Source organism: Enterococcus sp. AZ196, assembly GCF_050498845.1.
Taxonomy (GTDB): domain Bacteria; phylum Bacillota; class Bacilli; order Lactobacillales; family Enterococcaceae; genus Enterococcus_A; species Enterococcus_A murrayae.
Window position 1 is genome coordinate 1,352,501 of sequence record NZ_JBIPAM010000001.1, and the last position, 57,671, is coordinate 1,410,171.

A 57,671-nucleotide genomic window follows, 5' to 3' on the forward strand; every position below is an offset into this window, starting at 1 on the left:
AAGGGCGGAAACCCTCCAACACTTAGCACTCATCGTTTACGGCGTGGACTACCAGGGTATCTAATCCTGTTTGCTCCCCACGCTTTCGAGCCTCAGCGTCAGTTACAGACCAGAGAGCCGCCTTCGCCACTGGTGTTCCTCCATATATCTACGCATTTCACCGCTACACATGGAATTCCACTCTCCTCTTCTGCACTCAAGTTTCCCAGTTTCCAATGACCCTCCCCGGTTGAGCCGGGGGCTTTCACATCAGACTTAAGAAACCGCCTGCGCTCGCTTTACGCCCAATAAATCCGGACAACGCTTGCCACCTACGTATTACCGCGGCTGCTGGCACGTAGTTAGCCGTGGCTTTCTGGTTAGATACCGTCAAGGGATGAACATTTTACTCTCATCCTTGTTCTTCTCTAACAACAGAGTTTTACGATCCGAAAACCTTCTTCACTCACGCGGCGTTGCTCGGTCAGACTTTCGTCCATTGCCGAAGATTCCCTACTGCTGCCTCCCGTAGGAGTTTGGGCCGTGTCTCAGTCCCAATGTGGCCGATCACCCTCTCAGGTCGGCTATGCATCGTTGCCTTGGTGAGCCGTTACCTCACCAACTAGCTAATGCACCGCGGGTCCATCCATCAGTGACGCAAAAGCGCCTTTCAAACCGAAACCATGCGGTTTCGATTGTTATACGGTATTAGCACCTGTTTCCAAGTGTTATCCCCTTCTGATGGGCAGGTTACCCACGTGTTACTCACCCGTTCGCCACTCCTTTTCTTTCGGTGGAGCAAGCTCCGGTGAAAGAAAAAGCGTTCGACTTGCATGTATTAGGCACGCCGCCAGCGTTCGTCCTGAGCCAGGATCAAACTCTCATATAAAGTGTTTGAAACAGTCGTTAAACTGTTAAGCTCAATTGTATTAATTGACTTGCTAGCATATTGCTTGCTATGTTGTTTGTTTCTATTAAAATAGAAACGCCCTACACATTTGGTTTGTTTTATTCGTTCAGTTTTCAAAGGTCTACATTGTTTGTTGCTTTGTTTCAGCAACTTTTATATCTTAACAGGTTGCCGAGTGAATGTCAACAACTTTTTCACTAATCCTTGAAAAAGTTTTGAAACTTAAATGACAACTTCGAAATAATAACATTCAAAAAAACACTTGTCAACAATTATTTTCGTTGTCAAATCAACATGTTTCAGCAACGTTATTGATATTACCATATTGAAAAATAATGTCAAACACTTTTCAGGTTTTTTCAGTCAAATTTCATATAAACAGAAAATGGACTAGCAAAATGCTAGTCCATCACTACTTCCACTCCATAATGATCACTGATCATAGGTTCATTTTCATTATCAAAAACTATTTTGTAGCTCTCCACCTTAAAATCATGAGATGTAAAAACATAGTCGATCCGTAGTTTAGCAACATTCCCGGCCCATCCATCAATTGCTTCTTCTACTGTATATTCATTGACTGTATTTTCAGCCACAACAAAAGCATCTTGCAGTTTCAACGAGCTTTCTTTCACTAGGTCATAACCTTCATCATTTATTTTAGCATCATTATTGAAATCGCCCATAAGTATAAGAGAGCTTTGCTTTTCCATCAATATTTCTTCTAATGCCTGCCACTCAAAAGCGAAGGCTTTTTCATCATCCTGCCACCATGAAAAATGACTACTTATTATTCTTATTTTTCGCCCGTTAATCTTAGTTTCACCAATCACTAGACTTCTCGTATGATAATCTGCCGGATCAGAGCTTTCCGAGATCAAGTGATTTCCCACCTTTAATGGCGTCTTCGACAACAACCCAATCCCTTCATGATAAATATCATAACCAATATGATTGTAGCCCCAACTCCAATAATAGTGACAGCCTAACTCCTTTAGCCGTTCAGTTAAGCAAAACAAAAAATTATCCTGATGAATAGCCTGTTGTTCTATCGTCGGTTGAAAATGATTATCTAACTTTGCCACAGAACTCGTTATTAGCTGATTCACCTCTTGTAAACCAATAAAATCATATTTTTCTTTAATGATTTTTTTTGCCAAAACTTCAATTTGCTTTTGACCATCTTCTTCCATCCAGCTATGCGTGTTTAAGGTTAGTACTTTGATCGTTCTCGCCTCACTTTAATAATCGATTGTCCCAACTGTTTCCCCGCGAGAAACGAGCCCTGTTTTATCATAATGATAATCTTCAATCTTATCACCATTTGTAAACACCACAATCATTGTTGTTAGTTTACCTGATTCTCGAATCTTCGCCAAATCGGCAGTTGCCACAATTTTACCCGCTTTTACCTTTTCGCCTTCACGAACTTTGATCTCAAAAGCTTCGCCTCCTAGATTGACCGTGTCAATTCCCATGTGAAGCAACACTTCAATCTCATCCTCTGTTTTTATTCCGATAGCGTGCTTCGTTGGGAAGATCGAAACAATCGTTCCTGTAATCGGGCTTGCTATCTCTCCATTTTCTGGAACAACCGCGAAACCTTCTCCCATCATTTTTTGTGAGAACACTTCATCTTGTACTTGATCGATCGGAATCAGCTCACCATTGGCTGGCGCAACAAAATCAGCGTGCATTCCTTTAAAAACTGCTCTTGCTTTTTCTACTTCAGATGAATCATTTTGAAGCGCACTTGAAGGTATCGCTACACCCGAATCCAATAAATCCTGAATATCGGATTTTAAAATATCTGCCTTAGGACCATAAACTGCCTGCACTCCATTATCCTTAACCAAAAGTCCCATTGCTCCAGCCTTTTTCCAGTCTTCTTCGCCGCCAACGACATTTTTATCTGCCACCGTTACCCGCAAGCGAGTCATACATGCATCAACATCCGTAATATTTTGTGGTCCACCTAATAAGTTGATGATCTTCACGATTTGTGAATCCGCTGAAACCGTTCCGTCTGTTGTTTCACTTACGGCTTCTTCACTATCAACCTCATAATTCCCATTTCTTCCTGGTGTTGCATAATTGAATTTTTTGATCATGAAATTTGCAAAGAAATAAGTAAATACACCAAAAGCAATACTCGTTAATACGAAATTGAGCAAGTCATTACCTAATCCTGCACGTAATGCCATAGGCACTCGAGTCAGCAGTTCAATGTTCCCAAATGAATGTACTCTTAAATTGATCAAGTCAGCCATCGCAAAGGCAGCCCCTTGAATCACTGCGTAGCAAGCATACAGTGGCACTGCAACAAACATAAACATAAATTCTAAAGGTTCTGTTACTCCTGTAAGGAATACCGCTACTGCCGCAGAAAGAAACATTGATTTATATTTTTTCTTTTTGTCTGGGTCGACATTACGATACATCGCCAAAGTTAATCCCATCAAAATCCCGGAAGAACCAATCATTTGTCCGACTTTGAAACGTGCTGGTGTCCACTGAGTTAATACTTCTTTATACTGAGACATGTCTCCGCCATTCTTTAAATTGACTAAGTCAGTTGCCCATGCTAACCATAATGGATCTTGACCAAACACTTGGCTTCCTGCCTGTGCCCCTGTCAAGATATCGTAAGTTCCGCCCAATTGTGTATAATTCATCGGGATGGTCAACATATGATGCAGTCCGAACGGCAAAAGTAATCGTTCAAGTGTACCATATAAGAATGGCGCCAATACTGGTGCAGTATCTTGAGAATTTGCAATCCATTTACCAAAATCGTTGATCCCTGTTTGAATAACAGGCCAAATTAGTGCCAATACTAAAGCTACGATAACTGAACGCAAAATTACTACAAAAGGAACAAATCGTTTTCCATTGAAGAAAGTCAATACTTCTGGCAGCTTCCGGAAATTGTAATATTTATTGTAAGCTGTCGCTCCGACAAATCCAGCTATAATCCCAACAAATACGCCCATATTCAACGCAGGTGCTTCTAATACACTCGTAAAATAACCATTGACCATGATTTTTTGGCCAAATAGCGTGTGCGTCATTGCATTTGGATCAGCTAACATTTCTGAAGTGATGCCGAAGATCGAGCCAGTGATTCGATTAATTAGAATAAATGATAGCCCGGCCGCAAAAGCGCCCCCAGCTCGTTCTTTCGCCCAGCTTCCCCCAATTGCCAATGCAAAAAGCAAATGCAGATTGCCAATGATAGCCCAACCAATATTCTCGACGACGCCGCCAGTGGTAACTAGCCATCCTAGATTTTCGTTAATCAATGGTAAGGACTTACCAATACTGATCATTAAACCTGCTGCTGGCATTACCGCAATTACCACCATCAACGCTTTCCCAAATTTTTGCCAAAACTCAAAACTAAAAATCTTTTTGATTCCCTTCATACTTTCTTCCTCCTAAATTTTGATTCACATAATTTGCGCAATCGGTTTCGCTGATTTGCATTATATACTCATTTTCTTTTCTTGTAAACTCTTTCAACGATTTTATTTAAAAAATAGTTTTTCTCTCTATATCTGTTGATTTGTATTTTTTTATTTCTAACGCTTGACTTGTGCAATCGGTTGCGTATATGATGGTGCTAAGAAAACATAAGGAGGACTATCATGAAAAAAGTGCAACGTCTTTTTGAAATTGACCCTTGGAAAATTCGAACTACTAAGCTAGATAAAGAAAATCGTCGTCTTCAGGAATCATTAACTAGTATAGGTAATGGCTACATGGGTATGCGTGGTAATTTTGAGGAAAGTTATAGCGGAGATCATCATCAAGGAACCTACTTGGCCGGAATTTGGTACCCTGATAAAACTCGTGTCGGCTGGTGGAAAAATGGCTATCCTGAATATTTTGGAAAAGTCATCAACGCTCTTGATTTTATTCAAATGAAGTTATTTGTGAATGGACACGAGATCGACCTGACAACCACGCAATTTGAGGATTTTGATTTAGAGTTAAATATGGAAAATGGGGTTCTTACTCGCTCTTTCGTGGCAATAGTTGGTGTCACAAAGGTTCGTTTTACTTTTGAACGCTTTTTGAGTATCGTAAAACAAGAACTCGCTGTGATAAGACTGACTGCTGAGAGCTTATCTGGCGAGGCTGAACTAAAAGTCGTTTCCAAGCTTGATAACAATGTACAGAATGAAGACAGTAATTATGAAGAAATGTTTTGGTTAGAAAAAGGCCGTGGACATCAAGAAGAGAGCAGTTTTTTAACAGCTCAAACAATTCCCAATAATTTTGGAATCGAACAATTTTCAGTTACAGGTGCAATGAAACATATTGGTCCTTCAATCGGTCTGCAGCAGGACGATAATTTGGAAGTTTCTGAGACTTTCACGTTTGACTTGAAGCCTCAACAATCAATTCAATTAGAAAAACGAGTGGTGGTATTGACCAGTCGAGATATCCCTGAATCAGAACAAGGTAAAAAGGCTATCGCATTATTAACGGAATACAACGATTCCTTTGAAGAACTTTTAGCTGAACAAAATGCCGCTTGGGCAAATCGTTGGGCCTTAGCAGATGTCTTGATTGGCGGAGACGATGAAGCACAGCAGGGTATCCGGTTTAACATCTTCCAACTGTTTTCTACTTATTATGGTGAAGATGAACGGTTAAATATTGGGCCAAAAGGTTTCACTGGTGAGAAATACGGTGGGGCAACTTATTGGGATACTGAAGCATACGCTGTCCCAATGTATTTAGGAATTTCTGATCCAGGAATAACTAAAAATTTACTAAAATACCGCCACAATCAGTTACCGCAAGCGCAACATAATGCTCGCCAACAGGGACTTAATGGAGCATTATATCCAATGGTTACCTTTACTGGTGTCGAATGCCACAATGAATGGGAAATTACTTTCGAAGAAATCCATCGAAACGGCGCAATTGCATATGCGATTTATAATTATACGACTTATACTGGTGATGACAGCTATATTCAAAATGAAGGCTTAGAAGTATTGACTGAAATTGCTCGTTTCTGGGCAGATCGTGTACACTATTCTAAGCGTCAACAAAAATATATGATTCATGGTGTAACGGGCCCTAATGAATATGAAAATAATATTAATAATAATTGGTATACCAACTATCTGGCAGCTTGGGTTCTATCATATACTTTAGAAAGCTATCAAAAACACCAAAATCAAACCAGTGTCTCTATTTCCTCAAAAGAACAAGAGAAATGGCAAGACATAGTTGAGCATATGTACTTCCCTGCAGATGAGGAATTAGGTATTTTTGTTCAACACGATACTTTCTTAGACAAAGAGTTGATGTCAGCGAATGATTTGTCTCCAGAAGACCGCCCGCTAAATCAAAACTGGTCTTGGGATAAGATTCTACGCTCTTGTTTTATTAAACAAGCAGACGTTTTACAAGGGATTTATTTCTTCGGAGATCATTTCACTAAAGAAGAAAAACGCAAGAACTTTGAATTTTACGAGCCGATGACGGTCCATGAATCTTCTCTTTCTCCTTCGATCCACGCTATTTTAGCCGCAGAGCTTGGGTTGATTGATAAATCAATGGAGATGTACCAACGAACTGCGCGCTTGGACTTGGACAACTATAATAATGATACTGATGATGGATTGCATATTACTTCCATGACAGGTAGCTGGTTAACTATCGTCCAAGGCTTCGCACAGATGAAAACAACTGGCGGTAATTTAAGCTTTGCACCATTGCTGCCTAAGGAATGGAATCAGTATTCCTTCCATATCAATTATCGCGGAAGACTAATCTTTGTCTCCGTAAATAAAGAAGAAGTGAAAATCGACTTGAAAGATGGTTCTGCCTTAGCTATGATGCTCTATGGGAAGGAAATTTCTTTGGAAGATTCACTGACAGTCCCACTGGAACAGGAGGAAGCAAATGTTTAAAGGCGTTTTGTTCGATCTGGATGGTGTGATCACTGATACTGCAGAATATCATTACTTAGCATGGAAAAAGTTGGCAGATGATCTCGGGATTTCAATTGATCGTCAATTTAATGAAAAATTGAAGGGCGTTAGTCGTGAAGATTCTTTGCGGCTAATTCTCAACTATGGCGGTCGCGAAAAAGATTTTTCTGATGTAGAATTTAAGCAGTTAGCAAAATCAAAAAATGATCATTATGTAGAAATGATCCAAGCTGTTTCGCCACAAGATGTATATCCTGGCATCTTAGACTTGCTGAAAGCATTGAAAAATGCTGACATCAAAATTTCTTTAGCATCAGCGAGTAAGAATGGTCCTTTTTTATTGAAGCAAATGGGTCTGAGCGACTATTTCGACGGCATCGCTGATCCGGCAGCGGTCAACGCTGGAAAACCAGCTCCGGATATTTTCATTTTAGCTGCACAAATCGTTGGACTAAAGCCTGAGGAATGTATTGGGATCGAGGATGCACAAGCAGGAATTTCTGCTATTAAAGCTAGCGGGGCATTACCGATAGGAGTAGGAACCTCCGAACAACTGGGTAATGATATTGCATTGGTGGCTTCTACAGCTGAACTCACTTTAGAATTTTTAGAAAAACAATGGAATAAGTAATTATAAATGAGAAAGGAGAGCAAAAGATGGTATCTACAGTTAAAGACGTGGCTAAAAAAGCAAAAGTCTCTCCTTCTACTGTTTCACGCGTAATCAACGATCATCCTAGTATTTCTATTGAAACAAAGCAACGCGTTCGTAAAATCATGGATGAAATGGGCTACTTTCCAAATGTTACTGCACGAAATCTTGGCAAGCAACGGGCGAACTCCTTTGGCGTTATTCTACCGCCGCTTGATTCTCGTGAGCGCTTAGGCAATCCGCTTTATTTGGAATTGTTAAACGCAGTCAACGAAACGGCAGCAGAATTTCAAATTACCACTGCTGTCGCTTCAGCTAATAACAGCGAGACTTTGTTAGAAAATGTTACCCGGATGCATCGGCAAAAACAAGTCGACGGCTTCATCTTAGCCTATTCTGAAAAAGACGATCCAGTAGCAGAGTATTTATACCAAAACCAAGTGCCCTTTACTTTGATTGGTCGTCCACCAAAAAGAGAAGCTGATATCGTTTACGTTGACAATGACAATCAGCTGCTTGGAAAACAAGCGACTGAGTATTTAATCGATAAAGGTCACAAAAATATTCTATTCGTTTCAAACGTCAATCAAGAAGTTATATTCTTTGAACGCTATTTTGGTTATCAAGAGGCTATGATGCTAAAGGGCTATCCTACCCACTCCCCATTAGCGATGCTTCAGCCCGAAGACTATACACAATTTCCTGAGGTGATCAAAGAAACGGGTGCCACAGCATTAGTTGTGATTGATGATATTTTTGCTTTACGTATGATTCAGCTGGCGACATTGCATGGATATAAAGTCCCTGATGATCTTTCAGTCATCAGCTTCAATAATTCAATTTTCGCAACGTTAGTCCATCCTTACTTGACGACGATTGATATTGATATTTCTGATCTTGGTCGCCTAGGTACACAGAAATTGATGGAGCAAATTGATCAGAAACAATCTAGCGGTGTTCAGCTGGTTGTACCGCACCATCTGATCCAAAGAGAAACTGTTCGTACGATTTAAATAATCATTAAATGCGGTCTGTCCAACTTGTGACAGGTCGTTTTTTTGTATATACTGACGAAAAATCAGAAAGAAAGTGGATAGATGATTCTAATCTTTGGTCTACTCATAGTGCTCTTTCTGATCTATTGTCGCTACTCTACCTACCAATTGATCGAAAAGCACTTTCAAATTATCAAAAATGAACAACTGACTATTAATGCTGGTAAAAAAACAGGATTAACAATCGCTCAAATTAGTGATAGCCACTTCTCCCCTTTTTACTCTCCCAAACGGTTTGATAAAATTATTAATAAATTAAATCAAGAAAAACCTGATATCGTTCTGTTTACTGGTGATTTGATCGAGAACTATCAGTATTTGCAAGCACGGGATTGCACGACAATCAGTCAACAATTAGCTAGAATCACGGCACCAAAAGGAAAATTCGCTATTTTAGGAAATCATGATTACCGTTCCAATGGGCAGGAAGCTGTTGAAAAAATGCTGATAGACGGTGAATTCATCCTGTTGAATAATCAAAGTATGAAGGTGGATAAGTTAAGTTTAACGGGGATAGATGATGGACAGGAAGGAACTCCCAACTATTCCATATGTCCCGCAGACGCTGACTTCTCCATATTAATGGTTCATGAGCCTGATCAAGTCAGACATCTGCCGCAGCTGGAACATTTCGATTTAATTCTATCTGGGCACAGCCATGGCGGGCAAATTCGTTTTCCGATCTTTCCTTATAAAAATTTCGGATCAAAGCTTTATGATCAAGGCATCTATGCGTTGACACCTCAAACCAGTTTAGTCGTTAATACTGGTTTAGGTACGACGGGACCTCCTCTGCGTTTCAGAGTAATTCCTGAAATTTTATATTTTCATCTATAGAAAAAGAGTTCGGAGTCATTCCTTTTGGGAAATTCTCCAAACTCTTTTTTATGCACGATTTTTTTGTTTGAGATAAGGAAGCATGATCGGTACTAGTGAAACAAAGACAATCAGCAGCATGATCAGAGAAAAATGCTCACTGACAATCGGAATATTTCCTAAAAAATAACCAGCTAAGCTAACAACGGTTGCCCAAACAATTGCTCCGAAAATATTGAAGCTTGAAAAAATGCCCCAATTCATTTTACTAGAGCCGGCAATAAATGGAATGAACGTACGAACAAACGGCATGAAACGTCCTAAAAAGATCGTCCATTTTCCACGTTCATTGAAAAAAGTTTCCGCTTCTCTTACCTTATCTTCCTTTATAAAACGAGAAATCGGACTATGATACAATGCCTTGACCCCGATCGTATGCCCAATCCAGTAATTCATCATATCACCCAAAATCGCAGCAATTATACAAATTCCGATTACATAGGGCAAATAGAGTACATCTCCCCCTAAGGCCGTTAATGCCCCTGCCGCAAATAAAAAGGAATCCCCCGGTAAGAACGGAAAAATAACGACTCCTGTTTCAATAAAAATAATTGCGAATAAAATTGGATAAATCCCCACTCCGTATTGTTGAACCATTGACACCATATGAGCATCAATGTGCAAAATAAAATCAATTAAAGCCATACACCATACTCCTTCTGAAAAGACTTCTTTCTTATCATACGACTTTTCAAGAAAAAGGAAAGATTGATTCCCTGTTCTATAGAAAAAATAAATTTTATTTGGAAAATGGTATAATAATAAAAAAGATCAAAAGGAGTAATCAATGAGCGTTCTTTCTCATATGAAAAGCATGCAGAAGGAAATGTCTGCATCCGAAAAAAAAATTTATTGCTTTATTCGCGACAATAGTGAAAAAGCTGCGAGTATGACGGCGAATGAAATCGCAGAGGCATCTGGAGCTAGTGCACCCACAGTCGTTCGATTCTCAAAGAAGATGGGATTTAATAGTCTAACAGATTTAAAAATAGAACTTTCAGCAGAAACAATGCAGGAACGCAGAAATAATACGTACAGCGATGTCGATCACGACGAATCCTTTCACAGCTTAAAAAATAAATTGGCTAGTAACGCCCGCTATACGATCGATGAAACAACAGCTCTATTCAATGAAGGAGAGTTTCTAGAAGCCTGTACACTACTAGAAGAAAAGGAATTTTGCTATGTTTTAGGTATTGGAGCTTCTAATCTGGCGGCCACTGATATTGTGCAAAAATGGAGTCGTTTAGGAAAAAATGTTATCAGCGAACCAGATTACAATACTATTCTGCCGCAGCTGATTTTACATCAAAAGGAGTCTGTCATTTGGTTAGTATCTAATTCGGGCTTAACCTCCGAATTAATCGCACTGGCCGAGACGGCAAAGGATTTAGGAATTCCGATTATTACCTTAACTCAATTCGGGCAAAACCCACTGGCGAAGTTAGCAGATGTTTGTCTCCAGACTTCGCGCCCTACCGAAGCCACATATCGCAGCGCTGCAACAGATTCAATCTTAGCTCAATTCATTACGATCGATTTATTATTTTATGTCTATATCAGCCGCAACAAAGAAAACGCTGAAAAAATATATACGACAAGAGCAATCGTGCAGGAATATCGAAAAAAATACTTCTAGAAAAGGACGTGGAAGAAATAATTTCTTTCATGTCCTTCTTGATTTATATATGAATCAAGAGATCATCATTACGAGTGATTCTTTCACTTTTTAATTACCACTCTAAAAAATCAGTTATCTTACAGCTATTTGGAAGAAGCAACTCTCTTCTCCCCGTATTGTGAAAATAGTAAAGAGCGGTACCGACTTGGCCCGCTCTTTACTATTTTTCTATTTTGTTGTTGCTTTGAAGACTTCCTCAGAAGCTTTCACTGTCCCAGTTTTTTCAAGCACATGTGTTTCTACATCATTCATATTGGTAATCAACACCATCATTGATGTCCCCTTACCAGCTTCCTTGATTGCTGCTAGATCAACTGTAGCTACCTGTGTTTCAGTAGTAACGCTTTGACCTTCTGTTACAAGCACCTCAAATGGCTTCCCGTCTAGCTCTACTGTATTGATCCCCATATGAAGCAGAACTTCTAACCCACTTTCGGTTGTAATGCTGATCGCATGCTTCGTTGGAAAAATAGTTGAGATTTTACCAGCCACTGGGGCAAAAATCGCACCATCAGTCGGTTCAACAAAGTAGCCTTCTCCCATCATTTTTTCTGCAAACACAGGATCTGCCGCTTCTTCTAACGGATGAACCGAACCAGCGGCTACTGCTGTGAAGATATTTGCTGTATGAGCAATGACGGGTGTATTTACTGCTTCTGCTGTTTCAAACGTTGCCTCTGCCAATTCTTGTTCAGCTAATTTATCTTTGGGGATACCAAAGAAATAAGTAGCAATAAATCCGCCGATATAAGCAGCGAGTAGGCCAAGGACATAGCCCCACCAACGACCGTTAGCGATCAATGGGATCAATGCTGCACCTGATGGTCCAATTGCAATTGCACCAACACCGCCAATCGCGCCGATCACAGCACCACCGATACCACCGCCTACACAGGCAGTGATGAATGGACGTCCTAATGGCAATGTCACACCATAAATCAACGGTTCGCCAATCCCTAAGATACCAACCGGTAGAGCACCTTTGATCATTTCAGTTAATTCCTTGTCCTTGCGTAATTTGATCCACAAGGCAAAAGCAGCCCCTACCTGACCTGCGCCAGCCATTGCCAAAATTGGCAACAACAACGTTTTTCCAGTTTCACCGATCATTTGAATATGGATCGGTGTCAAAATTTGATGAAGCCCAAACATAACCATCGGCAAGAATAGCGCTCCTAATACAAAACCAGAGAAAGCTCCACCAACCGACAGTACCCAGTTGATTCCGCCAACCATGCCGTTGGAAATGAAGCCTGCTAATGGCATAATCAAAAAGATTTCAAGCAGACCGATCACTAGCAAGGAAAGCATTGGAGTAATGATGATATCCACTGCATCTGGAATGATTCGATGCAATTTCTTCTCAACGATCGATAGTAACCAGACAGCAAAGATAACTCCAATAATTCCGCCTTGACCAGCGGCTAAGGTATCACCTGTAAATAAATTTTTGATTGGAGCCTCGGGATTCATTCCCGTTAGTAGAACAACTGCTCCGATAACACCACCAAGTGTAGGAGTCGCACCGAAAACTTGTGCAGCATTCACGCCGGTAAAGATAACTAAATAGCTAAACATTCCATTTTTCAAAATGTTTAAAACATCGACAAATTGCTGCCATGTCGCAGCATCGATTGTACCAGCCGTAATTAAGTTCGTCATAACTGCTGCAACACCAGCGATTAATCCTGACCCCACAAACGCTGGAATCATTGGTACAAAAATATTAGAAATATCTTTTAAAACTGCTTTAAGAGGTGAATTTTTTTGCTTAGCTTTTTGAGCGGCCTTCATTTCAGCCGCTTTGGCATTGACTTTGTCTTTACCAGAACCCTGCGGCAGTTCTTCTCCCAGTTCAACACCAGCAATGTCGACCATTTCTTTGGCAACTTTGTTAACTTTACCAGGTCCAATGATTACCTGTAGTTGTTCATCATCCACTACTCCAAGTACACCTGGTATGCTTTTTAATTTCGCTTGATCAACTTTACTGTCATCACGAACGCTCATCCGCACACGTGTCATACAATGAACGACACTCTGAACGTTCTCCATCCCTCCGGCACCATCATAGATTTCTTTAGCAATTTGGTTTAAGGTTAATTCTTCTTTCGCCATAGTTCTTCCCTCCTAAATTGTGTTTTTAACAAATCCATCAGCTTGGATTAATTTCTCAGCGGCTTGTTCTTTCGTACTGTTCGTCAAAATCATCACGATTGCTAATTTAACATTCTGATCCGCTTTTTCAAAATAATAAGCGGCTGTCTCATAGTCAGCTTCTGTTGCTTGCATGATTATGCGTTTTGAACGTTCAACAAGCTTTTCATTGGTAGGCTTTACATCTACCATTAAATTGTTATAGACTTTTCCGATTCCAATCATGCTGATCGTCGAAATCATATTTAAGATCAATTTTTGAGCTGTTCCTGATTTCAGACGAGTAGATCCTGTCAAAAACTCGGGCCCGCAATCAACTTCAATTGGCAATTCAGCATGCTTACTGATTTCGGCTCCTTTGTTGCAGGAAATCGTTCCTGTTGCTGCGCCATTTGCTCGAGCATAGTCTAATCCGCCAATTACATAAGGCGTGCGTCCACTTGCTGCAATTCCAATAACCATATCATTTTCATTTAAATGCAACTCTTTTAAATCTTGCGCCCCTAATTCAGCGTCATCTTCCGCACCTTCTACTGCGACAGTCATGGCTTGTTCGCCGCCAGCTATTAGACCAATAACCATTTCAGGCTCGACTCCAAAAGTCGGCACACATTCCGCTGCATCTAATACACCTAGACGTCCGCTGGTTCCAGCACCCATATAAATTAATCGACCGCCTTTTTTAAAGGCCGAGATGGTCGCTTTAACGACTTTTTCAATTTGAGGTAATTGTTCCGCGACCGCATCCGGTACTTTGTGGTCCTCATGATTCATCAACTTTACAGCTTCTGCAACACTCATTTCATCTAGGCCAAAAGTTGTTTCATTTCGTCGCTCTGTCGTTAAGTTTTCTAAATTAATCATTCTTTTTCCACACTCTCTAAACTAAATTTCTGTCCTGCTTTTATATGTTTGATCAATGCTTGATCCTTTTCTATTACTTGTCCGACCACATTCACCTTTTCATCGGCCGGCAAACATTGCTTCACCACCTGAATCTCACCCATATATCGTAAATAGTTCTTGTTATCAATCGTAACTGCCCCTAAATCTCGTTTCCTGACTGGTAACGGTTCGATATTCGGAATGTCTTTAAACCGCGCTTCTGCACTGCGAATCACATCACGAGCCTCATCTTGACGATTGATGTGATCTCCCAAAACATATTCGACCTGCTTATCGAGCTCTTTGACATTCAGCTTTATCTTTTCTTCTTTTAGATACAAAGAAAATTGCTTCAATACTTCTTTCGATAACCCGCTATCTCCGATGTATACTTTATCCGTATCTTCCAGTAAATCTAGCGCTGCCGCTAAGGGATGCATTCCACGATGCTCTTCTAATGTAGGTAAACCATTGAATAAAGGGCCTCGCAATTTATCATCTCCAGGAACAAAGCCTTGGATTGTAAATCCATATGATTTCAACCATTGATTTTTTTGGCGATACCAGTTTTTATCTATTGCTGTTTCAGGTCTCGGATAGTAGTTGTGCCAAGCTTCCAAATGTTTGAAGTTTGCTTGACCCTCCTGCAATTCCTTAATATCTCCATCAGTAATTGTCGAAGCGTTCAAAGCAATTGGCATTTTTTGTGACAGCCTGGCGATTTGATTGTTGCTAATGTGATAATCCATTCTTAACCCAGTTACGCCGATCTCAATAAGCTCGTCTGCTCGATCAAAAGAAAATCCTGCTCGTTCTAAAGCTTCACCTGAAATATCTACCATCAGCTCCAAGTGATGCTCTTTCGCAACAGAGCCAAGGTCCGTCAAGCGCTTACGATATTGAGCGGCATCATCTTCTGGAATATGCAAAGAAGTAAAAATACCAGAAAATCCATTTTGCGCCATTTCTTCTATATACTTTTTGGTTTCATTGGTTAAACCTTCATTTAAGAATATTGAAAATCCAAACATCTGCTTCCTCCCTCTCATTCCAAACAATACCTGCTAAATGAAAACCATTTCATCTTTACGAGATGATTATAAACGCTAACAGCAGAAAATGCAACAACATTTCACGATTAAATCATTTCGAATGAAATTACATTTCTTAAATGAGCAAGTATTCCGGTTTTTTACCTCTTTTTATGTATACTGTTTAATGGAACTGGAAAGGGGATCCGTCTATATGAAAATTGCAATTGCTGGAGCAGGTGCCATGGGGAGTCGCATCGGATTGATGCTCCATCAGGCAGGTAATGAAGTGATTCTGATCGATCGTTGGCCTGATCATATCAAGGCTATTCGAGAAAACGGCTTAATTGGCGAGTTTGAGGATCATAAGGTAGTGGCTCACCTGCCAATTTATTCACCAGAAGAAATCGTAGAAGACCATACTAGTGTTGATTTAGTTGTTGCACTAACTAAATCCATGCAGCTCAGAGCGATGTTTCAAGATATTCAACCAATTATCAGTGAAAAAACCTTCGTCTTTTGTCTATTAAATGGTTTAGGTCATGATGAAACCTTGTCAGAATTTATTCCAAGAGAAAATATTATTTTTGGGACAACAACTTGGACTGCAGGACTTGCAGGGCCTGGACACGCAAGTTTAGTTGGAACAGGCAGTATTGAGATGGAAAATTTAGACCCATCAGGGAAAGCTTTCACGCTAGAGGTATTAGAGGTTTTCCAAAAAGCGGGGCTAAACCCGGTCTACAGCAATAATGTACGTTACTCCATTTGGAAAAAAGCATGCATCAATGGAACTTTAAATGGCTTATGTACCATCTTGGATTGCAACATCGCCGACTTTGGTTCATTGAGTATTGCTGGAGACTTGATTGAAACGATTGTAGGAGAATTCGCCTCGGTGGCTGAAGTAGAGGGAATTATACTTGATCAACCACAAGTGATACAAGCAATTGAAGCTACTTATGATGTTAAAGCTCAGGGGTTACATTTTCCTTCTATGTACCAAGACCTGATTCGTAACCATCGAAAAACCGAGATTGACTATATTAATGGAGCTGTTTGGCAAAAAGGAATGAATTACCAAATCAGTACACCCTACTGTGCCTTTTTGACTCAATTGATTCATGCTAAAGAAGAGCTATTAGAAGCAAAATAAAAAAAGCGCCTAGGCGCTTTTTTTATTAGGAATAATTTCTACTTTCTTCCAATAAAGAATGAAACCACTGCAACAACAATGACGGCACCAATAATAGAAGGAACCAGTGCCATGCCTGCTAAGCTAGGGCCCCATGAGCCAAGTAACGCTTGACCGATTGCAGAACCGACTAAACCAGCAACAATATTTGCTATCCAGCCCATTGAACCGCCTTTTTTAGTAATCGCACCCGCAATCACACCGATCAATGCACCAATGATTAATGTCCATAACCAACTCATTCTTCTCTCCCTCTTTCTATATAAAATAATTACATAATCATGTTACAAATAAGCTTCATTTTTTTCTATTATTCTGCTCAGTTATCGCCTGCATTTTCTAAAATAATTGTTCAAAACACTATTACAACGGGATTATAGGCAAATATTCAGTGCACTTCAAAAATTTCTTGAACAAAGAAATTTCTGAAGCTAAAAAAACATTTTTTTACTATTAAAGGAAGACTTTTATCTTAATTGATTAATGAATTTTGTTTTTTAGCTTGTTATCGTCAAAAAACAAAAAAATATTATCTTAATATAACAAACACTATGGGATTATAGCTTTTTGGTGAAAACAGTATGAAAAGTTTTTCACGATAATTGAATTGTCAGAACATTCTGCTATTATGGACAAATAATTATCAGAATATTTTAAATCTACATACTATTCTCTCTATTTAGAAATGAGGCATCTCTATGGAAAATAAATTACAGAAACAAATGACTTCTCGCCACATTATGATGCTGGCACTTGGTGGAGCAATCGGTGCCGGCCTATTCAAAGGAAGCGGGGAGGCAATTGGAATCGCCGGCCCTTCCGTCATTCTTGCTTTTCTGCTTGGCGGCTTGGTACTTTTCATCGTTATGAATGGGTTAGGCCGTTTAGTATTAAGCAGTGACAATGTTCAAGGTCTTTCTGGGATCATTAAACCCTTTCTTGGTGAACGTACGGCGGATTTTATTGATTGGCTATACTGGTCACTATGGATGATTAATATTATTGCGGAAGCAGTAGCTGCCGCTAGCTTTATGCAATTATGGTTTCCACATATCCCTTCTTGGATCTTCGTGTTGATTTTGGCAATATTAACGACGGTTATCAATTTATACTCCGTTCGTCTATTCGCCGAAACAGAGTATTGGCTGGCATTTATTAAAATTGCTGTCATCATTGTCTTGATTATTTTTAGCGCTTATCTCGTTGGACATGAAATCATTGCTATCGGCTTTATTGATACCATTTCTCGAATGAACAGCCATGGCGGCTTTACTCCCCATGGTCTTCACGGACTGGTAAATTCTCTTTTAGTTGTAATTTATTCTTACGGCGGTTCTGAACTAATTGCTATTACAGTCAGTGAAGCAGAAGATCCTAAAACAGCTATTCCAAAAGCTATCAAAGGCGTTATGGGCAGAATCATTTCATTTTATATCGTACCAATGGCTTTGCTTTTGATCATTTACCGTTGGGATACCTTAGCTGCAACAACTGCTAGTCCATTTGTAATGGTCTTTCAAAAAATGCATATTCCCTTTGCTACGGATATTGTGAATTTCGTTATTGTATTGGCTCTATTTTCTTCTATTAATTCTGGTGTCTATGCTTCCTCTCGAACACTGTACTTCCGTGTAAAAAATAATAACGGCTTCACCTCTAAGCTTGCTGCTTTAAACAAACATCAGGTTCCGCAACGAGCAGTATTATTTTGTACCGGTACACTGTATCTTGGAGTCGTCTTGTCCTATTTCCTAGGGAATAAATTATTCAACTATTTAGTTGGCTCACTGTCATACTCTGTATTATTGACTTGGCTGTTGATCAGCATAGCAGCATTTGTCTTAGCATTGAAAAAAGGAAGCAAAGTGGAACAATTTTTTAGCGGACTAGTCATTCTAGTATTAGGATTGATTTTCGTGGGAATTCTTATGAATAACCCGATTGGAGTAACGCTTTTCACTGCATGTGTATATCTCATTATCCTCATCAGCTATCGTAAAAAACAAGCTGATACAGTTACCGAACAGTTATAGATAAACAGCCGGATTCGTACAGTGTATTGATTCGGCTGTTTTTTAGTTATTTTGTCCAAAAAAAGGAAAGTACGCTTTACATATATGACGGTTCCATTTATACTATAGATGGAAAGTAAACTTTCCTTCGGGAGGTCCACATGAAAAATCGTTTAGAAAAAATTCGCAAGGAAAAAGGCATTAAACAGGAAGATTTAGCTGCTGCCCTAGAAGTATCCCGTCAGACGATCGGATCTTTGGAGAATGATCGGTATAATCCATCTATTTTATTAGCATTTAAAATTGCCAAGTATTTCAATATGACGATCGAAGAGATATTTATTTATGAGGAGGAAGAACAATGAAAAAAACAAAAGATTTGTTTATTATCCTGTTTGGCATAGTATTAATACTTGTAGGTTTTTACTTGATAAAAGTCATCGAGGATCCGCATAATAATTTGAGAACTCTGCCCTATCTTTGTATTGGTTTAGGATGCGGGTTATTGGGAAATGGTCTTGGAGAATATTTAAGTAAAAAATCGATTGAAAACAATCCTAAACTGGCTAAGCAGATTGAAATCGATACGAAGGATGAACGAAACGTTATGATTGGAAATATGGCAAAAGCCAAGGGTTTCGATATGATGCTGTATGTGTACGCAGCTCTGTTATTAACCTTTTCATTGATGGGTACTTCCTTTAATATCTTAATTCCGATGGTGATCGCTTATCTTTTCGTCGTTGGTTACTCTATCTATTATCGTTCGAAAATCGAAAAAACATTTTAATCATCTTTCAAATAATAAAGGAGCAGAACAACGAGGTTCTGCTTCTTTGTGCTATCACCTATATTTCTCATTTCATTTAAAAAAATCCGGATTGACTCTCGCTTGTTGAAAGTCAATCCGGATTTGTCTACAGTATAGGATGAGTCTAACGTCCATCCCAGTAAAAAATTTATTTTTCTTCGCTACCCATAAACTTAGCAGCAAACGCAGCGATAATGGCTCCCAATGTTGGAGCTAACAAGTAGACCCAATAATGAGAGAGTGCACTACCGCCAGCAAAAATTGCTGGTCCCAAGCTGCGGGCTGCATTTAATGAGCCGCCAGTCAAATTTAACGCTACTATTATCAAGAACGCTAATGTAACACCAATTGCAAGTGGAGCCATTTGTGCATTGCCGTATTTTTTGCTAGTAACCATTAAAATTACGAATACAAATAGAAATGTGATCAATGTTTCTACACCAAATGCTTGAGCCGCACTGATAGCAGGAAAATCATTTTGGCCAAAGCCGTCGCTAGGTAATTTTAACGCATGAATATAAACATATAAAATAGCTGAAGCTGCGATTGAACCTAATGCTTGGGCGATAATATAAAATATCCCATCTTTTACTTCTAAACGCTTATTGATCATCATTGCAATGGATACGCCTGGATTGAAGTTTCCTCCAGAAATACCTCCCACTGCATAAGCCATGATCGTGATCGCTAAACCAAATGCTAAACCAATTGTTAACGTATCACCTTTAGCAACAACCACTGTACCAGTTCCAAGAAAAACAAGCATAAAGGTACCTAGAAATTCTGCTAAATATTTTTTCATTTTCATTGCACATCCTTTACAAAATGATTGAGTTTTCAGTTTATTTAACTCTTCTTTTTTTGTAAAGTGATATGCAATTTCTCTTATTTTCCTCTCTTTTTTGCTAATTAACAAAAATATTTTTTTGAATAACGAGTGCTATCATCATCTTCAATTTGTCATTTTCATTAATTTTCATATTATGATGAAAACCACTGAAAAGAAAAACCCTCAAAATATTTGAGGGTTTTACCAACTATACCAATTCAACTTCTACATCGATGTTTCCGCGTGTTGCTTTTGAATATGGACAGAACTCATGTGCTTCTTCAACGATCTTTTGTGCTTCTTCTTTTTCGACTCCCGGCAGTGACGTTTCTAGAATCACTCCGATTTGATAGCCGCCATCATCAAGCTGATACAATGAGACACGTGCTTTAACTTCCGCATCAGATTCTAAATTATGCTCTTTTAGCATATGATGAACTGCACCGTTGAAACATGAAGCATAACCAGCTGCAAATAGTTGTTCTGGATTCGTTCCTTCCGCATGAATTGAAGGTGGCTCAATCTTCATTTTCATACTTCCGTTCGGTGCCTGTACATCACCAGTACGCCCACCGTGATTGATCATCGCTGTTTCATACATTTTCTTCAAAATAAATCAGTCCTTTTCTTCTTCTTGATTAATAGTCTACGCGTTATCAATTAAGTATACAAAGATATTGCTCACAAAAAAATCGGATTGCTTGATTCAAGCATTCTGATATGCAAGCCAACAAGTTTTTGTAACCGATTACAAAAGGCTGTTATTTTGCTATAATTTATTCCAAAGGAGGTATTGTCATTGAAAAAAATCTTTATGATCTGCTTAGCTGCATCTTTTTTACTAGCGGGATGTCATAGTGATTCATCAGATAATTCAACAGATACACCAATTAGTGATTCAACTATTGAAGAAAGTTCAACACCTTACGAAGATCCATCAAGTAGCACACAAACCTCTTCTTTATCATCATCCAACCATTCCTCTACCTCATCGACTGAACAGCAAACTGCTGATACAGTCTCAAGCAGTGAGTTTGGTGGTTATGCAACTTTCTATTTTAATGGAATGAATGTACCAGATTCGATAAATATCAACACAAACACTGACCAGATTACTTTTAATGTCGACACTTCAAACGAAGCCATTTACACTCTCTCAATGCAAAATATACCAGCTAAAACTATTCGAATTTTTTCAGCTCATACGAATGAAATCCGCACGGTTATAGTAAGCACGAAGCTTTCTATTGGTGACCAACTCTCTGGCACATTCAATTCAAATAATCAATCCGGAGATCTCTATTTATTCCATAACAAGCAAGGCGGCTTATCCTTAGCGACCCCCAATTATGCTGGAAATGTTTCTGAGAACGAAACAGATGTCATGCTAGAAGTACTACAATAGAATAAAAAAATAATCCCGAACAAGTGTCATTTGCTCGGGATTTTATCTATCTAAAAAATACAAAAAACAAGGATCTGAAATCAGACCCTTGTTTGAATAATCAAAAGTGATTATTTTAATGTTACAGATGCGCCAACTTCTTCTAAAGCAGCTTTAAGTGCTTCAGCGTCTTCTTTAGATACATCTTCTTTAACTGGTGCAGGAGCGCCGTCAACTACAGCTTTAGCTTCTTTCAAGCCTAAGCCAGTTGCTTCACGAACTGCTTTGATAACTTTAACTTTTTGGTCACCTACAGCTGTTAATTCAACTGTAAATTCAGTTTGTTCTTCAGCAGCAGGACCTGCAGCAGCGCCAGCAGCAGCTACAGGAGCAGCAGCAGTTACGCCAAATTCGTCTTCGATAGCTTTAACTAAGTCGTTTAATTCTAAGATTGTCGCGCCTTTAAGTTCTTCGACAATGTTTTCAATGTTCAATGCCATTTTAAATTTCCTCCGTTTAGGTAAGTTTTTTATTTTATATTATGCAGCAATTAAGCTACTTCTTCTTCTTTTTCTGCGACTGCTTTCACAGCGTAAGCCACGTTGCGGACTGGCGCTTGAAGAACAGATAATAGCATAGAAAGAAGTCCATCGCGGTTCGGTAGTTTTGCAAGAGCAGTAATTTCTTCGATAGAAGCTACTTTTCCTTCAATGATACCGCCTTTGATTTCTAGTTTGTCAGCTTTACTAGCGAACTCGTCGATAATTTTAGCTGGGGCAACAACGTCTTCGTTACTGAACGCTACAGCAGTAGGTCCTGTGAAGACTTCTTCTAATCCATTCAAACCAGCTTTTTCAGCTGCACGAACTAAGATAGAATTTTTGATAACTTTCATTTCAATGTTAGCGTCACGTAATTGTTTACGTAATTCAGTCACTTGATCTACAGTTAAACCACGGTAATCGACGATAACGGCTGAAGCTGCTGCGCTGAATTTTTCAGTGACTTCCTCAACGATAGCGGCTTTTTTAGCGATTGCTACTTCACTCATTATATATTTCACCTCCTGATTTTGATGGAAGAGAATCTTTTTGCAAAAAGCAAAAAAATACCCTATGCCACCGTAGACATAGAGGGACTATTGAATGTTCTCAATAAACGTCCTCGGTAGGAAATTAAGACTTGCGCCACCTACTGTCTTCGGTACAGTTAATATTTAACCTCGACTAACTTACCATAGATAAGCTAGCCGAGTCAAGTGCTTTTCTAAAAATTAATTAGATAGCAGATTGTTCAACATGGATACCAGGTCCAAATGTTGTTGTCATAGAAATATTTTTGATGTATTGACCTTTAGCTGTTGCAGGTTTTGCTTTAACTAAAGTTTCATTGATAGTGTTGAAGTTTTCAACCAATTTAGCATCGTCAAATGATACTTTACCGATTGGAACATGAACGTTACCAGCTTTGTCAACACGGTAAGTTACTTTACCAGCTTTTACTTCTTCAACAGCTTTTGTAACATCCATTGTCACAGTGCCAGTTTTAGGGTTAGGCATTAAACCTTTAGGTCCAAGCACACGTCCTAATTTACCAACTGTAGCCATCATATCAGGTGTCGCTACAACAACGTCAAAGTCGAACCATCCGCCTTGGATTTTTGCAACCATGTCGTCATCACCAACGAAGTCAGCGCCAGCAGCTTCTGCTTCTTTTGCTTTTTCGCCTTTAGCGAATACTAAAACAGTTTGAGTTTTACCAGTTCCGTTTGGAAGCACAACTGCTCCACGGATTTGTTGGTCTGCTTTTTTAGGGTCTACGTTCAATTTGTATGCAACTTCTACAGTTGCGTCAAATTTCGCGAAGTTAATTTCTTTTGCTAGTGCTACTGCTTCCGCAACTGGGTAAGCTTTAGTAGTATCAACTTTTTTTAATGCATCTTGCATTTTTTTGCTCTTTTTAGCCATTTTGTTTCCTCCTTGATGTGGTTATAACGGTAGAACCTCCCACGTGTTCCGTATCTTTAGATAGGGAGCCAACTGAGAAGCTACTTTCTTGGGTCATCGAAATTCAAAAAATTATTCGACAGTGATACCCATGCTTCGTGCAGTTCCTTCAACCATGCGCATTGCTGACTCAACGTTAGCTGCGTTTAGGTCTTGCATTTTCAACTCAGCGATTTCTTTTACTTGATCGCTAGTAACTTTTGCAACTTTGTTTTTGTTTGGTTCGCCAGAACCTTTGTCAATTTTAGCCGCTTTTTTCAATAATACTGCAGCTGGCGGTGTTTTTGTGATGAATGTAAATGAACGATCTTCATATACAGAGATCACAACTGGAATGATCAAACCTGCTTGATCAGCTGTACGAGCATTGAATTCTTTCGTGAATCCCATGATGTTGATACCCGCTTGACCTAGTGCAGGACCTACTGGGGGAGCTGGTGTTGCTTTCCCTGCAGGAATTTGCAGTTTAACTAATTTTTCTACTTTTTTTGCCACGAGACATACCTCCTTGGTCCGTGATGTGGTTAATTGGAGATCAAAATTTCTCCTCCCACTAAAACCGTGTGAACAAAACACACCTTGGTATCATAGCAGAATATTCACCTAAATGCAAGATGGTTTTCTTAATGTTGAAAAATTTTGCAGTCTAACTTAGGGAATTAACTCTTCCAACAATCAGCAAGAGCTAGCTACATTGGGAAAGTATTTTATCAAGTTTTAGCACGGCTGCTGGCACACGCAGCCAGTTTTCTTCAAGTATCTGTCTGGTGCTCAAAAGCAGGACTCGCTCACGATGCTTTTCTAACAATAATAAAACGCTTCACAATCTCTTTAACTACTATGAGAATAACAAAATAAATTATTAATCTTACTATTTTCAGAAAGCGTATATGTTACACTATGGTCGACTTGATGAGGATTTTCATCGGATAAATTGGGGAGGTTTAAAATAATGGAAGTTTTAAAATATCGAAGTGTTTTTGACATTATTGGTCCAGTAATGGTGGGGCCAAGCAGTTCACACACAGCCGGTGCTGCACGAATCGGTAAAGTTTGCCGTATGATCTTCGGGGAACGCCCCGACTCAGTTGAGTTTGATCTGTACGAATCATTTGCCAAGACATATCGTGGACATGGAACAGATATTGCTTTAGTTGGCGGTATTCTAGGGATGGAACCTGATGACCCACGTTTATCCGACTCTTTGAAGATCGCTCACGAACAAGGCATGGAAGTACTCTTTGTGCCGAAAAAAGAAATTGCAGATCATCCAAATACTGTGACCCTGCGTATGATTAAGGGTGATCTAGAAATGTCGATCACCGGTGTCTCAATTGGCGGCGGAAATATTCAGATCACCGAAATGAATGGGTATAGTATCTCACTTGGTATGGGAAATCCAACATACATCATTATTAACAAAGACGTTCCTGGTCTGCTCTCTCGTGTGTCTACTATTTTTATGAAGCATGGCCTAAATATTGGTAAAGTAACTATGACTCGTAAAACTAGAGGTGAAAACGGGATTGTACTTTTAGAGATCGATGATACACCAGATGATCCAGAAGGTTTGAGACAAGAAATCAAAGGCGAAGACGATGTCTTGAGTGTGACTTATTTCAAATAGCTGTTGCTTAAATGAAGATACTCACACTGCTACGTATTATTAATGAGGAGGAATTGTCATGTTTTACTCAATCCAAGAGCTTGTAGAACAAGCAAAGGATTATCCTACTGTCGGTGAATTGATGATCACGACTGAAATGGAATTAACTGATCGTACTCGTGAAGAAATCATTGCGTTGATGGAACGCAATTTGGAAGTAATGGAAAGCTCAATTGAAGAAGGGATTCAAGGAGTCACCTCTGTTACAGGAATCACTGGCGGAGATGCTAAGCGCATGAACGATTATATCGAAAGTGGCAAATTTATGAGTGGCGATACGATTTTAAAGGCGGTACGTAATGGGATCGCTGTAAATGAAGTCAATGCCAAAATGGGATTGGTTTGTGCTACACCTACTGCTGGTAGTGCCGGCGTATTACCCGGCGTCTTGATGGCTGCCCGTGAAAAATTGGATTTAACGCATGAGGAACAGATTGATTTCTTATTTACTGCAGGCGCTTTTGGCTTAGTAATGGCAAATAATGCCTCAATATCTGGCGCTGAAGGCGGCTGTCAGGCTGAAGTTGGTTCTGCTAGCGCAATGTCAGCGGCTGCCTTGGTTTCGGCAAACGGTGGTACTCCTGAAATGGCCGCAAATGCCTTGGCCATTACTTTAAAAAATGTCATGGGACTGATTTGTGATCCTGTTGCTGGTTTAGTTGAAGTGCCTTGTGTGAAGCGTAACGCGATGGGAGCTTCACAAGCGTTTATCTCAGCAGATATGGCTTTGGCCGGAATTCGCAGTGTCATCCCGCCAGATGAAGTCGTGGAAGCAATGTACAAAGTAGGCCGCGCAATGCCGCAAATTTTCAAAGAAACGGCAGAAGGCGGTGTAGCTACCACTCCAACTGGTTTGCGTTTGCAAAAGCAGGTCTTCGGCGAACCAAAAAAAGCTACCGTTTAATCGAACAAAAAGCAGCTGATCAAAAGTCAGCTGCTTTTATTATTTCGTCAGACCTTCATGGATCTTATCGAAATTCCACTTCATCATTTTGTAATAGCTGTCCCCATTACTTCCCGCTTTTGCTAGTGAGTCGGTAAACAAATCACTATAAATCGGCAGACCTGCTTCCTTAGATAAGCGCTCCATACTGCGTTTATCGACGCTTGTCTCAACAAACAGAGAAGGAACTTGTGATGCTCGAACCTTTTTAATTATCTGTTTCATTTGCTCTGGTGTCCCTTGACTTTCCGTATTGATTTCCCAGATATACGCAGCTGGTATGTCATATGCCTTAGAAAAGTAGTTGAAGGCTCCTTCGCTTGTTACTAATAGTTTTTTCTCAATTGGAATATCGGCGAATTCTTTTTTTGCTGAAGCATCCAATTTTTTTAGTTTATTGATATATGTTTCTGCATGCTTCTGATAATTTTCTTTGTTACTTGGATCTTTTTTACTTAAAATGGACTGAATCTGATGTACATATAAAACACCGTTAGAAATATCCAGCCATGCATGCGGATCTGCTTGTTTGCTGTTACTGATCAAATGAATCGGTTCGACCTCTTTACTCACGGCAAAATAATCTTCATTCTCCTTCTTCTTTGCCGTTTCCATCAGCTTGTTAAACCAGCCGTTACCAGTCTCTAAATTCAAGCCATTGTAAAAAACGATTTCCGCTTCACTGGCTTTTTTTATATCCTCAGGTAATGGCTCATATTCATGGGGGTCTGTCCCGACCGGCACAATACTATGAATACTCACCTGATCTTTTCCTACTTCCTTGACCATATCTGCAATGATTGAATTGGTCGCAACCACTTCTACTTTCTTTGAAGTCTTGGTGTCAGATGACTCTTTGCTTTTTGCCCCACAACCTGTGAGCATGATTAATCCTATGATCCCTGCAATAATCAGCTTTTTACGCTTCATGCCTTCACTTCCTTTTCGATTATAATTACTCGTTAGCTGTCATATTTATACATCTCGTCTACTTCACACTTGAAGCAGCAGACTGAGCATCCTTTCGCATCTGTTGAATCAGCCCTTTAGTAGGTGAAAAAAGAAAGGCTGCAATGAAAATTACTGCTGCCGTCATCACAATCGTCGCTCCTGAAGGAAGATTGTAACTATAGCTAAAATACAGACCGATAATCGCACTTAACACACCAAATAATGTGGACAATCCCACCATGACTGACAGCTTATTAGTTAATTGATAGGCTGCAGCCGCAGGGGTAATCAACATAGCAATCACAAGAATTGTCCCTACGGTTTGCAAGGAGGTCACTGCTACTAGCGTCAATAGAAACATCAAGCCATAATTAATTAGACCAATATTCCAGCCGTACGACTGAGCCATCGTTGGCGCAAATGATGTCAATTTCAATTGTTTATAAAAAAGTAAAACAACGAATACGACAATAACCATTACGATCGCCGTTAAATACATGTCTGAATCGCGAACCGCCAAAACATTTCCAAAAAGGATATGATAAAGATCCGTTGCACTGCGAGCAAATGAAATTAATATAATCCCTAGTGCGAAAAAGGAACTAAACACGATCCCAATCGCTGTATCATTTTTTAAGCGACTGTGTTTGCTGATAAAACCAATCAAAGCCGCGGAAAATAGCCCAAAAAAAGTTGCTCCGATAATATAGCTGCTGCCTAACATGTAAGAGATCGCTACCCCCGGTAGTACCGCATGAGAGATGGCATCTCCCATCAACGACATCCCGCGTAAAATGATAAAGGAACCTATTACACCAGCTGATACTCCTACCATGACAGAAGTGATTAAGGCATTTTGTAAAAACTGATAGTCGATTAACCCTTGAAGAAAATCATGTAGCAAAGCCAGCACCTCCTACTCCCAACATCTGAGTAATTTCGCTGCCATAAGTTTTTTCCATATTTTTCGTTGTATATGTTTGAGCAACTGGACCTGAAGCAATTAGGTCTTTATTTAATAAAATCACTTCATCGAAATAATCCGTGACTTTATGAAGATCATGATGGACGATCACGATTGACTTCCCTTCATCTCGTAATTTCTTCAATAACTCAATAATGATTTTTTCGCTTGCGGCGTCGATACCAGCAAAGGGCTCATCCAGTAAAATCCACTCTGCTCGCTGCGCCAATGCCCGTGCAATAAACACACGCTGCAGCTGCCCTCCAGACAATTCGCTTATTTGCCGATTAGCAAATTCTGACAGTCCCACTTCCTCTAAGCACTCGGACGCAAGTTTTTTCTCTTTTTTCCCTGGTCGTTGAAACAGCTTAAGATGCGAATATGTTCCAAACAACACAACGCCAAATACATCTATTGGAAAACTCAAATCGATGTCTTGTCGTTGTTCAACATAAGCAATTTTTTGCCTTTGCCTATTAAGCGGCTGTTCGCCATAAAAAATTTTTCCTGATTGTGTTTTTATCAGCTGCAGTATTCCTTTCATTAACGTGGACTTACCAGCACCATTAGGACCAACGATTCCAGTCAATTTCCCTGCAGTTAGTTCCAAATTGACCCGTTGCAAAGCGATTTTCCCACGATAAGCCACCGATAAATTTTCTACACGAATTGTTTGCATAGATACCCCTCTTTTTTATTTTAGGTTAGCCTAATTTATTAGTTAATAATAAACTAAAAAGAAACTGTGTGCAAGAAAAACGCAAAAAAACTGCACCAAGAAAAAAATCTTCTTAGTGCAGTATCAATTATCTAATTATTTAGCGTCATGTAGTCTTGTATTCTTCACTTCATCAATGGTCCTTGTGCCGGCAAGCTGCATTGTGATTGAGAGCTCTTTATTTAAATGATTAAAAACAGAAGTAACTCCTTCAGCGCCCCCAAGGTTTAACCCGTAAATTACCGGCCGTCCAATTGCGACCAAGTCAGCTCCACTAGCTAAAGCTTTAAAAACATGTTCACCACGACGTACACCGCTGTCAAAAACAATCGGCACACGTTTATTCACAACACCGGCAATTAATGGCAGCACATCAAATGATGCTGGGCCGCCGTCTAACTGACGACCACCATGGTTTGATATCCAGATACCATCGGCACCTGCTGCAATCGCAACTTCAGCATCCTCAGGTGATTGGATTCCCTTAACAAAAACAGGTAAACTCGTTAAATCTTTGATTTTCTTAATATCTTCAGGAACTAAGCCTTGCTTGGCTGCCGCATAAATTTCCGCAATTCCTTTTCCTTCACCATCGCCGCTATCGCTTTCTGCACTATAAGCGGCTAAGTTTGGCATTGGCAGCGGAAATTGAAATTTATTGACGATGTCTTCCTCTCGATAACCGCCAAGTGTTGAATCCGCAGTCAAAATGATGGCTTTCGCTCCGGCTTTAACTGCTTTTTCTAAGATAAATGCATTAAATCCGTCGTCTTTACTCATATACAATTGGAAAAACTGCGGTGCATTTGGTGCAGCTGCTGCGGCATCTTCGATCGTTGTATTGGCATACGTACTGATTGAAAAAATCGATCCGGCAGCAGCAACACCCTTAGCTGTATCGGCTTCACCCTTTTCATGAGCTAAGCCTTGAGCAGCGGATGGGGCTTGGATAATCGGTGTGGCTAAATCAATATCCCAAAGCTTTGTGTGGAGATCAGCATGATCGATTCCTCTTAATACACGCGGCATAATCGTTTTATTATGAAATGAAGAAGTATTTTCTTTCATTGTCCATTCGTCTTCAGAACCGCCGCGAATGTAGCCGAACGCTCCTTTTTCCATGCGCTCTTTTACGCGTCCTTCTAATGAAGCAATATTTACAATTTCAATTGGATGCTCTTCGTTACTTGCCTGATAAGTCATGATAAATCCTTCTTTCTTTTGAATACATGAGTTATCTTAATACTCTTACAAAAAGTAAGCAAGTAAATTGTCTTCTAATCTTCCTGCAAAGACGAAATCGCTGTTTAAATCCTATGTCGTCTTACTTCCACAAAAAGTTTGCAATTGCCTGATCAACACCTGTGTTTTCGTGCAGTTGGCTATGTTGAGCATTTGAACCAGTAAAAATTTGGTAGCTGATTGGATTACCATGATCTTTTAATAAGGAATAAGTAGCTAATGCACTGTTAAGTGGCACTGTACCGTCCGAATCAGTCTTTTCATCTAATTTCCCTGCAACTAAAAAGATGGGAAGGTCATTCGGTACATTGGAAATACCATTCTCGTAATCTACGTAACGACTAGCTTTTGTTTCTGGACCGCTTTTTAATACGTCCTCAATAGATTCAGATGATTCGGTAAAATCATTGAACGGTGCACCGATAGAAATGAACTTATTGATTTTCGATGCATCGCTTGGTTGGCCGTATGTCGTCAAATATCGTAATGAACTGACTCCACCCATCGAGTGTCCGACTAAATTCACTTGCGCCACACCCTGCTGCTTCAAATATTTTAAAACAGTATAGATCCATTCAGTTTGATTCCATTCATTGTCTTTATTTGCCGCAAATAAAACTTGCACACTAGGGTTGCTTTTTTCTTTGCTAAGTTGACCATCGACAGTTAATGTGCCATCTGCTTGAACGGTAATCAGCATTTCTTTTTTGGTTTTCCCCTCATTGGAAAAGCGCTGGATCATTCCACCAAAAGAATTGACCGTCCCGCCATATCCATGTATGAACACGGTCGGTACCACGCTTTTGGTCAAAGCATTTTTTTCCTTGGACGTCGCCGCTGCAGGGGATTTTTCCGGTTTCTCTGTTTGCTTTGACTCACCTGATCCGCATCCAATCAGTGCAAAAATTGCCGTCATGAAAAATAAGCTTAAAATTATTTTTTTCATATGTTGTACTCTCCGCTTCTTAACTTCTTTTCAAATGAGTCAAGCTCACTTTTAATTTTATATCCTCTACTATAGTCACAGATGATCGGTAACTCAACAAAAGCGTATGAACTTTTTTTAAAGCTGTTTACCAACCCTGCACTGTTTCTTTCACTTCGAGGAAGAATGCAAAAGAAAAACCGAGACAGCTCGTCTCGGCATGTTTAGCAAATTAAATTTTATCGATTTGATCAAAATCTAATTCGGTACTTGTTTCACGACCGAACATATCGATGTTCGCCTTGATCTTATCGCGCTCTTCATCGATTTCAGTGATCACACCTTCAAGACCGGCAAAAGCCCCTTCGATGATTTTCACTGTTTCTCCAACTTCTACTTCTAGCTCGTGTTGACGAGTGCTCATACCTAATGAACGCAAGATATGGTTGATTTCCTCAGGCATCAATGGCGCTGGCTTGCTTCCGGCACCATGTGAACCGACGAAACCAGTTACACCTGGTGTATTACGAACAACATACCAAGAATCATCTGTCATGACCATTTCTACTAACACATACCCAGGAAACGTCTTATGGACGATTTCTTTTTCTTTACCGCCTTTAACTTCCGTTTCTGTTTCTTCCGGGACAACTACACGGAAAATGTAGTCTTCCATCCGCATACTTTGTGCACGTGATTCTATGTTTGCTTTTACTTTGTTTTCATAGCCGGAATAAGTATGCAATACATACCATTGTTTTTCAAAAGATTCCATTTTTGCCATCGGCTCCTCGTTCTAAAATAAAAAAACCTCAGCAGTACCAAGGTTTTTTCTCTCAAATAGTATAACATGCTTTTTTTGAATTGGCTACTAGCGAATGACCAAATTGATCAATGCTTGAATCGCTGTATCCATGATGAAAAACATCAAAGCAAAAATGATTGCTGTTTCGATTACGACTAGCGAATCATGGCGCAATTGTTTTTTTGAAGGCCATGAAACAAGCTTCATTTCCTCTCTGACACTGCGTAAAAAGTTCAATTGATTATCCCCCTAGTTTGTTAATTATTTTGTTTCTTTATGTATCGTATACTGATTACAATGTTTGCAAAACTTATTGATCTCTAAACGCTCGCCGCGTTTGCCTTCGCTCACTGATTTTGTGTAGTTTCTTGAACCACAAACCGTGCAGGCCAGAGCCGCTTTTTTTGATGCCATAGCGATCTACTCCTAATTCCTATTAATATTAATGTATTCATTTTTCTCGCGAAAAACTTCATATTGTTTACTCTTCGCTAAAAGCGAACGAACAACCTCAAAAAGTCACAGACTAACATTATCATCTATCCGTTTAACTGTCAACATTTGTCAGAGGCTGTAATTCTTTCTTTAGTACTTAGGCAATCAATTTGAATTGTTTCTAAAATGAATTTCTTTATCCTAGAGAATATGATAATATGTCTAATTTCTAAAATAGCGGCTTTATATCAAGGTTTGTAGCACCTTTATTATTTCTATATTTGCAGGCTAACACGAAAAAAGATTGCTCTTTTTGTTTAAAAAAAACAAAAGAGCAATCAGTTTATCGGCTGTTTTTGAGACATTTAACAAGTATTCTACACTAATTTGATTCAATTTTTCTCTTTTATCCTCCATACTTTTTCCGCATAAGAGGATAAATTATTCCGAAAAGAAAAGTATCAAAAACGACAGCTTCAATATGAAATGGGTCATTGCTTATAACAGATTTGAAAGGAAATCCTCCACTTATGATTGGAATATAATTTCTATTGATTGATTCAAAATAATCAGCCGAATTAAATCCTAATATTAACTGGACAAAATGAATAATTATCAGAATGATCATTGCATAAGCCAATGACTTGAAAATAATTAGCTCTTCTCGTTCATCTGTTTCTCCTCTTTTTACTTTAATTAATGTAAAGATTACAGAAATAAATGATGCCATCCCCTTTATTCCTATTCCTATAATAGTTATTGTAATACCTATACCCAATATCATTTTCATTTGATCTCATCTCCAATTTAAAAATTTCTTCAACAGATAACTTGAATAATCTAGCCATTTTTAAAGTTAATTCGAGACTAGGGTTATATTTATCATTCTCAATGGCTATTATTGTTTGTCTTGAAACACCAAGAATCTTTACCATATCTGCTTGTGTGATATTTTGATTCCTTCTAATTTCTTTTATCCTGTTGATTACTTTCATAATCCTCTCTACGTAAAGATATCTTTACACTAAGTCTAAAACTCCTTTTTTGAAATGTCAATATATCTTTACAAAAAAGCCCCCTTTGATAGCCAATTTTTCTGCACAAAATAAAATTATCTAGTAGTTCGGAATGAAGCACCAGTAAATTTTTGATCAATGACTTCTCCTTACTTCCTCAAATCCTGACCGAACTTCTTTATAAGTCAGCCCATACCTGTTTTTTTCTTCCGGCACATTACTCTCATTGCTTTTAGCACCTTTTGTGTTGTGCTTACTGTCATAAACATCCCATCTTTCTCCTTAAAAATTGTTATCAGAATAGTACTTTCAACTAAGATTATTATCAATTTTTATAACATGTTTTTTTTATAATTGAACGAAAAAACGCAGAAAAATATCTGCAGTTGCTATTTTTCAATAACAAACTATGTGTTTCTGCTCGTTGACAAAACATACAAAACGCGATAACAGCTAACTTAGCAAAGTGTCCTCGATTAATGTAGATAACATTCTCAGAATATGATAATATGATGAAAGAATGAATAGCTTTATTGGAGGGTTATTGGATGTTATTAAAAAGTCTCGTTTATCCCAAAGAGAATTTGACGACGATCAATGAATCGACGACATTGCAAGAGGCGTTGGATATTTTAGAAGGCACAGGTTTTCGTTGTGTTCCGATTCTTGATGAAAGCGACCAAATTTTCCGAGGCAATATCTACAAAATGCATATTTACCGGCACAAAGCGAATGGCGGAGACATGGATTTACCAGTCACTCATTTGCTGAAAAATGCAACAAAATTCATTTCATTAGATACTTCTTTTTTTAAGATCTTTTTTACGATTAAAGAATTACCATACATTACTGTTTTAGATGAGGATCACCATTTTTATGGTATCTTGACTCACAGTACTTTATTGAATATGTTATCTCAATCTTGGAATATCCAAACTGGCAGCTACGTGATAACGGTTGTTTCAACTGGAAAACGCGGTGATTTAGCTGCAATGTCGAAGATCATTTCTAAATTCACCACTATCGCCAGCTGCATCACCTTAGATGTCGGTCACGATCTCAAAGGGCGTCGCACACTATTTACCCTGCCGGCCGGTGTTGATGAAAACAAGCTGAATCAAATCATTGACTATCTTGAACGGAAACATTTTGAGATTCAAGAAGTCGAATCGCTCTCAATGCAAGACTAATCGCTCTAGCAAAAATGGCGGTCCTAAATAATTAGGGCCGCCATTTTTTATATTTGTTTTGCAAAATGCAAACGTTGATTTAGGTAATACATGATCGGTGCTGAAACGGTCATAATAATCGCCTCACTCAATGCTGTCCAGCCATAAGTTGGCCAAAAAGGCAATTGTGCTGTTAAATTCAGCATCAGTGCAATCAGAAACATACTTGCACTAAAGAACACCACGTTCAAAGCTAGGCGAACCTTTGTATTTTTTACGACATTTTGCAAGATCGCTGTCAAAGATAAAGCCAGCAGCGTCTGCCCTCCGCCAAAAACGACATCGAGCCAACCCATTCCGAAAATCGCATTATAGACAACGACTCCGCCAAAGATCCCCCACAAATATTTTCGATTAAATACAACTAAGTGATTCAAGCTTTCCGAAATACGAAATTGGATCGCTCCTGATGCTACAGGTGTAACTAAAATCGTTAGAGCCAAATAAAGCGCCATGATGATTCCATTGGTCACTACGACATTGACTCGTTTTCCTTCTACCATATTCATAATTGTCCTTCTTTCTCCGAGTTTTTTTAAAGCGGGATGGTTGATGAACCGCTGTGAACCTTTTACAGCATACGTTTTTTCAGAATGTAAGTCAACTCAAGTTTTTCAGCAAACACCTCAACATTGAACCACCAGAACTTCTAGTGATATAATTCTTTTGTATAAAGTATCTTTATCAAAAGAAAAGGTGTTTGAGCATGATAGGAATCGACAACGAATTAGAGCAATTATTTCTAAAAGCCCAGCAGGATGGTCAAGCTGTCATCAAGGATCGGTGGGCTCGCGGAAACTACGGGTGCTGTAGTACACGTGCGCCGCTAGTGGAAAAATACAGAATCGAAATAAACGATCGTGAATGCCTCTTTTATATTTGGGGTTCCCTAGCTGTTTCAATGGATCGGTCCTCTCGATCCGCTAATATAAACAAGGACTATCGGGCCTCAAATTATGACCAAAAAACGATTGATTGGTTTATCCAGAAAGCAATTAATCTCTAATCTATTAATAAAATCATCTCCCTCCCTGCATAGAAGAGGGATTTTTTATTCGTGCAATCAAACAATTTTCTACAGTTCCCATTGTCACTCTGTTATAATCAGTCTTTGAAAGGATCGAGGACATGAATTTTCATTATCATATTTTAATCAATCCCGCTGCCGGCAGCGGCAACGCGGCGAAAACAGCAGAAACAATCATTCAATTACTGGATGACGGTGACTATACATACACACCTTATTACACTGAGCAGCCTGGCGACGAAAGAGAAATCGTGGAACGCCTGGTAGATTTGCTTAGCCCTTGGTCAGAAACCTGCGAAAAGGACCATGTCGATAATTCATTTCACCTGCTAGTAGTGATTGGCGGTGACGGAACGCTGCATGAAGTGGTCAATCAGCTTTATGTTTTGGATCGTCAGTTTCCCGTTAGTTATATTCCTGCCGGATCAGGAAATGATTTCGCTCGGGGGATCGGTCTGTCCCGAGACCCGGAAAAGGCCTTTGAGCAGATTACCTCTGCTTTAAGACCACAGCCGATCAATGTTTTTCACTACGATGAAAAAATCCGTGAAGAGCGCGGAGTCATTTTGAACAATGTTGGGATCGGTTTGGATGCCTTGATCGTTGCAACGACAAATGCATCTTCTTCGAAAAAAGTATTGAATAAGTATCATTTGGGTTCAGCTTCTTACGCGATATACCTGGTAAAGGCCATCTTTACTCAAAAAACTTTTCCAATTCTTGTTGAGTTAAATGGGCAATCATTGAGCTTTGAACGAACTTTTTTATGTACTACCACAAATATTCCTTATTTTGGCGGAGGGATAGCGATCGCACCAATGGCTGATCCAAAAAAAGAGACGATCGATCTTGTTGTTGTAGAAAAGCCGAATCTGGCAGCGATTTTACGTTTTCTGATTCAGCTTCTTCGAAAGAAACATACTGAAAACAAGCACTACAAGCATTTTACCAGCAGTAAAATCCGGATTGTTTCGGTTGTTCCGCAGCATGGTCAAGCTGATGGCGAAAACATGGGCGAACGATCATTTGATATGAGCTTCTCCACTGCGACGCAATATATCTGGTATGCAGACAAAAGGACTGAAAAATAAATCCGCGGATTTATTTTTCAGTCCTTTTAAGCTATTACATAAACATCGCTGGCGTGATATCTTCCATTCCGATCATCGGATCGATCGATTGCGCCGCAATTAATTTTGGTGTCAAAATAGTTGGTTCATTAGCTGCTGATTTTTGTTTTTCTTCAACCGCTTTAAAGGGTTCTGCTTTAGGCCGCTGCGGCACAACATCATCCGTTCCCTTCATAATACGCTCAATCAATGTTGTTTTCCGCACTGCTGATTCACGATCTACACAGGCCTGGAACGCTTCTTCTTCGCCTAATAGAATCAGCAGGTCTTTGCTTCGTGTCACCGCTGTATACAAGAGATTTCGCTGAAGCATCCGGGAATACTGCTTGACCATCGGCAAAAGAACCATTTTGAATTCGCTCCCCTGCGCCTTGTGGATCGAACAGCAATAGGAAAGTTTTATCTTATTCCATTCTGAGCGTTTATAGCTGATCTCATTGCTGTCAAACTGGATTACCAATTCATCCACTTTATCTTCCGACTCTTTCGCTGGAATGATCCCAACAATAATCCCCATGTCCCCGTTAAAAACATTTAGTTCTGGATTATTGACTAATTGCAGAACCTTATCTCCAATTCGATAAACGACATCGTTCCACTGAACTTCCTTTTTCCGTCCATCATTGGGATTAAAAATTTCCTGCATCATTTTATTGATCGCATCGATTCCTGCCGGACCGCGATACATCGGCGCTAAAACCTGAACATCTTGAGCGGTATACCCTTTTTTCTTCGCCCGCTCAACAATCTGCTTCACGACCTCCTCCATTTGAAAAGCGTGACAAGCAATGAAGGACCGATCCTCTTGATTTTTTCTAAAATCTTGCGGTAGTTTTCCATCTTTGATTTCGTGCGCCAACGGAATGATAGATGAGCCGTCGCCTTGCCGATAAATATCTGTCAGCTCCATCTTTGGTATCTCTTCAATCTGCAGCAGATCATGGAAAACTTGACCCGGACCAACAGATGGCAGTTGATCCTTGTCTCCTACAAAAATCACCTGCATGTTATCAGGAATAGCCTTCAGCAAAGTATTCGCCAACCAAGTATCTACCATCGACATTTCATCAACGATCAGTAACCCGCCATCTAACTCCTTCGCCTCAATATCAGGCGTGTCATCATTGGCATTGAGACCTAATAATCGGTGGATCGTACTAGCTGGCAATCCTGTTGTTTCATTCATGCGTTTAGCCGCTCGACCAGTTGGCGCTGCCAGCAAGATAGGAAAGATGGCATTCGTATAATCTTTCGGATCTAATGACAGATCGTTCAGCTCTGCAAATAGTTTAACGATTCCGTTGATCACCGTTGTTTTCCCTGTTCCGGGTCCGCCAGTCAAAATGAACAGCGGGGAACGAATGGCTTCTTTGATTGCTTGGTCTTGGGAATCACCATAGGTAATCTTCAATTGCTTCTCAATGATTCGCAGCTTCTTATCAATTGCTTCCTGCGGGTAGTTGATTTCCTTTTTTCGAGCCAATAATCGCTCAATCGAAGAAGCAATCCCCCATTCACTATAAAACAATGTGTTTTCATAGATTTTTGTTGCTTCTTGCTGAATTTTTTCTTCCTCGACTAATTGGATAATCATATTAGCGATTTGATCAGGAGCAATTTCAACTGGCCTGGTTGTTTCTAAAAGCTGCAAGACTTCGGTCAACAGCTGTTGCGCCTCCACATAGGTATCGCCGCTTTGATTTGCATCTTCATTGACCTGATGAAAAATTGCTGCCCGAATTCGTTGTGGACTATCTGCTGCAATCCCTAATTGTTCTGCTAAACTATCCGCCTTTTTAAAGCCGATTCCCTCAATATCTTCCACCAGCTGATAGGGATTTTCTGCGATGACCTCCAATGCTTCATTTCGGTATGTCTGGAAAATCGCAAAGGATAAATGGCTGCCAAAGCCATAACGGCTTAAGCCGACAATGATTTGCTCCATCCCATGATTTTGCCGGATCGTCTCCACAATCACCTTCTGCTTTTTCACATTTAGATTGGGTACCTTCGCCAGCACCGCGGGATTTTCCATAATTTGATCAATCGCTTCTTCCCCCAGCACTTCAATTATCTTCTCCGCGGTTATCTTGCCTATTCCAGGAAATTTTTCACTGGACAAGTAATTGATCAACCCATTCGCTGATGTTGGATGGGCTTGTTCATAGCTTTCTACTAAGAATTGCTTGCCATAACGAGGATGATCGACAAAATGTCCGAAGAAGCGATAGTCTTCATCTTCTTGCATATCGCCAAAGCTTCCCGTGACAACAATTTCCTTTTCAAGATAATCACTGTTTGTCTCGCTGACCTTGATCAGCAGAACCTTATAAAAATTACTAGGGTTTTGAAAAAAGATCACCTTTAATGTTCCTACGATGTATAACTGTTCTTCTGACATTTCGCTCCTCCCTCCTCTACTAAAGTAATGAATCCGGCTTCGAGCCTGTTCCTTCTAAAAAGCTGACATCATTCCATTGAATCATTCGATACGGCGGTTTGCTGTTTTCCGCTTCTAAAATCGTTAAGCTGTTGTTGAATAATCCGCCCATCTCCCTTAGCTCACTCAAGGGCTTCCCGGTTAATGCTTGAATAGCTGCAGTCAATGCTGCTCCGTGACCGACAAAAAGAAGCGGACCTTCCTTGGCATCAGCCACCGCTTTTTCAACTAGATCATTGATTCGTTTCAGCATGTCTTCGATTTTTTCTCCCTCAAACGGCGTTGGATCATATAATTCTAAATGATGACGCAAGTTGACCATATCTTTAGGATAGCGCTCTTCAATTACAGGGATCAATTGTCCCTCTAGTGTTCCTAACCCAAGTTCCCGCAAGTCTTCTGAACGAACGATTTCAGTTGGATGTGCTAATTGCTTGTTGATTCTCTCCGCCGTTAAATATGCCCGTTTTAACGTGCTGGTGTAAATTGTTTCAAATGGCACATCCTTTATTTCTTTTCCTAAGGCGCTGATCGCCTCTAAGCTTTCGGGCAGTAATGGCGAATCTCCCATCATACCTTGGAAACGTTTTTCTTGATTCCAGCGAGTTTTTCCGTGACGAGTAAAATAAAGTTTCATAAAAAATCCCTCTCCAAGTACGTAGTGTCTAGTCTAACTTATCGTGTTCGTAGTGATGCGTCAATTCCAACTTAGGAAAATTTTGTTGACGCAGCGCTTCGTAAACAACTAAAGCCACTGTATTGGATAGATTTAATGAGCGAACATGTTCATCATTCATCGGGATGCGTAAACATTTATCCTCATTTTCCCGCATAAATTCTTCCGGCAACCCTGTTGTTTCTTTGCCAAACATAAAGAAATGATTCCCATCATCAGTATAATCCACTTCTGAATAGGTCGCATTGGCAAACTTAGTGATCAGATGCAGCGGTTGATCTCCTAAATAGTCTAAAAACGCAGCTAAATTCTCATGATAGGTAATGTTTACATCATTCCAGTAATCAAGGCCTGCTCGCTTCAAATGCTTATCATCGGTAGAAAAACCTAATGGTTCAATCAAATGCAGCGGAGAGTTCGTAGCCGCACAAGTTCGTGCAATGTTTCCCGTATTTGCCGGGATTTGCGGTTCAAATAATACGATATGGTTTGTCATGATAGTTTCCCTCGTTCTTATTTCAGTATTTATTTTACACAGCCTATTCACTTTTCTAACCTGCTGCAGCGCAGGATGAAAACAGGCAGTTATTTCGTTATGAGAATTGGTTTTTTCTAAAATTGAAAAAATGCTTGTTTCTAGCCTCACATATGATTTTCACGAATGGCCTTATAGTCCGCACGGCAGAACTCGCAAAAAAAAACGTACCAACTCGGTGTCTAGCACGGCGAGTCGCTACGTTAGTGAAGCACTTTTCACTAACTTTTATCAGAACAGGAACCTGATAAAAACCAATGAAAAACAACTTGTTAGTACTATAACATCACGAAGTCACAAATGCAACCTTCTCTTTTCAGGAATTTGAATGAAAACGATTACTCTAATGCCCTTTTAATATTTCGATATCAATCGTTATTTTCTTCAAAGGATTCTCGGCCAATTTGGCTTTTATATCTGCTGGAACCTTCCATTCCAGCGGAGACATCTCTAAAAGATCTAATCGATTTTCTTCCGGTATTTCAAAATCATACGTCACTCGTTCACGATAGTCGAGGGAAAGCTCCTCTGTGAAACGTTGAATGACTGCTTCGTTTGAATAAGTATCGCCATCTGGATGATAGATTGCACGCAATTCCTGTAAATAACCCGCTTGAGGAACTACTTTTACTACACAACCGTCTGGCTTCATCACACGTTTGAACTCACGATACTGTGACGGCGAGAAAATGTTTAGGATCGTATCAAAAGACTCGTTGGCAAACGGCAGGTTGGTCAAATCCGCGACACACCAAAATGCTTCAATTGGTTGATTACTAGCCAGATAGATGCCCTCTTTAGCAATATCAAACCCGATTGAGACAGGATTTTCGTTTATTTGATTAAGTTGCTGCAAAAAGCTGCCCTCACCACAACCAACATCCAATACATTGCCGTTTTGCATCAAACTGGCTATTTTCTCAATCACAGGCTGATACATCCCTGAGCGGATCATTCGACCTCGTGGTACAAACATTTCTTTATCATAATCCGTTTTGATTTGATGATCTAAAAAGTAAAGCGTCCCCTTCTTCGCTAAGTCAAAACGGTGCCCATTCTCACAAATCAAGCTTTTTTCTTGTTGTGTCATTTCACGGTGGCATTTCGGACAGCGAAAGAGTTGTTGCTGCTCAACCAAAAATAGCGCACTCCGATCAATTTTTTTTAGCATCTTTTCACCCCTTTTTCGCTATCTTATCATAGCATAGTTCTTCTATTCCTACTATTGCCAAGATATGCTAAACTATACGTCGAGATCACTATTTATTTCATTTAAAACTTACTATGAAATTGGAGGATAAACGCTTGATTAAAGAATTTTGTGCTGAAAATTATACGGATATTCCAAAAGCAATCCAGGCTGGGGCCGGGCGGATTGAACTATGTGACAACTTAGCTGTGGGCGGTACAACACCAAGTATGGGTGTGATTGAAGAAGCCTTAGCATATGCCAATGAAAAACATGTCCCAATCATGACGATGATTCGTCCCCGCGGCGGAAACTTTGTCTATAATGATATTGAGCTGAAAATCATGGAGAATGATTTGATTCATGCGAAAAATGCCGGAACTGATGGTGTCGTGTTTGGCTGCTTGACGGAAGATAACGAAGTAGATGAAGAAGCCTTAGAAATGCTAGTAGGAAATAGCGAAGGAATAATGACAACTTTCCATATGGCTTTCGATGAATTGTCAAAAGAGGAACAATTTAAAACTATTGATTGGTTCATTCAACTAGGAATTGATCGGATTTTAACCCACGGTGGTCCATTATCCACCGCCATTGAAGACAACCTGACTCACCTAAAGGAATTGATCGATTACGCTGCTGGGCGGATCATCATCTTACCTGGTGGTGGGATCAATGCAGAAAACGCCGAAAGCATTGCTGCGACCTTGGGTGTAAATGAACTTCATGGCACAAAAATCGTTCCATTATAAAAAGAGAAGGACTCATTTGAGTCACTTCTCTTTTTTTCGTTGCTTGATGAAATTTTCAATTCGAATCAGAATTCGATTTTGTTTAAACCGCAAACGTACTGGATAACGTCCAGTTTTATAGTCTTTGATCTGACGATGACGATCTGGAAAAACATTCAGCGGCAGATTATGAATATCAAAGAAATTGAAGGCCACGTAATCCTGTGATTCCATTTTACTTTGCGAAATCGTTTCTTGTACCTTGTAAACATAGGTGATCTCATCATGATATTCTTTCGTATAAATTCCAATTAGATCCTCTACTTTGCTATCGAAAGAAAGCAACTCCTTAATCAAGCGCTGCATTCCCTCACGTTCGTTCTCATTTGGAAGAAGTTCTCCTCCAGGCAAGTCCCATACAGGCATTCCCTGACGCCGGACTAAAAGAATCAATCCATTGCGGATAATAACGGCATAAGCTTTTTTCAAAATTTTCTCACTACTTTCAGCATATGTCTTTTGAAGCATCGATCATTGTCCAATAAAACGTTCCATAAAGAGACTGGCAATATTAAAATAAATCAGCACACTAGTCAAATCACTCAGGGTGGTAATGAATGGTCCGCTAGCAACAGCCGGGTCAAAACCCAATTTTTCCATCAGCATCGGAATAAAACTTCCAGCTAGATTTGCGACCGTGATCGCCGCCATCATAGCCGCACCAATAACGAATCCTAATATAAAATTATGCTTCCAAATACCAACGATGAAAAAGATCGTTACACCAGTCACTAAACCCGTCACTAATCCGGTCAGCACTTCACCAATGATCAATTTCCCGAAATTCTTTTCGTTGTCATCTGAAACGGCTAAACGTCTCACCGCTACGGCCAAAGATTGTGTTCCTGCATTGCCGGCAGTCCCAGTGATCAGAGAAATGAAAACAGCTAAAATACTTGCCTTGCTGACTAATTCCTCATAATGATTGATTAGCGTTGCTGTCGTCATCCCCAGAAAGAGCAGCGTAATCAGCCAAGGCAGCCGCCGCGAAGCAGCTTTGACTGGATTTTCATTGACTTCTTCCACGTTAACCCCGGCCAAACCAGAGTAATCGCTGGCAGCTTCATCATCAATTACGTCAATGATATCATCAACAGTCACAATTCCCAATAAATGATCGTCATAATCGGTTACTGGCAACGCAAGGAAATCATAATCACGAAAGGTTTGCGCCACATCCTCTTGGTCATCACCAACGTGGACAGAGATCACCCGTTCACTCATCACATCAGAGACCATCGTATCATCATCATTAACGATCAAATCACGTAGGGAAATAACACCTACAAGCTGATTGTCATCATTCACTACATAAGTATAATAGATCGTCTCCGCAATTTGGGCCTCTCTTTTCAAAACATACATCGCAGAACGAACCGTTTGATTCGCTACAATCGAGACATACTCCGTCGTCATCAATGATCCGGCAGTATCATCTTCATAGTGAAGCAGATCGCGAATTTCATTGGCGTGTTCAGAATCCATCAAGCTTAAATATTTGGCTACCGGCTTTTTATCCAGCTCATTCAGCAAGTCCACTGCGTTATCGGTATACATCTCAGACAACATGTCTGCTGCATATTGTGGACGCATCTCATTTAGGTATTCGTCCACGTGCTCATCGTCTTCTTCGATGACATCAAACATGTCCGCAATTTCTTTGGGTGATAAATAAGAATAAACGAGCTGCCGTTCTTCTTGATTCAGCGATTGATAAAATTGTCCCTGATCGTAAAAATGCATCTCCAAAAAATGATCCCGAAACGCTGGCAAATCATTCTGATCCAGCTCCTCCCGTAATTGTTGGAAATGTATCTCTAGCTCTTCTTGGTTTTCATCCATCAATCTCACCTACCTCTGAATTATGTACTATTTTTTTATAAAGCAAAAAAATAGCTTATTGTCGGTTCGGATATCATTCTGCTATTCTGCCCGAATCTTTTTTTTCGTTTAAATTATTTGACGGTGTATTATAATTCCTAAATTGTTTCAGCTATTGTTGCCATATCAGGTGCTAATGGCAGCTTGAAATGCAGCTTTTCATTACTGAAGGGATGGGGAAAGGATAAGGAGTAGCAATGCAGCGCCTGTCGTTCGATCCCTAAATCCAACCGGCCGTCATAGAGTTCATCCCCTAACAATGGACACCCAATTGCCGAAAAATGAACCCGAATCTGATGGGTGCGCCCCGTATGCAGCTGAACATCCACTAAAGCACATGTCTGATCGCGTTTTTCTAACCAGTATTCTGTTTCTGCCGTTTGTCCGGTTTCAATTACTTGGCGCTTCAATAAGGAAGACAAGTCACGGCCGATTGGCAAGGATATGTTGCCATGAGATTGTAAGGTTTCAACCGCACCAGAAACCAACGCCTGATATTTTTTGACAAATTGCTTCTGCTGCAATTCTTGGTCCAATTTTGCATGGGCAAAGCCATGCTTTGCAAACAGCATCAAACCTGTTGTATCCCTATCCAAACGTGTAACTACATGAACGACCTGATTGGCGTAGCCCTGTGCCACATAGTAGGCCTTGACTCGATTGGCCATCGTCCCACGCGGGTGATATTGAGCTGGGATCGAGGCGATTCCAGCTGGCTTGTTTACAACCAGCAGGTGTTCATCTTCGAATACGATCTCAATGGAAATATTGTCAGCCAGCAGAGTCTCATGAGGTTCCTCGTCTGGAATCACAACAGTTACAATATCACGTGGTTTTAAAGAAAACAAGACGTTTTGTTCGGTCCCGTTCACTAAAATTTTTCCACCTTGAAATTTGATTTTAGCCAGTAATTTTTTTGAAATCCCTTGGCGTTTTAAATAAGTCCGTACAAGTGAGCTGGTCTGCTCTTGATAAGTCCATTTGAATTCCACAAAATTAATCCTCTCGAATAAAGGCATCCTTCACTCGATGCCAAAAATGCATATGCCGATAAGAAGCGAAATGAATTCGTTCCTCCGCAATTTTATATTTAATCGACGTAATCCCTTTGCGATTGATATCAAGCTGGTCGATCGTAATCAGATGCTGCTCATTGCCCTTCAGCCGTACATCGATCCATTCATGGGAACCGATGATACTTGGCGAGCCCAATGTACGAAAGACACGGTTGTTCAATGAAGCGATTTCCGCTAATTGCATCGCATTGATGCTTGGGTGAACCACAGCACCGCCGACACTTTTATTATAGGCGGTCGAGCCTGTAGGCGTAGAAATAGCCAAGCCGTCTCCGCGAAAACGCTCGAATAATTCTTCTTTAATATAAACATCCGCCACCATTGTGCGGCTGCCTTTACGAATCGTGGATTCGTTTAAAGCTAAGAAGTGTTTTTTCTCACCATCTATCGTTGTCAAAACAACATCCAAAAGAGGATAGCTGACGCTTTTCCCTTGTTCCTCACTTAAACTGTTCACCAATTCTGGCAGCTCATAATCGCGCCAATCTGTGTAAAATCCCAAGTGACCTGTGTGAACACCTAAAAAACGAACTTCATCTAACCGATGATTGTACCGGTGAAACGCCGATAGCAAAGTTCCGTCTCCGCCAATCGTAATCACCAGCTCTGGATTACGATCCACGATTTCTAAATCATCCTTCTCCGCTAATAAGCCACGCAGCCGCTGCAACACTCGAATTGATTTTTCTTCTTGATTATGGATGATTCCGATTCGTAATCCCACGTTGTCCCACTTCCTTTTTTTGCTCCTTACGATTAAACACGTGCTGTGCTTCTTGGATCTCATCACGAATGCTGGACATTTCCTCGTCTAACTGATAAGCCGCCTCTGCAGCGCGGAATAATCGCTTCTGGATATTTTCAGGTATTTGGCCTTCATATTTATAATTCATTGAATGCTCAATCGTTGCCCAAAAGTTCATGGATAACGTTCGAATTTGGATTTCAGCTAACAGCTTTTTCTCTCCCTCCAGCATTTGAACAGGATATTCAATTACTAGATGATACGAACGATACCCGCTGGCTTTTCGATTTGTTATATAATCTCGCTCTTGAATAATCTTCATGTCATTTCTGCGGCGCAATATTTCTACGACTAAAGGAATGTCTTCAACAAATTGACACATGATGCGCATCCCCGCCATATCAGACATTTCATCTTCTAGACGATCCAGCGCGATTCCCCGCAGCTCTGCTTTGTTAAGGATGCTTTCCACTGGCTTGACCCGTCCGGTCACAAATTCAATTGGGACATGATCCCCGCTCGTACGGTATTGCTTACGCAGTCCCCGCAATTTTATCTTCAACTCCGCTACTGCCAATTCATAAGGAGCAAGAAATGAATCCCAGTCTCTCTCCATCGCATATCCCTCGCTTCATTTTTCCATTCTTTCTTATCTTATCACAAACCTTCCGCAGAAAGAATTATCATATTTTTCACGCTTAACAAATATTACAAAATACTAACATTTTTATGGAATTAGTTCTAATCGTTTGACTATCTAGGTTATTCTATGTGAGGATGTCTTATATTAGGAATTTTCTAGAATCCGAGGTAAAATAAGTTTGAGTGAAGAAATTGAAATCGAATTCAAGAGTATGCTAACACAAAACGAGTACGAAGGATTGTTACGTTACTATGATATTACAAGTGATCAATTTGTAATACAAACCAACCTTTACTTTGATACAGCTGATTTCCAATTAAAAAAGCAAGGGATGGGCTTAAGAATCCGCCGCTTTGCTGACAGTGCCGAGGCGACTTTAAAAATACCGCGAGCGGTTGGGCTTTTGGAGGTCACGGATGATCTCACACTTGCTGAAGTAGATCGAGCCCTTGAAAAGACGCGCTTTGCCGCTGAAGCTGGCGAGATTTTAGACCGTTTGAAGCAATTATCTATTTCATTGTTAGACTTGCACCTAATTGGGAAATTAATCACAAAACGTGCAGAATTTATAATTCCTGAAGGAAAGCTCGCACTAGACGAAAGCTGGTACGGTGAGATGCATGACTTTGAATTAGAACTAGAGGTCAGTGATGCGGATTTCGCTGAAGATGAGTTTAATCAACTCTTAAAAACGTTCGATTTGCCTTACCGAAAAACACAAAATAAAATTGCTCGAGCAGTAACTGAACAGCAACAGCGAGAGAAGGAAATGGAGGGGCTCCAATGATCGAAATTTATTTGTTTGTTAACCCGATCGGGAAAAAGTGTCTATCGCTTGAGCGACGGATCATTGATTTGATTAATGAGTATGATATGAAGATTCAGTTACGTCTGATTCCTATCATGAACTTAAACACCGTCTCGGAATTCATGCACCGAATCGGCGCCTCCGAAAAAGATATTCAATTGCGTACAGAGTTATCACAGGAGATTCATTCCGCGGCTTTAGATGTCAAGGCTGCCCACCTTCAAGGGAAAAAGCGTGGACGTGATTTTTTAGTTGAACTACAAGAAACAGTCGGCGTACAAAAGCAGCCCTACTCAAAGAAGCTGGCGATCCAACTGTTTACTAAAGTTGGCGGTGACCTGGAGATGTTCTTAGAAGACCGCCATTCAGCATTTGTGCAGGAAGCTTTTCTAACGGATCAGCAGATTGCTCATGAAATGTCCATCACCTCACACCCTTCCGCCGTGATTTATAACTATGGCGGCGATTGTGATGCCGGGATTCGTATCGAGGGCTGTGATACGATCCATCATATTTTAGATACATATAATACGAAAGATTCATTGATTGCCTTCTTAGAATCTCAAAGTAAAAATACTCCGATCAGACAATCGGATGTTGATAATCATTTATCGCTAATCTAATAAAGAGTCATTGCCTAAAAAGCAATGACTCTTTATTTTTTGATTTGAACTGCATTGTTATTGGTAAAAATATAGCTCATTTGTTGCTTAGTTAAATAGAGAGTTATTTTATCCTGCCGCAATTTCTTGATCCCTACTTTGAAGCTGAGCCCGTCACTATCTTTAATACAATAAACACCGCCAGGAATATTTTCAAAACGAGCGTGCCCTTCTTCATTTGTCGCTACCATTAATGGAATCCCCTGCCTTTGGACGGGGTGTTTCCCATTTTTAGTGTACATGGCGATTTCTCTGTTAGCCAAAACATTCCCCGCTTGATCTGTTCGCAGAATATTTAGATTAAATCGGCGCTTCTTCAAAAGATACATGTGAACCGCACGATAAATACTAAAAAGCAGGAGCAGCACAGTCAGCCCGACACCGGCTAAAATCAATAGTTCTTTTAACTTCCGAGTATCATCTGCCTTTTTAATTGCTTTTGCCATTTTTTCCGTATAAGGAACTCGGTGTCCCTTCACTAATAAGCGATGGCTATTAATCATGTATGGTGTACAGGTCAATAAAGTCACGACATCTCGGCCAGGTTCGATTTCGATCACTGAGGTATCACTTGGCTCGACCACATCAATTTTTTCTACCTCATAGGCTAATTTCTTTTCGAACAGTGTTATGACAAATATCTCACCCTTTTTTACATCCTCTAAATCGGTAAAAAGTTTTTTCTCCGGCAGCCCGCTATGAGCAGAAATAACTGAGTGCGTGTTGGGCCCACCCGTTGGAAAGGAGGTTCCCTGCAAAACCGTTGCCCCTTCTTGCAGCAGCTTTTCATTTGTTGTATCGAACAAAGGAAGCGTGACCTCAATCGTTGGAATACTGATTGCTCCGATCAAATGTTTACGGATATAAGCATCACTGACGATCTTTCGTTCATTATCATTCGTAAACTTAGGTGCTTTCGGAACCAGACCATTTTTTTTCAATTCTTCATTGCGCTTTTTCATTCGCTCCTTCGCCTTGCGAACTTCTTCTTTATTTTGCTGTTTATTTTTTTCCTGTACCTCTTCCAATCTTTTTTGATCAACAAAGTCATTGACCGCATTGATATAGAAGGGATACATCATGACCAGCACCCCAGCCAAAAAGACGACGATCATTAAGATCTTACTGATCATTTGCTGTTTGGCACTTCTAGTCTTAGGCGGCCTTTTCACCCTAGTTCACCTTGCTTTCAATAATAAAATGCTTAATCTTCTGTTTGATATTCTTGTATCCACGGTGTTTAAGAATCTTGAATTTTTTATCCTTCAGCCGCCATACTTTTCCTTTTACGCTCAGGCCATTTTCTGTTTCTACACGATAGACACCGCCAGGAATTTGCTTGAACTCAATTTTTCCATAGCCGTCACTGACTGTATGAACAAGCTTACCGTCAATTCGTACAACATCTTTCTTATGAGTGAGCAGTGCACGCACTCCTGGTAATGGCTCCCCATTCTCATATAGATAGAAGACAAAATTGTATTCCCGTTTTTTCGATTGGTAAAGGATGATTTTCCGCCAAACGAAATAACCAAAAATCAGCGAGAAGAATAGACAGCCGGCAATGAGATAATACACACGTCGCTGATGATACTTTTCCGTTTCCTTGATTTTTTTAGCCGCTTCGATCGGGTAGCCCACTCGATGCCCGGTAACAAGTAAACGATGACTATTGACCCCATAAGGCGTACAGGTCAACAACGTCACCAAATCACGGTTCGCTTCGATTTTAAGCGCATTAAACTTATCAGGTTTCACGATCTTGATGCGATCGACCTGATAAGCCAGTTTCTTCCCTTCAATATGTAAAAAGAATTTATCCTTCTTCTTAAGCTGCTCTAAATCCGTAAATAGCTTTTTTTCTGGTAAGCCTGTGTGCCCGGTGATTACCGAGTGTGTCCCTTTTCCACCTACTGGAAAAGAGGTCCCTTGCAGAACGGTGGCTCCTTTATCCAGTAAAAAGTCATTCGTCTCATCATAAACCGGCAAACTGACTTTTATTTTGGGAATGAATATTGCTCCGATCATATGCTTCTCATAATATTCCTTCTTTGGACTTTTCGTTCCCCGCAGAGAGGATTCAAATGGGTCATCGAAACTCCCGGCTCCGGGAATGATCGTCTTCAATTTTTCATTTTCCTTTTTCAGCTTCGCCAGCCTTTCTTTCTTTTCAGTTTCTGAGCGTGCCTCCATTTTATCCTGAACTTCTTCGAGACGCTGCTGATCAATGTAATTATTGACGGAGTCCACGACGAACGGGTACATAAAAATCAAAAAACCAGTAATAAACATGACCGCAATTGACAGCTTTAAAAACAAATCAATCTTGTCTCTTTTATTTGGTTTTGTCATTATGATCCCCCCCTCTATTCACGCTAATTTTCGCACAATAATTAACAAAAGAGAAATTCCATTTGTAAAATTTCTTTCAACTATTTGAATAAATCCACCTTGTGAATACGAGGTTTTCCGCATGAAACAGGCGTTAAACCGAATTATTAATTATCGCTTTTTATAATTATCTAGCTTCCTATAAATCGTTAAAAAGCATCAATCTTTAATAAAAATAAATATTTTCACCCTACTTATAAGTTTCACTCCTACGTCCTTTTTTTACGAATGAGCCGACAAAAAAGCAGAAGCTTTCGCTTCTGCTTGCTTTGTTTATATTTCAATTAAGCCTTTAGCTCTTCAACTAGTTGCTCTAGTTCGTCTAAACGCAAAGCAAAAATCTCCATAGCATCTTCAATATACGTTGGTTGCGTCATATCGACTCCGGCTTTTTTCATGACCTCGATCGGATAATCACTGCTGCCGGACTTCAAGTATGCCAGATATTTTTGTAGTGCTTCTGGTTCCCCTTCAACGATCCGTTTCGCTAGAGCACTTGCCGCTGAGAAGCCCGTCGCATATTGATAGACATAATAGTTATAGTAGAAATGCGGAATTCTTGACCACTCATCCTTGATTTCCTCATCGTTTACAACGATCGGTCCATAGTACTTCGCATTCAGCTCACCATAGAACTCGCTTAGGTGTTCACTTGTCAATGGATTTCCGGCCGCATCTTCTGTGTGAATAAAATGTTCAAATTCGGCAAATTGAGTTTGACGGAAGATCGTTCCCTTAAAACCATCAAGAAAATGATTGATGATATATGCGCGAATCTTTGGATCTTTTTCCGTTTCCAATAAATAGCTCGTCAAAAGATTTTCATTCGTCGTCGATGCGATCTCGGCTAAAAAGATCGAGTAATCGCCGTAAACATACGGTTGAGTGTGGCGAGTAAAGTAGCTGTGAACACTGTGGCCCATCTCATGAACCAAGGTATACAGCTCATCCAAACGATCATGCCAATTCAGCAAAATATATGGCTGCGTGTCATACGCACCAGAAGAATAGGCACCGCTGCGTTTCCCTTGATTCTCTACTACGTCGACCCAGCGTTCAGCAAAAGCCTTCTTTACAACCTCTAAATATTCTTCGCCTAGTGGTTTTAATGCTTCGAGCGCCTTGGCCTGAGCTTCCTCATAGGTAAATTTAACTGGCGCCTCCGCCAAAAGCGGTGTATAAAGATCATACATATGCAGCTCTTCTAACCCAAGCAGCTCCTTGCGCAGTTCCACATAACGATGGAGTAATGGCAAATACTGATTCACAACTAAAGTCAATGTCTCATAGACGTCTTCTGGAATATGATTTCCACTTAAAGCAGCCGCTCTTGCTGAAGCATAGCCGCGAACCTTCGCTTTATAATTGTGCCCCTTGATATGGGTACTCAATGTGGAAGCAAATGTATTCCGGAATTGATGGTAAACAGAGTACAAGGCTTTGAACGCTTTTTCGCGAACCTCGCGATCTGTACTTTCCAATAGCTGCCCATAAACACCATGCGTTAATTGAACATCTTCTCCGGATTCATTTTTCACCACTGGAAATTTTAGATCCGCATTATTCATCACTGAAAAAGTATCTGCAGAACTGCTGAAGATCTCACTAGCTCCAGCCAGCAACGCTTCTTGTTCGGCTGGCAAAACATGCGCTCTTTCCGAGATGATCTGTTCAACAAAATGACGATACAACTCCAGCTTTGGTTCTGCTTCAAAAAACGCCCAGATTTCTTCATCTGATAATTGCAGCATTTCTGGTTCGAACCAGCTGACCGCCTCGCTGACCTGTGCAATCAAGCTAGATGCACGCGCGTATAGTGCTTGATTCGTTGTATTAGCGGTATCTTCATCATTTTTCAAATGCGCGTAAACATAAATGACTTCCGCTTTGCGATAAATATCTAAGACATATTCGATCGCTGTTAAAAATTCTGCCGCACCTTGAGCCAAACTTCCTTTAATCTTATCCACTTCTGTTAATTCAGCGGATAAGGCTTGAAATTTTTCTTCAAATGCTGCATCATCAATAAAAATTTTAGTTAAGTCCCAAGTCAGTTCAGTGGGTACTTCCTGCCGTTTCGGCAATTGCTTTGCATCACTCATAAAAACACTCCTAACTTGTTTTGAGGCACTCTTCTCTTTAGCATAACAGGACTCTCATCGTAGCGTGTCTCCCGACTCACGTCCAACAAAGGTCAAGTGGCTTCTCTTCTATTCAATCACTCTCAATAGTACCACAATTTAGAAAAAAGTATTTTCAAAAGCAGTCAGGCTGATGAAACTTTAGCCTTTCTTTGACAAAAAATCGCTTCAAGATAAAGCCGTTCCAATATTTCGCGCTGATCAATTCGATGAAATAACCATTCTCTTTGATTTGCTGCTCGATAGGCCAGAAATTTATCAAATATTATAGATGCATTTTTCCCTTCCTTTTGGAACAAATAGCGAAATACCAGAAGATCCTCTTGATAAAAGAAGAAATAGCGGCTTGGAAAATACATCCAATCCGGTAAATAGAGCAGATGTCTTCGCTCTTGATAAAAATAATGCTGCAGTCCGCGAACCTTGGGATTGCTCTGAACAAGCATCAGACTCAGTGACTGCTTACGCTCATTGATACTTTCTATAGTAGGAAAAAGTGGAAGCGGCCGTTTAGTCACAGCAGTCTGATAAATTTCACTTAAAGGCATGGAGCAGCTAGGCCAGCGTTCCTCACAGTAAATCAGGCGATCGGTCTCATGAATATGATAAAGCAAACGAATCTGATCCTTTTCTAACAACCATAGATGGAGCCCCTTGTACTTATCAAAGGAACAGAATTGCTTTTGCAGCTGAGTAATTTTTTCAGCTGGCCAAAGCTTTCTTCCTAATAGCCACCAGTCTTGATAATTCTGCTGATGATACCCCGTTATTCGTTCGGCCAGCCGCGAACCCTTGATCGAAGAGCATTGGATCTCTACTGCAAGCCGCTCATGCAATAAATCTGGACGTTGTGGTAAATCTGTGAGAGGCGCTTCCAGTTTCCAATCCCCTTCAAACCGATTTCCCCACTTAAAAATCAACTGCTTCAACTGGATATGCTCCGGTGTCTCTCCCTCACTTAATCCAAAACAACGATCATTACTTGTATGAGCAAAATGGGGAATCTTGATCTTCCCTGCTTTTCGGATCAGTTGCTCCCCGCAGTCTGGACAAAAATAATTTTGACTGTCTTCTATTTCCGAAGCACTGATCATCTTTTTTTCTTTTGTGTAAGCAAACAGCATTTCCTTCACCTCAAAAGAAAGATACGCAATTCACTTTGCTTCTATCCAAATTCAATGCGATTTATTTTGCTAGAGCAGTTGTCTTTTGCGAGGATTCAAAATTAAATCGCGGAACACAAAAAAAACACCACCGTTCCAAAGAACGATGGTATTGAACACGCTAATTGAAATGAGCACGTGTAATCTCGATTGCATCACGATGCATTAGAAGCTTGCCATACTCTTCCAACATTTCTGTAGAAACAGCTGAATCTTGAGCATATTCTAAAATCTCAGCGATGACGTCTGCTAATCCAAACTCACCGAAAACTTCAGGGTCAAAATAGACTTGTAAATAATATGTTTCATCCAATAGGTATAAATCACACCAAGCCTCATCTAAAAAGTGATAGCTCGCTAATTCGATCATGTCTTCAAAACTATTTAGTTGAAAGACTCTTAAGCGACTTACTTTTCCATCTTCTTCCAGACTCTCGGAATTAGCTAAAATCTGCTGACGAATCAATTGATCAAAATCATTTGTTTCGAAATCTGTGGAATTGTTCATTTTATTGATATCCTCAGGCGTCAGGTTTTTACTGATAAATAATTCCAGTCCGTCATTTTTCGGAAGTACTTGGAAAGTAACGGCCTCACTGCTTTTAAACTCATCCTCAATATCCACTTCCTCTAAAATACTATAGAAGAAAGATTCGATTTCACGATGGTTTCCCAGCAGATCTAAAAAAGTAATTCCCCGTTCAGCTAAATCTTCATTCTCGATAATGACGCGGATCGTATTCTCATTGATGTGTTCCATCTCCATCTTGGCACACCTCACTTTAAAGATAGATTATATGTTCATTGTAACTGATTCCGTTTAAAAGTAAAGAAAGCCGACGAATTTTATTAAATTCCTATAAATAGAAAAGTAAATCTCACCTTCCAGCTCATTGTCTTGGGAGCCGAATAAAACCGACGCTCTCCGATTCTGATCAGGTTATTCTCTACACAGGGAAGTTTTTTATGAATCAATAAATAAATTCGACTATCTCTTGTTTGAACAATAGAGTGAAGTATACTTTTGCTTAAGGAGGGGTTTTGATGATCAAGAATATTGTCTTTGATTTAGGAAATGTTTTAGTCGATTTTGATCCAGTGCGCTTCGTCCGTGAAAAAACTGAAAATAAAGAGGAGCAAACTGCTCTTTGCTCGGAAATATTTGGTTCAGTAGACTGGCTGCGGTTTGATAAAGGGACCATCACAAAAGCAGAACTTGCATTATCTGTAAAAACACGACTGCCGAAGGAATTGCATGAGATCGCTGATGAACTGCTGTCAACTTGGTACAACGGTCTTCATCCACTGCCTCAAATGGCAGAGCTTCCGCGCCAATTAAAAGAAAAAGGATTTGGTGTCTATCTTCTATCTAATGCACCTCAAGACTATTACGTATATGAAGAAATGGTGCCTAGCCGCTGCTCATTTGACGGGTTCTTTATTTCCTCTGATTGGAAACTAGCAAAACCAGAACATAAGATTTTTGAAGCCTTTTACAGCCACTTTCGGTTAAATCCGGCTGAATGCTACTTTATCGATGATTCTGCAGCTAATATTTTGGCGGCTGAGGAAACTGGGATGCGAGGCTTCCATTTTAAGAAAGATTTTGCTGCGTTGAATAAAGACTTGTCAAAATTTCTTCTACTATAAAAAACCAAAAAAATACCCCGCCTCTGCGGGGTATTCATTCTATAATCCAGCCATTAATTGGGCTTGACGTAATTCATATTGGCGAACGTCACGAGGCAAGAAACGACGAATTTCGTCTTCATTAAAACCAACCTGCAGACGTTTTTCATCGATCATGATCGGACGACGCAACAATCCAGGATTTTCTTTTACTAAGTCCAACAATTCTTTCAGTGACAATTCATCTAAATCCATGTTCAACTTTTGGAAAACTTTCGAACGGGTTGAAATGATCTCTTCAGTTCCGTCCTCAGTCATTTGTAAAATGGCCTTCAACTCATCAATGTTCAATGGCTCAGAAAAGATATTTCGTTCAACATAAGGAATCTCATGTTCCTGTAGCCAAGCACGTGCTTTCCGACATGATGTACAACTAGGGGAAGTATATAGTGTTAACATGCATATCACTCCTTTTCTTGACTCTCAATTTTTGTAACAGGTAATACTAGCTTCCTGCTATCTGTTTCTATTATACAAAAAAAAGGTAACAAAAAAAAGAGGAGCTCGACAATTTTTTTACAAATATTAATGTTATTTAATTTATTTCAACGCAATAGAGGGTGTCACGACAACACTGAGCTATTAAGATGAGAGATCAATGATTTAACTCTCATTTTATACCGTACTATAACAGCTCTAAAAACTGTAACAGGAAGAAGCTGAATTTTACAAAAAAATCGACTCTTTCTAATTAAAAATATTTTTTTATTCATTCAAAACATTAAAATTATGTTTTTGAAAATAAAAAAGGCGTCGTTGAAACTCTGTATCTCAAGCCCTTTTTAGAATTATTTTAAAATAGTTTGAACGATAAAATATCCTGGGTATTATTTTAAAGTTATTTTATTGCGCTAGATAAGAGGGAATTCTGTATCAAATTTATTCACTAAAAAAATCTCATCAAACAGATACAGCTTTCAAAAAATCAAAATTCACCAAAATTTTTATAGAGTTTTCAAAAAATGGGAAATCTTAAAAACTCGCGCATTTTTCCCCTTTCAATCATTATTTTTTTTCGCAGGAATATTTTTGATTGATTGCCTCTCATGTTTTTTTCAATTTCACAACGCAACTATAACATAACAAGCTTTATCTCCACGCGCGAATTTTCAGCTCATTGAAGATTTAGGGAGGGCATTTTTGGTATAATGAATCCAACTAGAATTTAGGAGTGATCCAATGATCCAAGGAATCGTATTTGATTTAGATGATACTTTATATGAACAGCAAGCTCCCTTTGCAGCAGCAATCAATTCCCTCTTTCCAACATTTCCGACTGATAAGATGAACTCCCTCTTTATTCGTTTTCGCTATTATAGTGATTTTCATTATATGAAATCAATCACTGGGGAATGGTCTTTGGAAAAAATGCGGTACGAACGAATACGGCTCGCATTAGCGGACTTTGATTTTACTCCAGCAGACGCTGAACTGGATGCCTTTCAAACCGCCTACGATCGAGCATTGCAGACAATTTCACTTCCGGTTGAGGTCCACAGCGCCTTAGATTTTTTAGTCCAACAAAAAGTACCGATGGGCATCATTACCAACGGACCTGTACGTCGTCAGGAAGATAAACTCAACGCGTTGCACCTGACTGATTGGATCGCACCGGAAAAGATTTTGATCTCAGATGGTGTTCAAATTCAAAAGCCTGATCCCAAAATCTTCAAACTAATGGAAGAACGGTTAGACTTGACGAATGAATCACTTTTATATATCGGGGACAGCTTTGACAATGACGTCATCGGTGCTAAAGCTGCTGGTTGGTCCGTGTGGTGGTTCAATCATCAAAGAAGAGCAATCCCAAGTGGACAGACAGCCATTTTTGATGAAGAAATCACTAGCTTCAGCGATTTAAATAAGGCCCTTACAACAAAAATGATCTAATCACAAAGAAAAAAGCGAAGGCTCCTAGACTATCGGAATCGATAGAGATAGGAGCCTTCGTTTTTGTTTGTCTACTCGCCTAAACTCAAAATCAGGCGAATATCTTCTTCGGTAAGTTTATTCGTTTGTTCTTCATTTCCTTGAATAACCTTTTGGAATAGCTCACGCTTTTCTTGCTGCAATTGATTCATGCGTTCTTCAATTGTTCCTTCAGCGATCATGCGCCAAACTTCGACGACTTTCTTCTGACCGATACGATGTGCTCGTCCAGCGGCTTGTTCTTCCACTGCTGGATTCCACCACAAGTCATATAAAATGACGGTATCTGCCCCAGTAAGGTTCAATCCGGTTCCGCCGGCTTTTAACGAAATCAAGAAAACATCTTTTTCTCCTGCATTAAAAGCATCGACCATTTTGAGCCGATCGGAAACCTTGGTGCTGCCGCGCAAGTAGAAGCTGGAGATTCCTTCCTCCGCAAACTCC

General features: G+C 39.9%; 59 protein-coding genes, 1 rRNA gene, 1 pseudogene and 1 other annotated feature (2 of these 62 running past the window's edge). Of the genes and pseudogenes, 20 read left to right on the forward strand and 41 right to left on the reverse strand.

Annotated features, from left to right (window positions below):
* The 3 genes from IGI67_RS06585 to IGI67_RS06595 all read right to left on the reverse strand — a co-directional run.
* A 16S ribosomal RNA gene (locus IGI67_RS06585) occupies positions 1–868 on the reverse strand; it reaches 691 nt to the left of the window's first position.
* Between the two features lie 422 nt (positions 869–1,290).
* Positions 1,291–2,082, reverse strand: a complete 792-nt coding sequence (locus IGI67_RS06590) for an endonuclease/exonuclease/phosphatase family protein (protein ID WP_429957180.1) — start codon at positions 2,080–2,082, stop codon at positions 1,291–1,293.
* A gap of 48 nt (positions 2,083–2,130) precedes the next feature.
* Entirely contained in the window at positions 2,131–4,314 is a 2,184-nt protein-coding gene (locus IGI67_RS06595; protein WP_429957181.1) for a PTS transporter subunit IIBC, read from the reverse strand.
* Positions 4,315–4,536: 222 nt separating this feature from the next.
* Here IGI67_RS06595 and IGI67_RS06600 point away from each other — a divergent pair, with 222 nt between their 5' ends.
* From IGI67_RS06600 to IGI67_RS06615, 4 genes are all read left to right on the forward strand, one after another.
* Positions 4,537–6,822 (forward strand): glycoside hydrolase family 65 protein, encoded by a 2,286-nt coding sequence (locus tag IGI67_RS06600; RefSeq protein WP_429957182.1) that lies wholly within the window; start codon positions 4,537–4,539, stop codon positions 6,820–6,822.
* Positions 6,815–7,474, forward strand: coding sequence for a beta-phosphoglucomutase (gene pgmB, locus IGI67_RS06605; protein WP_207110187.1), 660 nt, complete (start codon positions 6,815–6,817; stop codon positions 7,472–7,474). The genes IGI67_RS06600 and pgmB overlap by 8 nt, the downstream gene beginning before the upstream one ends.
* A gap of 26 nt (positions 7,475–7,500) precedes the next feature.
* A complete protein-coding gene (locus IGI67_RS06610; RefSeq protein ID WP_207110186.1) occupies positions 7,501–8,508 on the forward strand; it encodes a LacI family DNA-binding transcriptional regulator in 1,008 nt (335 codons plus the stop codon).
* Positions 8,509–8,592: 84 nt separating this feature from the next.
* Complete coding sequence (locus tag IGI67_RS06615) at positions 8,593–9,387, forward strand: metallophosphoesterase (RefSeq protein ID WP_429957183.1); 795 nt, start codon at positions 8,593–8,595, stop codon at positions 9,385–9,387.
* Positions 9,388–9,435: 48 nt separating this feature from the next.
* Here the strand turns inward: IGI67_RS06615 and IGI67_RS06620 are convergent, their stop codons facing one another.
* On the reverse strand, positions 9,436–10,071 hold the full coding sequence (locus tag IGI67_RS06620) for a VTT domain-containing protein (RefSeq protein WP_429957184.1): 636 nt from the start codon (positions 10,069–10,071) through the stop codon (positions 9,436–9,438).
* 142 nt (positions 10,072–10,213) lie between these two features.
* On the opposite strand from IGI67_RS06620, the gene IGI67_RS06625 reads away from it, so the two are divergent.
* Positions 10,214–11,065 carry a MurR/RpiR family transcriptional regulator gene (locus tag IGI67_RS06625; protein ID WP_207110183.1) on the forward strand — a complete coding sequence of 284 codons (852 nt, stop codon included), beginning with the start codon at positions 10,214–10,216 and terminating at the stop codon, positions 11,063–11,065.
* A 210-nt stretch (positions 11,066–11,275) separates the two neighbouring features.
* On the opposite strand, the gene IGI67_RS06630 is transcribed toward IGI67_RS06625, so the two are convergent.
* From IGI67_RS06630 to IGI67_RS06640, 3 genes are read right to left on the reverse strand one after another with little or no spacing between them, the layout of a single operon-like run.
* The gene (locus IGI67_RS06630) at positions 11,276–13,225 is read right to left on the reverse strand and encodes a glucose PTS transporter subunit IIA (protein WP_429957185.1); all 1,950 of its coding nucleotides are present in this window, start codon (positions 13,223–13,225) and stop codon (positions 11,276–11,278) included.
* A gap of 12 nt (positions 13,226–13,237) precedes the next feature.
* Positions 13,238–14,128, reverse strand: a complete 891-nt coding sequence (gene murQ / locus IGI67_RS06635) for an N-acetylmuramic acid 6-phosphate etherase (protein WP_429957186.1) — start codon at positions 14,126–14,128, stop codon at positions 13,238–13,240.
* Positions 14,125–15,180, reverse strand: a complete 1,056-nt coding sequence (locus IGI67_RS06640; protein ID WP_429957187.1) for a DUF871 domain-containing protein — start codon at positions 15,178–15,180, stop codon at positions 14,125–14,127. The genes murQ and IGI67_RS06640 overlap by 4 nt, the downstream gene beginning before the upstream one ends.
* 214 nt (positions 15,181–15,394) lie before the next feature.
* On the opposite strand from IGI67_RS06640, the gene IGI67_RS06645 reads away from it, so the two are divergent.
* Positions 15,395–16,336 (forward strand): 2-dehydropantoate 2-reductase, encoded by a 942-nt coding sequence (locus IGI67_RS06645; protein WP_207110179.1) that lies wholly within the window; start codon positions 15,395–15,397, stop codon positions 16,334–16,336.
* 38 nt (positions 16,337–16,374) lie between these two features.
* On the opposite strand, the gene IGI67_RS06650 is transcribed toward IGI67_RS06645, so the two are convergent.
* On the reverse strand, positions 16,375–16,617 hold the full coding sequence (locus IGI67_RS06650) for a GlsB/YeaQ/YmgE family stress response membrane protein (RefSeq protein WP_016181535.1): 243 nt from the start codon (positions 16,615–16,617) through the stop codon (positions 16,375–16,377).
* Between the two features lie 456 nt (positions 16,618–17,073).
* On the opposite strand from IGI67_RS06650, the gene IGI67_RS06655 reads away from it, so the two are divergent.
* From IGI67_RS06655 to IGI67_RS06665, 3 genes are all read left to right on the forward strand, one after another.
* The gene (locus IGI67_RS06655) at positions 17,074–18,408 is read left to right on the forward strand and encodes an amino acid permease (RefSeq protein ID WP_429957188.1); all 1,335 of its coding nucleotides are present in this window, start codon (positions 17,074–17,076) and stop codon (positions 18,406–18,408) included.
* 140 nt (positions 18,409–18,548) lie between these two features.
* The gene (locus tag IGI67_RS06660) at positions 18,549–18,752 is read left to right on the forward strand and encodes a helix-turn-helix transcriptional regulator (RefSeq protein ID WP_207110177.1); all 204 of its coding nucleotides are present in this window, start codon (positions 18,549–18,551) and stop codon (positions 18,750–18,752) included.
* Positions 18,749–19,177 (forward strand): hypothetical protein, encoded by a 429-nt coding sequence (locus tag IGI67_RS06665; RefSeq protein WP_429957189.1) that lies wholly within the window; start codon positions 18,749–18,751, stop codon positions 19,175–19,177. Before IGI67_RS06660 ends, IGI67_RS06665 begins: the two co-directional genes overlap by 4 nt.
* Positions 19,178–19,346: 169 nt before the next feature.
* Here IGI67_RS06665 and IGI67_RS06670 read toward each other — a convergent pair whose 3' ends face one another.
* Both IGI67_RS06670 and IGI67_RS06675 read right to left on the reverse strand, forming a co-directional pair.
* Positions 19,347–20,000, reverse strand: coding sequence for an MIP/aquaporin family protein (locus IGI67_RS06670; RefSeq protein WP_429957190.1), 654 nt, complete (start codon positions 19,998–20,000; stop codon positions 19,347–19,349).
* 235 nt (positions 20,001–20,235) lie between these two features.
* Complete coding sequence (locus IGI67_RS06675; protein ID WP_123863975.1) at positions 20,236–20,637, reverse strand: organic hydroperoxide resistance protein; 402 nt, start codon at positions 20,635–20,637, stop codon at positions 20,236–20,238.
* A 189-nt stretch (positions 20,638–20,826) separates the two neighbouring features.
* Between IGI67_RS06675 and IGI67_RS06680 the strand changes: the two genes are divergently transcribed.
* Complete coding sequence (locus IGI67_RS06680; protein WP_429957191.1) at positions 20,827–21,432, forward strand: hypothetical protein; 606 nt, start codon at positions 20,827–20,829, stop codon at positions 21,430–21,432.
* Between the two features lie 110 nt (positions 21,433–21,542).
* Here the strand turns inward: IGI67_RS06680 and rplL are convergent, their stop codons facing one another.
* The 4 genes from rplL to rplK form a co-directional block, all read right to left on the reverse strand.
* Positions 21,543–21,911: a 50S ribosomal protein L7/L12 gene (gene rplL, locus IGI67_RS06685; protein WP_010781344.1), complete on the reverse strand. Its 369-nt coding sequence runs from the start codon at positions 21,909–21,911 to the stop codon at positions 21,543–21,545.
* Positions 21,912–21,961: 50 nt separating this feature from the next.
* Complete coding sequence (gene rplJ, locus IGI67_RS06690; RefSeq protein ID WP_207110173.1) at positions 21,962–22,462, reverse strand: 50S ribosomal protein L10; 501 nt, start codon at positions 22,460–22,462, stop codon at positions 21,962–21,964.
* A 44-nt stretch (positions 22,463–22,506) separates the two neighbouring features.
* Positions 22,507–22,633 (reverse strand) — a sequence feature (ribosomal protein L10 leader region).
* Positions 22,634–22,688: 55 nt separating this feature from the next.
* Positions 22,689–23,378: a 50S ribosomal protein L1 gene (rplA, locus tag IGI67_RS06695; protein WP_207110172.1), complete on the reverse strand. Its 690-nt coding sequence runs from the start codon at positions 23,376–23,378 to the stop codon at positions 22,689–22,691.
* 111 nt (positions 23,379–23,489) lie between these two features.
* Positions 23,490–23,912 (reverse strand): 50S ribosomal protein L11, encoded by a 423-nt coding sequence (gene rplK, locus IGI67_RS06700; protein WP_207110171.1) that lies wholly within the window; start codon positions 23,910–23,912, stop codon positions 23,490–23,492.
* 457 nt (positions 23,913–24,369) lie between these two features.
* Here rplK and sdaAB point away from each other — a divergent pair, with 457 nt between their 5' ends.
* Entirely contained in the window at positions 24,370–25,044 is a 675-nt protein-coding gene (gene sdaAB / locus IGI67_RS06705) for an L-serine ammonia-lyase, iron-sulfur-dependent subunit beta (RefSeq protein ID WP_207110170.1), read from the forward strand.
* Between the two features lie 58 nt (positions 25,045–25,102).
* Positions 25,103–25,987 (forward strand): L-serine ammonia-lyase, iron-sulfur-dependent, subunit alpha, encoded by an 885-nt coding sequence (gene sdaAA, locus IGI67_RS06710; RefSeq protein ID WP_207110169.1) that lies wholly within the window; start codon positions 25,103–25,105, stop codon positions 25,985–25,987.
* A 39-nt stretch (positions 25,988–26,026) separates the two neighbouring features.
* Here sdaAA and IGI67_RS06715 read toward each other — a convergent pair whose 3' ends face one another.
* From IGI67_RS06715 to IGI67_RS06760, 10 genes and pseudogenes are all read right to left on the reverse strand, one after another.
* A complete protein-coding gene (locus tag IGI67_RS06715) occupies positions 26,027–26,956 on the reverse strand; it encodes a metal ABC transporter substrate-binding protein (RefSeq protein ID WP_429957192.1) in 930 nt (309 codons plus the stop codon).
* Positions 26,957–27,014: 58 nt separating this feature from the next.
* On the reverse strand, positions 27,015–27,881 hold the full coding sequence (locus IGI67_RS06720; protein ID WP_429957193.1) for a metal ABC transporter permease: 867 nt from the start codon (positions 27,879–27,881) through the stop codon (positions 27,015–27,017).
* A complete protein-coding gene (locus IGI67_RS06725; protein ID WP_429957194.1) occupies positions 27,871–28,620 on the reverse strand; it encodes a metal ABC transporter ATP-binding protein in 750 nt (249 codons plus the stop codon). Before IGI67_RS06725 ends, IGI67_RS06720 begins: the two co-directional genes overlap by 11 nt.
* A 135-nt stretch (positions 28,621–28,755) precedes the next feature.
* Positions 28,756–29,862: a lactate oxidase gene (locus IGI67_RS06730; protein WP_429957195.1), complete on the reverse strand. Its 1,107-nt coding sequence runs from the start codon at positions 29,860–29,862 to the stop codon at positions 28,756–28,758.
* Between the two features lie 121 nt (positions 29,863–29,983).
* A complete protein-coding gene (locus IGI67_RS06735) occupies positions 29,984–30,847 on the reverse strand; it encodes an alpha/beta fold hydrolase (RefSeq protein ID WP_429957196.1) in 864 nt (287 codons plus the stop codon).
* Positions 30,848–31,058: 211 nt separating this feature from the next.
* A complete protein-coding gene (nusG, locus tag IGI67_RS06740) occupies positions 31,059–31,601 on the reverse strand; it encodes a transcription termination/antitermination protein NusG (RefSeq protein WP_429958618.1) in 543 nt (180 codons plus the stop codon).
* Positions 31,602–31,697: 96 nt separating this feature from the next.
* Positions 31,698–31,868, reverse strand: a complete 171-nt coding sequence (gene secE / locus IGI67_RS06745; protein ID WP_207110163.1) for a preprotein translocase subunit SecE — start codon at positions 31,866–31,868, stop codon at positions 31,698–31,700.
* A gap of 24 nt (positions 31,869–31,892) precedes the next feature.
* Positions 31,893–32,045 (reverse strand): 50S ribosomal protein L33, encoded by a 153-nt coding sequence (rpmG, locus tag IGI67_RS06750; protein WP_207110162.1) that lies wholly within the window; start codon positions 32,043–32,045, stop codon positions 31,893–31,895.
* Between the two features lie 427 nt (positions 32,046–32,472).
* Positions 32,473–32,856: a hypothetical protein gene (locus IGI67_RS06755; RefSeq protein WP_429958667.1), complete on the reverse strand. Its 384-nt coding sequence runs from the start codon at positions 32,854–32,856 to the stop codon at positions 32,473–32,475.
* Between the two features lie 13 nt (positions 32,857–32,869).
* Positions 32,870–33,061: pseudogene (locus tag IGI67_RS06760) on the reverse strand (helix-turn-helix transcriptional regulator); the annotation flags it as partial.
* Positions 33,062–33,630: 569 nt separating this feature from the next.
* Between IGI67_RS06760 and cbpA the strand changes: the two are divergent.
* The gene (gene cbpA / locus IGI67_RS06765) at positions 33,631–34,272 is read left to right on the forward strand and encodes a cyclic di-AMP binding protein CbpA (RefSeq protein WP_207110161.1); all 642 of its coding nucleotides are present in this window, start codon (positions 33,631–33,633) and stop codon (positions 34,270–34,272) included.
* Positions 34,273–34,319: 47 nt separating this feature from the next.
* On the opposite strand, the gene IGI67_RS06770 is transcribed toward cbpA, so the two are convergent.
* Positions 34,320–34,820 (reverse strand): QueT transporter family protein, encoded by a 501-nt coding sequence (locus IGI67_RS06770; RefSeq protein WP_429957197.1) that lies wholly within the window; start codon positions 34,818–34,820, stop codon positions 34,320–34,322.
* A gap of 197 nt (positions 34,821–35,017) precedes the next feature.
* On the opposite strand from IGI67_RS06770, the gene IGI67_RS06775 reads away from it, so the two are divergent.
* Together IGI67_RS06775 and IGI67_RS06780 are read left to right on the forward strand one after the other, a co-directional pair.
* Positions 35,018–35,317: a hypothetical protein gene (locus IGI67_RS06775; protein ID WP_429957198.1), complete on the forward strand. Its 300-nt coding sequence runs from the start codon at positions 35,018–35,020 to the stop codon at positions 35,315–35,317.
* A 122-nt stretch (positions 35,318–35,439) separates the two neighbouring features.
* A complete protein-coding gene (locus IGI67_RS06780) occupies positions 35,440–36,429 on the forward strand; it encodes a diacylglycerol/lipid kinase family protein (protein ID WP_207110158.1) in 990 nt (329 codons plus the stop codon).
* Positions 36,430–36,463: 34 nt separating this feature from the next.
* Here IGI67_RS06780 and recD2 read toward each other — a convergent pair whose 3' ends face one another.
* The 4 genes from recD2 to IGI67_RS06800 form a co-directional block, all read right to left on the reverse strand.
* Complete coding sequence (gene recD2, locus IGI67_RS06785; protein WP_429957199.1) at positions 36,464–38,869, reverse strand: SF1B family DNA helicase RecD2; 2,406 nt, start codon at positions 38,867–38,869, stop codon at positions 36,464–36,466.
* Positions 38,870–38,888: 19 nt separating this feature from the next.
* A complete protein-coding gene (locus tag IGI67_RS06790; protein ID WP_429957200.1) occupies positions 38,889–39,545 on the reverse strand; it encodes a histidine phosphatase family protein in 657 nt (218 codons plus the stop codon).
* 28 nt (positions 39,546–39,573) lie between these two features.
* Positions 39,574–40,080: a tRNA (uridine(34)/cytosine(34)/5-carboxymethylaminomethyluridine(34)-2'-O)-methyltransferase TrmL gene (gene trmL / locus IGI67_RS06795; RefSeq protein WP_429957201.1), complete on the reverse strand. Its 507-nt coding sequence runs from the start codon at positions 40,078–40,080 to the stop codon at positions 39,574–39,576.
* Between the two features lie 382 nt (positions 40,081–40,462).
* Positions 40,463–41,290, reverse strand: a complete 828-nt coding sequence (locus tag IGI67_RS06800; protein ID WP_429957202.1) for a putative RNA methyltransferase — start codon at positions 41,288–41,290, stop codon at positions 40,463–40,465.
* 134 nt (positions 41,291–41,424) lie between these two features.
* On the opposite strand from IGI67_RS06800, the gene IGI67_RS06805 reads away from it, so the two are divergent.
* A complete protein-coding gene (locus tag IGI67_RS06805; protein ID WP_429957203.1) occupies positions 41,425–42,060 on the forward strand; it encodes a copper homeostasis protein CutC in 636 nt (211 codons plus the stop codon).
* Positions 42,061–42,081: 21 nt separating this feature from the next.
* On the opposite strand, the gene IGI67_RS06810 is transcribed toward IGI67_RS06805, so the two are convergent.
* From IGI67_RS06810 to IGI67_RS06830, 5 genes are all read right to left on the reverse strand, one after another.
* Positions 42,082–42,567, reverse strand: a complete 486-nt coding sequence (locus IGI67_RS06810) for an NUDIX hydrolase (protein ID WP_242550451.1) — start codon at positions 42,565–42,567, stop codon at positions 42,082–42,084.
* Between the two features lie 3 nt (positions 42,568–42,570).
* The gene (mgtE, locus tag IGI67_RS06815; protein ID WP_207110152.1) at positions 42,571–43,941 is read right to left on the reverse strand and encodes a magnesium transporter; all 1,371 of its coding nucleotides are present in this window, start codon (positions 43,939–43,941) and stop codon (positions 42,571–42,573) included.
* Positions 43,942–44,078: 137 nt separating this feature from the next.
* Positions 44,079–44,972, reverse strand: coding sequence for an RluA family pseudouridine synthase (locus tag IGI67_RS06820; protein WP_429957204.1), 894 nt, complete (start codon positions 44,970–44,972; stop codon positions 44,079–44,081).
* Positions 44,973–44,976: 4 nt separating this feature from the next.
* Positions 44,977–45,780 carry an NAD kinase gene (locus tag IGI67_RS06825; RefSeq protein WP_429957205.1) on the reverse strand — a complete coding sequence of 268 codons (804 nt, stop codon included), beginning with the start codon at positions 45,778–45,780 and terminating at the stop codon, positions 44,977–44,979.
* On the reverse strand, positions 45,752–46,417 hold the full coding sequence (locus tag IGI67_RS06830; RefSeq protein WP_429957206.1) for a GTP pyrophosphokinase: 666 nt from the start codon (positions 46,415–46,417) through the stop codon (positions 45,752–45,754). The genes IGI67_RS06825 and IGI67_RS06830 overlap by 29 nt, the downstream gene beginning before the upstream one ends.
* Before the next feature lie 205 nt (positions 46,418–46,622).
* Between IGI67_RS06830 and IGI67_RS06835 the strand changes: the two genes are divergently transcribed.
* Both IGI67_RS06835 and IGI67_RS06840 read left to right on the forward strand, forming a co-directional pair.
* Positions 46,623–47,231 (forward strand): CYTH domain-containing protein, encoded by a 609-nt coding sequence (locus IGI67_RS06835; RefSeq protein WP_429957207.1) that lies wholly within the window; start codon positions 46,623–46,625, stop codon positions 47,229–47,231.
* Positions 47,228–47,875 (forward strand): DsbA family protein, encoded by a 648-nt coding sequence (locus IGI67_RS06840; RefSeq protein WP_207110456.1) that lies wholly within the window; start codon positions 47,228–47,230, stop codon positions 47,873–47,875. The genes IGI67_RS06835 and IGI67_RS06840 overlap by 4 nt, the downstream gene beginning before the upstream one ends.
* 32 nt (positions 47,876–47,907) lie before the next feature.
* Here the strand turns inward: IGI67_RS06840 and IGI67_RS06845 are convergent, their stop codons facing one another.
* The 5 genes from IGI67_RS06845 to IGI67_RS06865 form a co-directional block, all read right to left on the reverse strand.
* Complete coding sequence (locus IGI67_RS06845) at positions 47,908–49,047, reverse strand: class C sortase (protein WP_429957208.1); 1,140 nt, start codon at positions 49,045–49,047, stop codon at positions 47,908–47,910.
* A 40-nt stretch (positions 49,048–49,087) separates the two neighbouring features.
* The gene (locus IGI67_RS06850) at positions 49,088–50,266 is read right to left on the reverse strand and encodes a class C sortase (RefSeq protein WP_429957209.1); all 1,179 of its coding nucleotides are present in this window, start codon (positions 50,264–50,266) and stop codon (positions 49,088–49,090) included.
* Between the two features lie 323 nt (positions 50,267–50,589).
* Positions 50,590–52,407 (reverse strand): oligoendopeptidase F, encoded by a 1,818-nt coding sequence (gene pepF / locus IGI67_RS06855; protein ID WP_429957210.1) that lies wholly within the window; start codon positions 52,405–52,407, stop codon positions 50,590–50,592.
* A gap of 164 nt (positions 52,408–52,571) precedes the next feature.
* Entirely contained in the window at positions 52,572–53,570 is a 999-nt protein-coding gene (locus IGI67_RS06860; protein WP_429957211.1) for a competence protein CoiA, read from the reverse strand.
* A 160-nt stretch (positions 53,571–53,730) separates the two neighbouring features.
* Positions 53,731–54,375, reverse strand: a complete 645-nt coding sequence (locus IGI67_RS06865) for an adaptor protein MecA (RefSeq protein WP_207110461.1) — start codon at positions 54,373–54,375, stop codon at positions 53,731–53,733.
* Between the two features lie 278 nt (positions 54,376–54,653).
* Here IGI67_RS06865 and IGI67_RS06870 point away from each other — a divergent pair, with 278 nt between their 5' ends.
* Positions 54,654–55,259 (forward strand): HAD family hydrolase, encoded by a 606-nt coding sequence (locus IGI67_RS06870; protein ID WP_429957212.1) that lies wholly within the window; start codon positions 54,654–54,656, stop codon positions 55,257–55,259.
* A gap of 39 nt (positions 55,260–55,298) precedes the next feature.
* Here the strand turns inward: IGI67_RS06870 and spxA are convergent, their stop codons facing one another.
* A complete protein-coding gene (gene spxA / locus IGI67_RS06875; protein WP_010739854.1) occupies positions 55,299–55,697 on the reverse strand; it encodes a transcriptional regulator SpxA in 399 nt (132 codons plus the stop codon).
* A 780-nt stretch (positions 55,698–56,477) separates the two neighbouring features.
* On the opposite strand from spxA, the gene IGI67_RS06880 reads away from it, so the two are divergent.
* Positions 56,478–57,188: an HAD family hydrolase gene (locus IGI67_RS06880; protein ID WP_429957213.1), complete on the forward strand. Its 711-nt coding sequence runs from the start codon at positions 56,478–56,480 to the stop codon at positions 57,186–57,188.
* Positions 57,189–57,259: 71 nt separating this feature from the next.
* Here the strand turns inward: IGI67_RS06880 and IGI67_RS06885 are convergent, their stop codons facing one another.
* Positions 57,260–57,671: the end of an SNF2 helicase associated domain-containing protein gene (locus tag IGI67_RS06885; RefSeq protein ID WP_429957214.1), read on the reverse strand. 2,768 nt of this gene lie beyond the right edge of the window; 412 of the gene's 3,180 nt are visible here — the last part of the coding sequence; its start codon lies off the right edge, out of view; its stop codon occupies positions 57,260–57,262.

Bases quoted from the DNA above. Each gene is read 5' to 3' on its own strand.
- IGI67_RS06590 (WP_429957180.1), bottom strand. From the start codon at position 2,082: ATGGAAGAAGATGGTCAAAAGCAAATTGAAGTTTTGGCAAAAAAAATC.
- IGI67_RS06595 (WP_429957181.1), bottom strand. From the start codon at position 4,314: ATGAAGGGAATCAAAAAGATTTTTAGTTTTGAGTTTTGGCAAAAATTT.
- IGI67_RS06600 (WP_429957182.1), top strand. From the start codon at position 4,537: ATGAAAAAAGTGCAACGTCTTTTTGAAATTGACCCTTGGAAAATTCGA.
- pgmB (WP_207110187.1), top strand. From the start codon at position 6,815: ATGTTTAAAGGCGTTTTGTTCGATCTGGATGGTGTGATCACTGATACT.
- IGI67_RS06610 (WP_207110186.1), top strand. From the start codon at position 7,501: ATGGTATCTACAGTTAAAGACGTGGCTAAAAAAGCAAAAGTCTCTCCT.
- IGI67_RS06615 (WP_429957183.1), top strand. From the start codon at position 8,593: ATGATTCTAATCTTTGGTCTACTCATAGTGCTCTTTCTGATCTATTGT.
- IGI67_RS06620 (WP_429957184.1), bottom strand. From the start codon at position 10,071: ATGGCTTTAATTGATTTTATTTTGCACATTGATGCTCATATGGTGTCA.
- IGI67_RS06625 (WP_207110183.1), top strand. From the start codon at position 10,214: ATGAGCGTTCTTTCTCATATGAAAAGCATGCAGAAGGAAATGTCTGCA.
- IGI67_RS06630 (WP_429957185.1), bottom strand. From the start codon at position 13,225: ATGGCGAAAGAAGAATTAACCTTAAACCAAATTGCTAAAGAAATCTAT.
- murQ (WP_429957186.1), bottom strand. From the start codon at position 14,128: ATGATTAATTTAGAAAACTTAACGACAGAGCGACGAAATGAAACAACT.
- IGI67_RS06640 (WP_429957187.1), bottom strand. From the start codon at position 15,180: ATGTTTGGATTTTCAATATTCTTAAATGAAGGTTTAACCAATGAAACC.
- IGI67_RS06645 (WP_207110179.1), top strand. From the start codon at position 15,395: ATGAAAATTGCAATTGCTGGAGCAGGTGCCATGGGGAGTCGCATCGGA.
- IGI67_RS06650 (WP_016181535.1), bottom strand. From the start codon at position 16,617: ATGAGTTGGTTATGGACATTAATCATTGGTGCATTGATCGGTGTGATT.
- IGI67_RS06655 (WP_429957188.1), top strand. From the start codon at position 17,074: ATGGAAAATAAATTACAGAAACAAATGACTTCTCGCCACATTATGATG.
- IGI67_RS06660 (WP_207110177.1), top strand. From the start codon at position 18,549: ATGAAAAATCGTTTAGAAAAAATTCGCAAGGAAAAAGGCATTAAACAG.
- IGI67_RS06665 (WP_429957189.1), top strand. From the start codon at position 18,749: ATGAAAAAAACAAAAGATTTGTTTATTATCCTGTTTGGCATAGTATTA.
- IGI67_RS06670 (WP_429957190.1), bottom strand. From the start codon at position 20,000: ATGAAAAAATATTTAGCAGAATTTCTAGGTACCTTTATGCTTGTTTTT.
- rplL (WP_010781344.1), bottom strand. From the start codon at position 21,911: ATGGCATTGAACATTGAAAACATTGTCGAAGAACTTAAAGGCGCGACA.
- rplJ (WP_207110173.1), bottom strand. From the start codon at position 22,462: ATGAGTGAAGTAGCAATCGCTAAAAAAGCCGCTATCGTTGAGGAAGTC.
- rplA (WP_207110172.1), bottom strand. From the start codon at position 23,378: ATGGCTAAAAAGAGCAAAAAAATGCAAGATGCATTAAAAAAAGTTGAT.
- sdaAB (WP_207110170.1), top strand. From the start codon at position 24,370: ATGGAAGTTTTAAAATATCGAAGTGTTTTTGACATTATTGGTCCAGTA.
- sdaAA (WP_207110169.1), top strand. From the start codon at position 25,103: ATGTTTTACTCAATCCAAGAGCTTGTAGAACAAGCAAAGGATTATCCT.
- IGI67_RS06715 (WP_429957192.1), bottom strand. From the start codon at position 26,956: ATGAAGCGTAAAAAGCTGATTATTGCAGGGATCATAGGATTAATCATG.
- IGI67_RS06725 (WP_429957194.1), bottom strand. From the start codon at position 28,620: ATGCAAACAATTCGTGTAGAAAATTTATCGGTGGCTTATCGTGGGAAA.
- IGI67_RS06730 (WP_429957195.1), bottom strand. From the start codon at position 29,862: ATGACTTATCAGGCAAGTAACGAAGAGCATCCAATTGAAATTGTAAAT.
- IGI67_RS06735 (WP_429957196.1), bottom strand. From the start codon at position 30,847: ATGAAAAAAATAATTTTAAGCTTATTTTTCATGACGGCAATTTTTGCA.
- nusG (WP_429958618.1), bottom strand. From the start codon at position 31,601: ATGGAATCTTTTGAAAAACAATGGTATGTATTGCATACTTATTCCGGC.
- rpmG (WP_207110162.1), bottom strand. From the start codon at position 32,045: ATGGCATCAAAAAAAGCGGCTCTGGCCTGCACGGTTTGTGGTTCAAGA.
- IGI67_RS06755 (WP_429958667.1), bottom strand. From the start codon at position 32,856: ATGAAAATGATATTGGGTATAGGTATTACAATAACTATTATAGGAATA.
- cbpA (WP_207110161.1), top strand. From the start codon at position 33,631: ATGTTATTAAAAAGTCTCGTTTATCCCAAAGAGAATTTGACGACGATC.
- IGI67_RS06770 (WP_429957197.1), bottom strand. From the start codon at position 34,820: ATGAATATGGTAGAAGGAAAACGAGTCAATGTCGTAGTGACCAATGGA.
- IGI67_RS06775 (WP_429957198.1), top strand. From the start codon at position 35,018: ATGATAGGAATCGACAACGAATTAGAGCAATTATTTCTAAAAGCCCAG.
- IGI67_RS06780 (WP_207110158.1), top strand. From the start codon at position 35,440: ATGAATTTTCATTATCATATTTTAATCAATCCCGCTGCCGGCAGCGGC.
- recD2 (WP_429957199.1), bottom strand. From the start codon at position 38,869: ATGTCAGAAGAACAGTTATACATCGTAGGAACATTAAAGGTGATCTTT.
- IGI67_RS06790 (WP_429957200.1), bottom strand. From the start codon at position 39,545: ATGAAACTTTATTTTACTCGTCACGGAAAAACTCGCTGGAATCAAGAA.
- trmL (WP_429957201.1), bottom strand. From the start codon at position 40,080: ATGACAAACCATATCGTATTATTTGAACCGCAAATCCCGGCAAATACG.
- IGI67_RS06800 (WP_429957202.1), bottom strand. From the start codon at position 41,290: ATGCTAAAAAAAATTGATCGGAGTGCGCTATTTTTGGTTGAGCAGCAA.
- IGI67_RS06810 (WP_242550451.1), bottom strand. From the start codon at position 42,567: ATGCTTCAAAAGACATATGCTGAAAGTAGTGAGAAAATTTTGAAAAAA.
- mgtE (WP_207110152.1), bottom strand. From the start codon at position 43,941: ATGGATGAAAACCAAGAAGAGCTAGAGATACATTTCCAACAATTACGG.
- IGI67_RS06830 (WP_429957206.1), bottom strand. From the start codon at position 46,417: ATGGAGAGAGACTGGGATTCATTTCTTGCTCCTTATGAATTGGCAGTA.
- IGI67_RS06840 (WP_207110456.1), top strand. From the start codon at position 47,228: ATGATCGAAATTTATTTGTTTGTTAACCCGATCGGGAAAAAGTGTCTA.
- IGI67_RS06845 (WP_429957208.1), bottom strand. From the start codon at position 49,047: ATGATCAGTAAGATCTTAATGATCGTCGTCTTTTTGGCTGGGGTGCTG.
- IGI67_RS06850 (WP_429957209.1), bottom strand. From the start codon at position 50,266: ATGACAAAACCAAATAAAAGAGACAAGATTGATTTGTTTTTAAAGCTG.
- pepF (WP_429957210.1), bottom strand. From the start codon at position 52,407: ATGAGTGATGCAAAGCAATTGCCGAAACGGCAGGAAGTACCCACTGAA.
- IGI67_RS06860 (WP_429957211.1), bottom strand. From the start codon at position 53,570: ATGCTGTTTGCTTACACAAAAGAAAAAAAGATGATCAGTGCTTCGGAA.
- IGI67_RS06865 (WP_207110461.1), bottom strand. From the start codon at position 54,375: ATGGAGATGGAACACATCAATGAGAATACGATCCGCGTCATTATCGAG.
- IGI67_RS06870 (WP_429957212.1), top strand. From the start codon at position 54,654: ATGATCAAGAATATTGTCTTTGATTTAGGAAATGTTTTAGTCGATTTT.
- spxA (WP_010739854.1), bottom strand. From the start codon at position 55,697: ATGTTAACACTATATACTTCCCCTAGTTGTACATCATGTCGGAAAGCA.
- IGI67_RS06880 (WP_429957213.1), top strand. From the start codon at position 56,478: ATGATCCAAGGAATCGTATTTGATTTAGATGATACTTTATATGAACAG.